Source organism: uncultured Paracoccus sp. (assembly GCF_945915435.1).
In the GTDB taxonomy this organism is placed as follows: domain Bacteria; phylum Pseudomonadota; class Alphaproteobacteria; order Rhodobacterales; family Rhodobacteraceae; genus Paracoccus.
In genome coordinates this window covers 1-55390 of record NZ_CAMEFG010000014.1, presented here as the reverse complement: position 1 = coordinate 55390, position 55390 = coordinate 1, and the positions used below count along the sequence as shown (strand labels likewise).

Annotated in this window: 52 protein-coding genes and 5 pseudogenes (1 of these 57 cut by a window edge); 37 read left to right on the top strand and 20 right to left on the bottom strand. The window is 66.5% G+C overall.

Annotated features, from left to right (window positions below; translation table 11 throughout):
* Both Q0O97_RS06775 and Q0O97_RS06770 read left to right on the top strand, forming a co-directional pair.
* Nucleotides 1-1077, top strand: partial view of an esterase-like activity of phytase family protein gene (locus tag Q0O97_RS06775; protein WP_294926524.1) — the 3' portion only. 270 nt of this gene lie to the left of the window's left edge; 1077 of the gene's 1347 nt are visible here — the last part of the coding sequence; its start codon lies beyond the left edge, outside the window; it ends in the stop codon at nucleotides 1075-1077.
* 110 nt (nucleotides 1078-1187) lie between these two features.
* Nucleotides 1188-1580 (top strand): annotated as a pseudogene (locus Q0O97_RS06770) (TonB-dependent receptor); the annotation flags it as partial.
* A gap of 328 nt (nucleotides 1581-1908) precedes the next feature.
* On the opposite strand, the gene speB reads toward Q0O97_RS06770, so the two are convergent.
* Together speB and Q0O97_RS06760 are read right to left on the bottom strand one after the other, a co-directional pair.
* Nucleotides 1909-2889 carry an agmatinase gene (gene speB, locus Q0O97_RS06765; protein ID WP_294926522.1) on the bottom strand — a complete coding sequence of 327 codons (981 nt, stop codon included), beginning with the start codon at nucleotides 2887-2889 and terminating at the stop codon, nucleotides 1909-1911.
* A 22-nt stretch (nucleotides 2890-2911) separates the two neighbouring features.
* A pseudogene (locus tag Q0O97_RS06760) lies at nucleotides 2912-3127 on the bottom strand (TRAP transporter large permease); the annotation flags it as partial.
* 227 nt (nucleotides 3128-3354) lie between these two features.
* Here Q0O97_RS06760 and Q0O97_RS06755 point away from each other — a divergent pair.
* Nucleotides 3355-4518, top strand: a complete 1164-nt coding sequence (locus tag Q0O97_RS06755) for a LysR family transcriptional regulator (protein ID WP_294926520.1) — start codon at nucleotides 3355-3357, stop codon at nucleotides 4516-4518.
* Here the strand turns inward: Q0O97_RS06755 and Q0O97_RS06750 are convergent.
* The 4 genes and pseudogenes from Q0O97_RS06750 to Q0O97_RS06740 all read right to left on the bottom strand — a co-directional run.
* Nucleotides 4419-4628, bottom strand: a pseudogene (locus Q0O97_RS06750) (Rrf2 family transcriptional regulator); the annotation flags it as partial. The gene Q0O97_RS06755 and the pseudogene Q0O97_RS06750 sit on opposite strands and share 100 nt — an antisense overlap.
* A 152-nt stretch (nucleotides 4629-4780) precedes the next feature.
* Nucleotides 4781-5005 carry a hypothetical protein gene (locus Q0O97_RS17465; protein ID WP_366125244.1) on the bottom strand — a complete coding sequence of 75 codons (225 nt, stop codon included), beginning with the start codon at nucleotides 5003-5005 and terminating at the stop codon, nucleotides 4781-4783.
* Between the two features lie 35 nt (nucleotides 5006-5040).
* Entirely contained in the window at nucleotides 5041-6306 is a 1266-nt protein-coding gene (locus tag Q0O97_RS06745; protein WP_366125245.1) for a TonB-dependent receptor, read from the bottom strand.
* A gap of 16 nt (nucleotides 6307-6322) precedes the next feature.
* On the bottom strand, nucleotides 6323-7312 hold the full coding sequence (locus tag Q0O97_RS06740; protein ID WP_294926518.1) for a Plug domain-containing protein: 990 nt from the start codon (nucleotides 7310-7312) through the stop codon (nucleotides 6323-6325).
* Between Q0O97_RS06740 and Q0O97_RS06735 the strand changes: the two genes are divergently transcribed.
* Together Q0O97_RS06735 and Q0O97_RS06730 are read left to right on the top strand one after the other, a co-directional pair.
* Nucleotides 7311-9320, top strand: coding sequence for a TonB-dependent receptor (locus Q0O97_RS06735; RefSeq protein WP_294926516.1), 2010 nt, complete (start codon nucleotides 7311-7313; stop codon nucleotides 9318-9320). The genes Q0O97_RS06740 and Q0O97_RS06735 overlap by 2 nt on opposite strands.
* A gap of 9 nt (nucleotides 9321-9329) precedes the next feature.
* Nucleotides 9330-9686 (top strand): hypothetical protein, encoded by a 357-nt coding sequence (locus tag Q0O97_RS06730; protein ID WP_294926514.1) that lies wholly within the window; start codon nucleotides 9330-9332, stop codon nucleotides 9684-9686.
* A gap of 227 nt (nucleotides 9687-9913) precedes the next feature.
* Here the strand turns inward: Q0O97_RS06730 and Q0O97_RS06725 are convergent, their stop codons facing one another.
* The 3 genes from Q0O97_RS06725 to Q0O97_RS06715 are packed head-to-tail and all read right to left on the bottom strand — an operon-like array spanning nucleotide 9914 to nucleotide 14003.
* Nucleotides 9914-11953, bottom strand: a complete 2040-nt coding sequence (locus Q0O97_RS06725; protein WP_294926512.1) for an ABC transporter permease subunit — start codon at nucleotides 11951-11953, stop codon at nucleotides 9914-9916.
* A gap of 25 nt (nucleotides 11954-11978) precedes the next feature.
* Nucleotides 11979-13037, bottom strand: coding sequence for a betaine/proline/choline family ABC transporter ATP-binding protein (locus tag Q0O97_RS06720; RefSeq protein ID WP_294926510.1), 1059 nt, complete (start codon nucleotides 13035-13037; stop codon nucleotides 11979-11981).
* Nucleotides 13038-13043: 6 nt separating this feature from the next.
* A complete protein-coding gene (locus Q0O97_RS06715) occupies nucleotides 13044-14003 on the bottom strand; it encodes an ABC transporter substrate-binding protein (protein WP_294926508.1) in 960 nt (319 codons plus the stop codon).
* 244 nt (nucleotides 14004-14247) lie between these two features.
* Between Q0O97_RS06715 and Q0O97_RS06710 the strand changes: the two genes are divergently transcribed.
* The 10 genes from Q0O97_RS06710 to yghU all read left to right on the top strand — a co-directional run bounded on the left by Q0O97_RS06710 (nucleotide 14248) and on the right by yghU (nucleotide 23990).
* Entirely contained in the window at nucleotides 14248-15261 is a 1014-nt protein-coding gene (locus tag Q0O97_RS06710) for a GlxA family transcriptional regulator (protein ID WP_294926506.1), read from the top strand.
* A gap of 129 nt (nucleotides 15262-15390) precedes the next feature.
* The gene (locus Q0O97_RS06705) at nucleotides 15391-16533 is read left to right on the top strand and encodes a ring-hydroxylating oxygenase subunit alpha (protein WP_294926504.1); all 1143 of its coding nucleotides are present in this window, start codon (nucleotides 15391-15393) and stop codon (nucleotides 16531-16533) included.
* 77 nt (nucleotides 16534-16610) lie between these two features.
* Nucleotides 16611-17408, top strand: coding sequence for an SDR family oxidoreductase (locus Q0O97_RS06700; protein ID WP_294926502.1), 798 nt, complete (start codon nucleotides 16611-16613; stop codon nucleotides 17406-17408).
* Between the two features lie 10 nt (nucleotides 17409-17418).
* A complete protein-coding gene (locus Q0O97_RS06695) occupies nucleotides 17419-18351 on the top strand; it encodes a 3-keto-5-aminohexanoate cleavage protein (RefSeq protein ID WP_294926500.1) in 933 nt (310 codons plus the stop codon).
* A 10-nt stretch (nucleotides 18352-18361) separates the two neighbouring features.
* Entirely contained in the window at nucleotides 18362-19783 is a 1422-nt protein-coding gene (locus Q0O97_RS06690) for a gamma-aminobutyraldehyde dehydrogenase (protein WP_294926498.1), read from the top strand.
* On the top strand, nucleotides 19780-20532 hold the full coding sequence (locus Q0O97_RS06685) for an SDR family oxidoreductase (protein ID WP_294926496.1): 753 nt from the start codon (nucleotides 19780-19782) through the stop codon (nucleotides 20530-20532). The genes Q0O97_RS06690 and Q0O97_RS06685 overlap by 4 nt, the downstream gene beginning before the upstream one ends.
* Entirely contained in the window at nucleotides 20532-21482 is a 951-nt protein-coding gene (locus Q0O97_RS06680; RefSeq protein WP_294926494.1) for a 3-hydroxyacyl-CoA dehydrogenase NAD-binding domain-containing protein, read from the top strand. The genes Q0O97_RS06685 and Q0O97_RS06680 overlap by 1 nt, the downstream gene beginning before the upstream one ends.
* The gene (locus Q0O97_RS06675) at nucleotides 21472-22683 is read left to right on the top strand and encodes an FAD-dependent oxidoreductase (protein WP_294926492.1); all 1212 of its coding nucleotides are present in this window, start codon (nucleotides 21472-21474) and stop codon (nucleotides 22681-22683) included. Before Q0O97_RS06680 ends, Q0O97_RS06675 begins: the two co-directional genes overlap by 11 nt.
* A gap of 9 nt (nucleotides 22684-22692) precedes the next feature.
* On the top strand, nucleotides 22693-23016 hold the full coding sequence (locus tag Q0O97_RS06670; protein WP_294926490.1) for a 2Fe-2S iron-sulfur cluster-binding protein: 324 nt from the start codon (nucleotides 22693-22695) through the stop codon (nucleotides 23014-23016).
* Nucleotides 23017-23114: 98 nt separating this feature from the next.
* The gene (gene yghU / locus Q0O97_RS06665) at nucleotides 23115-23990 is read left to right on the top strand and encodes a glutathione-dependent disulfide-bond oxidoreductase (RefSeq protein WP_294926488.1); all 876 of its coding nucleotides are present in this window, start codon (nucleotides 23115-23117) and stop codon (nucleotides 23988-23990) included.
* Nucleotides 23991-24181: 191 nt separating this feature from the next.
* On the opposite strand, the gene Q0O97_RS06660 is transcribed toward yghU, so the two are convergent.
* Together Q0O97_RS06660 and Q0O97_RS06655 are read right to left on the bottom strand one after the other, a co-directional pair.
* Nucleotides 24182-24376, bottom strand: coding sequence for a DUF1127 domain-containing protein (locus Q0O97_RS06660; protein ID WP_294926486.1), 195 nt, complete (start codon nucleotides 24374-24376; stop codon nucleotides 24182-24184).
* Nucleotides 24377-24558: 182 nt separating this feature from the next.
* Nucleotides 24559-25077 (bottom strand): PLP-dependent aminotransferase family protein, encoded by a 519-nt coding sequence (locus Q0O97_RS06655; protein ID WP_294926557.1) that lies wholly within the window; start codon nucleotides 25075-25077, stop codon nucleotides 24559-24561.
* A gap of 11 nt (nucleotides 25078-25088) precedes the next feature.
* On the opposite strand from Q0O97_RS06655, the pseudogene Q0O97_RS06650 reads away from it, so the two are divergent.
* The 3 genes and pseudogenes from Q0O97_RS06650 to Q0O97_RS06640 all read left to right on the top strand — a co-directional run.
* A pseudogene (locus Q0O97_RS06650) lies at nucleotides 25089-25442 on the top strand (thiamine pyrophosphate-dependent enzyme); the annotation flags it as partial.
* 118 nt (nucleotides 25443-25560) lie between these two features.
* On the top strand, nucleotides 25561-26577 hold the full coding sequence (locus tag Q0O97_RS06645; protein ID WP_294926556.1) for a putative sulfate exporter family transporter: 1017 nt from the start codon (nucleotides 25561-25563) through the stop codon (nucleotides 26575-26577).
* A 55-nt stretch (nucleotides 26578-26632) separates the two neighbouring features.
* Nucleotides 26633-27595 carry a phosphate acetyltransferase gene (locus Q0O97_RS06640; RefSeq protein WP_294926484.1) on the top strand — a complete coding sequence of 321 codons (963 nt, stop codon included), beginning with the start codon at nucleotides 26633-26635 and terminating at the stop codon, nucleotides 27593-27595.
* A 121-nt stretch (nucleotides 27596-27716) separates the two neighbouring features.
* On the opposite strand, the gene Q0O97_RS06635 is transcribed toward Q0O97_RS06640, so the two are convergent.
* Both Q0O97_RS06635 and Q0O97_RS06630 read right to left on the bottom strand, forming a co-directional pair.
* Entirely contained in the window at nucleotides 27717-29069 is a 1353-nt protein-coding gene (locus tag Q0O97_RS06635; protein WP_294926482.1) for an NCS1 family transporter, read from the bottom strand.
* A 27-nt stretch (nucleotides 29070-29096) separates the two neighbouring features.
* Nucleotides 29097-29795, bottom strand: a complete 699-nt coding sequence (locus Q0O97_RS06630; protein ID WP_294926480.1) for an aspartate/glutamate racemase family protein — start codon at nucleotides 29793-29795, stop codon at nucleotides 29097-29099.
* A gap of 134 nt (nucleotides 29796-29929) precedes the next feature.
* On the opposite strand from Q0O97_RS06630, the gene Q0O97_RS06625 reads away from it, so the two are divergent.
* The 6 genes from Q0O97_RS06625 to Q0O97_RS06600 all read left to right on the top strand — a co-directional run bounded on the left by Q0O97_RS06625 (nucleotide 29930) and on the right by Q0O97_RS06600 (nucleotide 33641).
* Nucleotides 29930-30610 (top strand): GntR family transcriptional regulator, encoded by a 681-nt coding sequence (locus Q0O97_RS06625; protein ID WP_294926478.1) that lies wholly within the window; start codon nucleotides 29930-29932, stop codon nucleotides 30608-30610.
* Nucleotides 30611-30733: 123 nt separating this feature from the next.
* Nucleotides 30734-31192, top strand: a complete 459-nt coding sequence (locus Q0O97_RS06620; protein ID WP_294926476.1) for a carboxymuconolactone decarboxylase family protein — start codon at nucleotides 30734-30736, stop codon at nucleotides 31190-31192.
* Nucleotides 31182-32072 carry an RNA polymerase sigma factor SigJ gene (sigJ, locus tag Q0O97_RS06615; protein ID WP_294926474.1) on the top strand — a complete coding sequence of 297 codons (891 nt, stop codon included), beginning with the start codon at nucleotides 31182-31184 and terminating at the stop codon, nucleotides 32070-32072. Before Q0O97_RS06620 ends, sigJ begins: the two co-directional genes overlap by 11 nt.
* Nucleotides 32073-32163: 91 nt before the next feature.
* Nucleotides 32164-32436: a type I restriction-modification system subunit M N-terminal domain-containing protein gene (locus Q0O97_RS06610; RefSeq protein WP_366125243.1), complete on the top strand. Its 273-nt coding sequence runs from the start codon at nucleotides 32164-32166 to the stop codon at nucleotides 32434-32436.
* A 184-nt stretch (nucleotides 32437-32620) separates the two neighbouring features.
* Complete coding sequence (locus Q0O97_RS06605; RefSeq protein WP_294926472.1) at nucleotides 32621-33367, top strand: hypothetical protein; 747 nt, start codon at nucleotides 32621-32623, stop codon at nucleotides 33365-33367.
* Between the two features lie 13 nt (nucleotides 33368-33380).
* Nucleotides 33381-33641 carry a hypothetical protein gene (locus Q0O97_RS06600; RefSeq protein ID WP_294926470.1) on the top strand — a complete coding sequence of 87 codons (261 nt, stop codon included), beginning with the start codon at nucleotides 33381-33383 and terminating at the stop codon, nucleotides 33639-33641.
* Between the two features lie 191 nt (nucleotides 33642-33832).
* On the opposite strand, the gene Q0O97_RS06595 is transcribed toward Q0O97_RS06600, so the two are convergent.
* Nucleotides 33833-34720: a LysR family transcriptional regulator gene (locus Q0O97_RS06595; RefSeq protein WP_294926468.1), complete on the bottom strand. Its 888-nt coding sequence runs from the start codon at nucleotides 34718-34720 to the stop codon at nucleotides 33833-33835.
* 178 nt (nucleotides 34721-34898) lie between these two features.
* Between Q0O97_RS06595 and Q0O97_RS06590 the strand changes: the two genes are divergently transcribed.
* From Q0O97_RS06590 to Q0O97_RS06575, 4 genes are read left to right on the top strand one after another with little or no spacing between them, the layout of a single operon-like run.
* Nucleotides 34899-36140: an FAD-dependent oxidoreductase gene (locus Q0O97_RS06590; RefSeq protein ID WP_294926466.1), complete on the top strand. Its 1242-nt coding sequence runs from the start codon at nucleotides 34899-34901 to the stop codon at nucleotides 36138-36140.
* 10 nt (nucleotides 36141-36150) lie between these two features.
* On the top strand, nucleotides 36151-36420 hold the full coding sequence (locus Q0O97_RS06585; protein WP_294926464.1) for a sarcosine oxidase subunit delta: 270 nt from the start codon (nucleotides 36151-36153) through the stop codon (nucleotides 36418-36420).
* Nucleotides 36417-39275, top strand: a complete 2859-nt coding sequence (locus Q0O97_RS06580) for a 2Fe-2S iron-sulfur cluster-binding protein (RefSeq protein WP_294926462.1) — start codon at nucleotides 36417-36419, stop codon at nucleotides 39273-39275. Before Q0O97_RS06585 ends, Q0O97_RS06580 begins: the two co-directional genes overlap by 4 nt.
* The gene (locus tag Q0O97_RS06575; protein WP_294926460.1) at nucleotides 39276-39881 is read left to right on the top strand and encodes a hypothetical protein; all 606 of its coding nucleotides are present in this window, start codon (nucleotides 39276-39278) and stop codon (nucleotides 39879-39881) included.
* Between the two features lie 129 nt (nucleotides 39882-40010).
* On the opposite strand, the gene Q0O97_RS06570 is transcribed toward Q0O97_RS06575, so the two are convergent.
* Genes Q0O97_RS06570 through Q0O97_RS06555 form a run of 4 tightly spaced genes read right to left on the bottom strand, consistent with a single transcriptional unit; the run spans nucleotide 40011 to nucleotide 43235 of the window.
* Nucleotides 40011-40760 (bottom strand): amino acid ABC transporter ATP-binding protein, encoded by a 750-nt coding sequence (locus tag Q0O97_RS06570; protein WP_294926458.1) that lies wholly within the window; start codon nucleotides 40758-40760, stop codon nucleotides 40011-40013.
* An 11-nt stretch (nucleotides 40761-40771) separates the two neighbouring features.
* The gene (locus Q0O97_RS06565) at nucleotides 40772-41644 is read right to left on the bottom strand and encodes an amino acid ABC transporter permease (protein WP_294926456.1); all 873 of its coding nucleotides are present in this window, start codon (nucleotides 41642-41644) and stop codon (nucleotides 40772-40774) included.
* Nucleotides 41634-42389 (bottom strand): amino acid ABC transporter permease, encoded by a 756-nt coding sequence (locus tag Q0O97_RS06560; RefSeq protein ID WP_294926454.1) that lies wholly within the window; start codon nucleotides 42387-42389, stop codon nucleotides 41634-41636. Before Q0O97_RS06560 ends, Q0O97_RS06565 begins: the two co-directional genes overlap by 11 nt.
* A gap of 12 nt (nucleotides 42390-42401) precedes the next feature.
* The gene (locus tag Q0O97_RS06555) at nucleotides 42402-43235 is read right to left on the bottom strand and encodes a transporter substrate-binding domain-containing protein (protein ID WP_294926452.1); all 834 of its coding nucleotides are present in this window, start codon (nucleotides 43233-43235) and stop codon (nucleotides 42402-42404) included.
* A 151-nt stretch (nucleotides 43236-43386) separates the two neighbouring features.
* On the opposite strand from Q0O97_RS06555, the gene Q0O97_RS06550 reads away from it, so the two are divergent.
* Both Q0O97_RS06550 and Q0O97_RS06545 read left to right on the top strand, forming a co-directional pair.
* Entirely contained in the window at nucleotides 43387-44136 is a 750-nt protein-coding gene (locus Q0O97_RS06550) for a transporter substrate-binding domain-containing protein (RefSeq protein WP_294926450.1), read from the top strand.
* Nucleotides 44133-46532 (top strand): ATP-binding protein, encoded by a 2400-nt coding sequence (locus tag Q0O97_RS06545; RefSeq protein ID WP_294926448.1) that lies wholly within the window; start codon nucleotides 44133-44135, stop codon nucleotides 46530-46532. Before Q0O97_RS06550 ends, Q0O97_RS06545 begins: the two co-directional genes overlap by 4 nt.
* Here Q0O97_RS06545 and Q0O97_RS06540 read toward each other — a convergent pair.
* Together Q0O97_RS06540 and Q0O97_RS06535 are read right to left on the bottom strand one after the other, a co-directional pair.
* Nucleotides 46520-47317, bottom strand: a complete 798-nt coding sequence (locus Q0O97_RS06540; RefSeq protein WP_294926445.1) for a response regulator — start codon at nucleotides 47315-47317, stop codon at nucleotides 46520-46522. The two genes, Q0O97_RS06545 and Q0O97_RS06540, sit on opposite strands and share 13 nt — an antisense overlap.
* 46 nt (nucleotides 47318-47363) lie before the next feature.
* Entirely contained in the window at nucleotides 47364-48332 is a 969-nt protein-coding gene (locus Q0O97_RS06535) for a GlxA family transcriptional regulator (protein WP_294926443.1), read from the bottom strand.
* Between the two features lie 112 nt (nucleotides 48333-48444).
* On the opposite strand from Q0O97_RS06535, the gene Q0O97_RS06530 reads away from it, so the two are divergent.
* The 7 genes and pseudogenes from Q0O97_RS06530 to Q0O97_RS06500 form a co-directional block, all read left to right on the top strand.
* Nucleotides 48445-49695, top strand: coding sequence for a sarcosine oxidase subunit beta family protein (locus Q0O97_RS06530; RefSeq protein ID WP_294926554.1), 1251 nt, complete (start codon nucleotides 48445-48447; stop codon nucleotides 49693-49695).
* A gap of 7 nt (nucleotides 49696-49702) precedes the next feature.
* Nucleotides 49703-49978, top strand: a complete 276-nt coding sequence (locus Q0O97_RS06525) for a sarcosine oxidase subunit delta (RefSeq protein ID WP_294926441.1) — start codon at nucleotides 49703-49705, stop codon at nucleotides 49976-49978.
* Complete coding sequence (locus Q0O97_RS06520) at nucleotides 49975-52905, top strand: sarcosine oxidase subunit alpha family protein (RefSeq protein WP_294926439.1); 2931 nt, start codon at nucleotides 49975-49977, stop codon at nucleotides 52903-52905. The genes Q0O97_RS06525 and Q0O97_RS06520 overlap by 4 nt, the downstream gene beginning before the upstream one ends.
* Complete coding sequence (locus Q0O97_RS06515) at nucleotides 52898-53452, top strand: sarcosine oxidase subunit gamma (protein ID WP_294926437.1); 555 nt, start codon at nucleotides 52898-52900, stop codon at nucleotides 53450-53452. The genes Q0O97_RS06520 and Q0O97_RS06515 overlap by 8 nt, the downstream gene beginning before the upstream one ends.
* A gap of 126 nt (nucleotides 53453-53578) precedes the next feature.
* Nucleotides 53579-54793: a pyridoxal phosphate-dependent aminotransferase gene (locus tag Q0O97_RS06510; RefSeq protein WP_294926435.1), complete on the top strand. Its 1215-nt coding sequence runs from the start codon at nucleotides 53579-53581 to the stop codon at nucleotides 54791-54793.
* Complete coding sequence (locus Q0O97_RS06505) at nucleotides 54790-55227, top strand: RidA family protein (protein WP_294926433.1); 438 nt, start codon at nucleotides 54790-54792, stop codon at nucleotides 55225-55227. The genes Q0O97_RS06510 and Q0O97_RS06505 overlap by 4 nt, the downstream gene beginning before the upstream one ends.
* A 24-nt stretch (nucleotides 55228-55251) precedes the next feature.
* Nucleotides 55252-55390 (top strand): annotated as a pseudogene (locus tag Q0O97_RS06500) (bifunctional methylenetetrahydrofolate dehydrogenase/methenyltetrahydrofolate cyclohydrolase); the annotation flags it as partial.

The window sequence follows — 55390 nt, the reverse complement described above, 5'->3', positions numbered from 1 at the left end:
CCGGTGCAGGGCATGTCGGGGCTGGCAATGAACCGCGATCAGGCCGGAAGCTGGTTCGCCCTGACCGACAACGGCTTCGGCACCAAGGCCAACAGCCCCGATGCGATGCTGTTCTTCCACCGCCTTGTCCCCGATTTCGCAACCGGCAAGGTGGAACGCCGCGAAACCGTCTTCCTGCGCGACCCCGACCGCAAGGCACCCTTCCGCATCGCCAACGAGGCCACCGAAAGCCGCTATCTGACCGGCGCCGATTTCGACCCCGAAAGCATCCAGTATCTGGACGGCGATATCTGGATCGGCGACGAATTCGGCCCCTATCTGTTGCACTTCACCCGCGACGGGCGGCTGGTCGAGGTCTTTGCGACCGAACTGGACGGCGAAACCGTCACTGGCCCCGACACGCCCGGCACCGTGGTTCCCGCGCAACCCGGCAGCGATTTCCGCGTCCAGCGTTCCGGCGGATACGAGGGGATGGCGCTGCAACCCGGCACTGGGCTGCTCTGGGCGATGCTGGAAAAGCCGCTGCTGGCCGAGGGTGGGGAACCCGAGGGCGATTTCCTGCGCGTGATGACCTTCGACCCCGCGGCGCGCGACTGGACCGGCGACGGCCTCCGCTTCAAGCTGTCCGAGGGTGCGACCGCCATCGGCGATTTCAACTTCATCGACGCGACCCGCGCCCTGGTGATCGAACGCGACAACGGCGAGGGCGACATGGCCAAAGCCTGCGCCGAGGGCGCAGACCCCGCCGCCTGTTACCCGCAGCCAGCCAAGGTGAAGAAGGTTGTGCTGGTCGATACCGCCGACATCGACGAGGACGGCCATATGCGCCGCATCGGCCATATCGACCTGATGAACATCGCCGATCCCGACGGCAAGGCGCTGGAAGGCATGAAGCCTGCCGAGGGTCCGTTCACCTTCCCCTTCTTCACCATCGAGAACGTCGCCCTCGTGGATGACAGCCACATCATCGTCGCCAACGACAACAACCTGCCCTTCTCGGGCGGGCGAGAGATCGGGCAGGCCGCGATGAACGAGTTCATCCTGCTGGAAACGCCCGAACTGCTGGCGGCGAAGTAAGGGATCGAAGGGCTGTTCGCCTCGCGCTTTCTCTGGGCGCAGTTCGAGCGGTTTCACGATAGAGGTTCTGTGCCGCATGGCGCGGAATCTCTTTTGCTGAAAATACCAACATGCTGCATCATGACCATGTGGCGTCAGATAGGCGGTGTGAGAGGGGACATTTCCATATCGGCCCTGCGATCTCACCAGCCGGGCGCAAATCCGGCTCGGCCATCCCGGACCCCGACCTGAAATCCGAACGCGCCCTGAATGCCGAGAACGGCTATGGCGGCGAGGTCGGCCCCGCCACCCTTCGGGCGGCGCTGTTTTACAGCAAGGTCGAGGACATGATCCACTCGATGCCGGTCGGCGAGAACGAGGACGATATCGTCAGCCAGAGCCAGAACGTCGGTGACGGCACCTACAAGGGTTTCGAGGTCGCAGCGAACTGGCAGGTCGGCGACCGCATCGGGCTGGTGGCGAATTGCACCTGGCTGCGTCGCGGCCTGAAGGCTCCGCAGCGCGCCGATTTCCGCCCCACCGACACGCCGCGCCACAGCGCGTTCCTGCGGCTGGACTGGCAGGCGATGGAGAACCTGACCGTCTCGCCCTCGGTCGAGGTGCGCAGCGATCAGGTCGATGCCGCCGATCGGCCAAGGAAGATCAGCGCGACCCCCTGCAAGGCGCGGCGATACGCCATGCCACCGGCTTTGAGGCTGCCTGCGAAGTCCAGCTCATCTGACGCATTGCCAGGGACATGCGGGTTTCTCCGGTCTGCCGGGAAAGCGGAAACGGCCGGCGCGGAAGGGTGCGAGATTGACCGAAGCAGTTCACTTGCCGCGGATTGGGTGATTATCCCGCCTTTTTCTTCCCTCTTGCGTGAAAGACGAAGCCGAGGAAGTTCAGCAGCACCTGCGCCGCCAGGATCGCGGTCGAGCCGGTCCGGTCATAGTCCGGCGCCACCTCGACCAGGTCGATCCCCACCACTTCGTGCCGGTGCGCCAGCGCCTGGAGCATCTCCAGCACCTCGTAATAGAGAAAGCCGCCATGCGAGGGCGTTCCCGTCCCCGGCGCGATCGAGGGGCAGAAGCCATCGATGTCCAGCGTCACATAGACCCGGACACCTTCGGGGATGCGGTCGATCACCCCCTGCGGACCAAGCGCCCGCATCTGCCGGACCGACAGGATGTCCGAACCTATCGCCCGCGCGGCGTCGTAGCCGTCCTTGGTGGTCGAGCTGACGTTGCGGATGCCGACCTGCGTCAGCCCGGTCACATAGGACTTTTCCGCCGCCCGGCGCAGCGGGCTGCCGTGGCCGGTGCGGACGCCGTGGCGTTCGTCCACGAAGTCCAGATGTGCGTCGATCTGAAGGATGTGGATATCGCCCCGGCCCTCGAAAGCCTCGATGCAGGGAATGTTGACCGAATGATCGCCGCCGATCACCACCGGAAAGGCGCCGGCATCCAGGATCGCCTGCACGCCCGTGCGGATATTGGCGTGGCTTTTCGCGGTGTCGGTGTGGATGATGTCGGCATCGCCGATATCGACGATGCGCAGGTCGCTGCCCAGATAGGTGCAGTCGTCCTCGTGATCATAGGCGCCGGCATGGCCGAAGCTGAACAGGGTCGAGGCCTCGCGCACCGCGCGCGGCCCGAAGCGCGCGCCGGCGCGGAACTGGGTGCCGAAGTCGAAGGGCGCGCCCAGCACGGCGATATCGGCCTCGATCCGCGACCAGTCCGCGACATGGGGTCGCTTGCCGAAGGTCGAGATGCCCACGAAGGGCAGGTTCAGCCGGCCAGTCTCATAGCCGTGCGAGGAAGGGGTGTCGGACATGGTTCAGGTTCCTTGGTAACGATCAGCGGAAAGCGAGGTCGCGCAGCCCCGGCGCGATCCAGAAGGCGCAAAGCAGCACGGCGACCAGCAGCAGGATGGCAGGAAAGGGCGGCATGCCGCGCAGGACCTCGATGAAGGGCCGGCGAAAAACGGCGATGGCGGTGAACAGGCTGCGGGCGAAGGGCGTGGCCGCGGCGCCGATGGCGACCTGAAGCGTGATCGGCACGCCGACCAGCACCGCCGCCGCGAGTGGCGCGAAGATCGAGCCGGGGATTTCCTCGATTGCGAATTTCCATTCTTCGGCCAAGGCGGCGCCACCCGTGTGGCGGCAAATCTGGTCATGTTCGACTTCCCTGCTTTCGCGCTGCGATTTCGACCGTCACGGCTGAAGGGAACTATGAGGCACTGGAGTTTTTGATAAACTGAAATTATGCGATCTTTACTTTCGATCTAGCGAAGCAAGCCATGCGGATCAGCGACTATATCCTGCGCAACCTGCGCACCTTCTGCGCGGTGGTCGAACATGGCGGCCCCAGCGGTGCGCAGGCCGTACTGGGGGTCAGCCTTTCGGCGATCTCGACCCATCTGAAGGACCTGGAACTCAGCCTGGGCTTCACGCTCTGCCAGCGGGGCCGTGGCGGTTTCGCCCTGACCGACAAGGGCGAGGCCGTCTATCGCGAAGCCAAGCGGATGCTGGCCGGGATCGAGCAATGCGAGGCCAACCTGGGCACGCTGCGCAAGGTGCGGACCAGCCATCTGCGCATCGGCATCGTGGACAGCGAGGCCGACAATCCCGACCTGCCCGTCCACCGCGCCATCCGCCGCTTCTTCGGGCGCCAGCACGACGTGCGCCTGACCCTGGAAATCGGCACGACGCAGGCACTGAGCAAGGCGCTGCAGACCGGCGAGATCCATGTCGCCATCGGTCCCTTTCCGAACCGACAGCCCAACGTCCAATATACCCCGGTCTATACCCAGGAACACGCGCTTTACTGCGGGTGCCTGCATCCGCTTTATGCCCGCGCCGAAGGGGCCGTGAAGCTGGAAGAGCTTTCCCTCTGTCCGATCACCGCGCGTCCCTATCTTCAGCGTGCCGAACTCGCCGCCTTGCACGATCCGAATGTCACGGCCTCGGTGTCGAACATGGAGGCACAGGCGATCCTGATCCGAAGCGGCCGCTTCCTGAGCTTTCTGCCGCTGCATTTCGCCAATACCTGGGTTCCGCGTGGCGAAATGCGGCAGATCACCGGGCTGGGGCTGGAATGGCTGTCCCAATTCCATATCGCGCTGCACATCCAGCCGGCGCCGCTGGAGATCGCGCGGCTCTTCGCCGCCGATCTGGCAGCGGAACGCGTGGGCCTGATTGCCGTTGCGGAAACCCGGCACGTCGCGGCTTGGCTTCCGCTGCCAAGCCATGCGGCTGCACCAGGGCGGAAGGCAGCGGTCGGATCGCGGATCTCCTCGGGGGCGAAACACTCGGCTCCGGCCATATCCGGCTCGGTCACGCGCAGCACCTCGCCCAAGGATAGCGCTGCGGGGTCGCGTCCCAGTTCCAGCCCGCCGGATCGTCCCCGGACCGAGCGCAGGAACCCCGCCCGCGTCAGCACATTCGCCACCTTGGTCAGATGACTGCGGGAGATGTCATAGGCCGCCGCCGCCTCCTCGATGGTCACCAGCCGGTGGCGCGCGGCATGGATCAGCAGGCGCAGGGCGTAATCCGAAAAGCTGGTCAGTCGCATGCGGGGGGCTTTCTCGATCCGCGCGCACGAAAGCACGGGCCGCACCACCGGGCCAATGCCGGGCCGAGGGGCGCGGCGTCTCGCTTTCTTCATCACCCAAATACCCATGCGACCGTGCAACCCGCGCGGCGCCGCCAGATGCAAAGCCACCATCAGAACCGCAGCCTCGTGCCCAGATAGAAGGCCCGCCCCTCGCCGGGGATGAAGGCCGCTTGCGATGCCGATGCCTGATCGACGACCAGCGTCGAACCCGCATAGCGTTCGTCGGTCAGGTTCGTCACCTGCGCCACGATCGCGGCATTGCCGTTGACCGCATATTCGGCCCCCAGGCCCAACAGCACATAAGGGTCGTTGAAGACCGTGTTCATATTGTCCACCGGCGTCCTGCCCGGCACCCAATGCAGGCGGGCGTTCAGCGCCAGCGCATCCGTCGCGCGCCAGTCCAGCGCGGCCGAGATGACGTTGCGCGGCGCCCCGCAATGCGGTTGTCGCCGCGCAGCGGATCGCCGTCGAAGCGGAAATCCTGCCATGTCCAGGCCAGCCGTCCCGACAGGCGGTCGCCCAGATCGCCCGACAGGCCAAGTTCGATCCCGCTGTGGCGCGTGCGCCCGGCATTGACGGCGGCCAGCGCCGCGCTGGTCACGTCGCGCAGCGACAAAAGCTCGTTTCTCAACCGCGAATGATAGGCGGTCGCGTCCCAGGACAGGTCCTGCCACGTTCCGCGCCAGCCCAGTTCCAGCGTGGTCGAGGTCTGCGCCCTCAGGTCGGGCGTGGCGAACATTGCTGCCGAGGCTGCCGGATCGCCCGGATTTGGACGCCCCGGCCCGCTGTTCGGCGTGCCGCCCACCGTGCCCAGCAGGTCGTCATGGGTCGGCGGCTCGAACCCGCGCGACAGCGCGATCCAGGCGAACTGATCCTCGGCGGGTTGCCAGGACAGCGCAAGCGCCGGGGTAAAGCCGCGATAGCTGCGCCCGTAGCTGGTCGAGGACGCCGGAACCGCGCCATCGGGCAGGCGCATATCCGGGTTCATCGGATTGAACCCCACGGTTGGCCGCACCGCTGCGCCCCAACGGTCGTCATTGTCGCGCTGGGCATGGTTGAACGCGACCGAGGGCGACAGCGTGACCCCGCCCACCGGCAGATTCGCCCCGGCGAACAGCGACAGCGTTTCGGCCTTCAGCCGGTTGTGCCCGAAGGCCGGGCCGCGCGCGCCGCCCAGGTTGTGGAAATAGACGCGGTCGGCCCGGCCCGTGGACCATGTCAGCCCGGCCTCGAACAGCGGAAGATCGCCCGCGCCCATGCGGCTGTAGCGCGCGGTCAGGGTGGCGTCGGTGCTGTCGGTGTCGCGAAACCCGGCCGAGACCGGAAAGGCGAAGCTGTCATCCGTGCGCGAGGCACTGATGCCCAGATCGTAGATGTTCGCGCTGTCCTCAAGCGTCGTGCGCGCCCCGGCCAGCGTCTGGCGCGTGTCGCGGTGCGGACGGTCGCGCAGCACGTTTGGCCCCGGATTTGCGGGCACGCCGCCAATGATCACCGGGCCGGTATGGTTGCCGCGCGGATCGTTGCGGCCCGCATCCCATGTCAGCGGCCCGGCCACGTCGAATTCCAGGTCGGTATGGCTGAAGAACAGCCGCGTCACCGCCGGGCCGGTCTGCAAGGTGACATTGCCGCCGATCATGCTGCGGCGCGAGCTGTTATAATCGCGCCAGCGGTCCTTTTGCGAATGTTCGAAACGCAGCAGCACATCGGCCCGCTCGCCGTCGATGCCGTAGCTGCCCGCGGCCTCGCCCCGCCCGAAGCTGCCCGCGCCGAAGGACAACCGCATCCCCGGCGCCGACGCGCCCGAGGGCGAGGCGAAGTTGATCGCCCCGCCCAGCACATTCGCGCCGATCCGGTTGGGCCGCGGCGCCGCGAAAGACCTCGACGCTTTCGGCCTGCCCCGGCGCAGCAAGGCCCACCACATAGGCCCCGTCGGCGCGGTTCACCGGCATGCCGTCCTGCATCACCAGCAGCCCGCGCTCGGACGGGTTCTGTTGCAGGCCCGAGCCGCGGATCTGGATGCGCGGCTGGTCGTTGCCGCCGAAGAACTGTTGCACCACCACGCCCGGAACCCCGGACAGCGTATCCGCCAGCGTGGGGGCGGCCTGACCGACGGCTTCGCGGCGGTCGATCAGGCTCACCGCACCCGGCGTGGTCGCGAAACGTTGCGCGGTGGTGTCGGCGCGAATGGTGATCTCATCTTGCGCCAGCACCGCGCCGGGCAATGACATGGCGATGGCGAAGATCATCAGGGGAACAGGTCTGTTCGTGTCTTGTCCGGCCATGATGGCGCATCCTTCATCTTCCCGCGCGGGGAATGGCCGCCGGGGCGGCTGTGGCGGCGATGCGGCTGGCGAAAGCTTGCGACGGGCCATTCCGGTGATCGAAGCCCGACGAGAATGGCGATACATTGCATAGCGCAGGAAAACATGAATTTTAAGATCATATTTAATCGCTGCCTCCTGATGCGTGAAAATGACGCATGACGGGCGCCCCCGCCGGGAGCGCTTGCGCCGCCGGGATCTTCTTAATATGGTTATTTCAGTTATCTTCATGCATTTGCGGCGGCGAAAGGCTGCCGCCTTTTGCGCGACATCCCAGCTTGCCGCCAGGTCCGCCCTTGCCCGAAAGGAAGGATCTGCCATGCCCCGCATTCTGCCGCTGTTCGCCGCATCCCTGGCCGCATTGGGATGGGCTGCGCCGCTTCAGGCCCAGGAATCCGAGACGATCGTTCTGGATACCGTCACCATCATCGGCACCGGCCTGCCGACCGAGGTGCGGCTGAACCCGGCCTCGATCTCGGTCGTCGAGGGCGAGGCGCTGCGCCGCTCGCCCCCGGTTTCCATCGCCCGGCTGCTGCGCGACGTGCCCGGCGTGCAGGTGAACGAGGAAGGGATCGAGCGCATTTCCATCCGCGGCGAAAGTTCGCGCCGGGTGGCGGTGCTGATCGACGGCCAGCACCTGACCGACCATACCAATTACGGCCAGCCGGTTCTGGTCGATCCCACCACCATCGAGCGGATCGAGATCCTGCGCGGCTCGTCCTCGGTCGTGTCGGGCAGCCGGGCCATCGGCGGGGTGATCAACGTCATCACGAAGAAGGGCGCGGAAAAGCCGCTGGAGGTCACGGCGACGGCGGGCTGGATGTCCGCGACCGAGGGTTATCGCGGCAGCGTCTCTGCCGCCGGCACGCTGGATGCGGGGGCGGGGCAGTTCGACTATCGGCTGAGCTATGGCCGCATGGACCAGGGCGACCGCAGGACGCCGAACGGGGTCCTGCGCCCGTCGGATGTCAGCGACCGCAACCTGTCGGCGCATTTCGGCTATCGGTTGGACAACCACTATTTCGGGCTGAAGGCGCAGCGTTACGACCTGGCGGCGAATGTCTATGTCGGGCAGCCGGATTTCCTGATCTCGCTGCCCCATCGCGACCTGCGCAAATACGGGTTGTTCTATGAGGGCACCAACCTGACCCCCTGGCTGGACCGGCTGAGCGCCGACCTGTATCGCCAGACCATCGACCGCGATTTCCGCAACGATGTCACCGCCACGACACCGATGGGCCGGATGCGGGTGCAGTCGGATTCGCTGGACGAACAACTGACCTATGGGCTGAACCTGCGGGCCGAGATGGCCTTCACCGACAACAGCCGCACCGTTGCCGGGCTGGAATACGAAGACGACGGGCTGGTGGCGAACAAGACCAGCCTGACCACCCCGCCCGGTGCGCCCTTCCCGCGCGAATCCTTGCGCCGCGACGATGCCTCGATCCGCACCCTGTCGCTGTTCGCCCAGCATGAACATGAACTGGGCAACAACCTGACCGCGACGGCCGGGCTGCGCTGGTACAAGGTCAGGGCCGACCTGCACGAGTCTGTCGAAAACGGCGTGGCCAACCCGACCTCGGACAAGTCCGACAGCCTGCTGCTGGGTTCCGCCGGGCTGGTCTGGGCAACGGACGAGACGCTGACCCTGCGCGGCAATATCTCGCAGGGCTATGTCTATCCGGCGCTGGGGCAGTTGTTCCTGACCACGACCGGCGGCGGCCAGACCATCATCGGCAATCCCGACCTGGACCCCGAACGCGCCACCACCTACGAGTTGGGCGCGCGGCTGGATCGCGGCGATACCTCGGTCGATGCGACGCTGTTTTACACCAATGCCCGCGACTATATCGCCACCGTCCTGACCGGGCCGATCGGCACCTATGAAAACGTCGATCGCGCGAAAAGCTGGGGGCTGGAGCTGGTCGCCGAACACCGGCTGGACTCGGGGCTGACGCCCTATGCCTCGGTCGTGGCGATGCGGCGGGAACTGGAATATGCCAATGGCTACAAGACCCGCGACAGCGGCACGCCCAGCCTGTCGGGCCGGATCGGGCTGCGCCAGGACTGGCAATGGGGCGAGGCGACAGGCTCGCTGGATGTGTTCCTGCGCGGCGAAAGCGCGGTCGAATATCGCCAGGCCGACGGCATGGTCGCCTCGGATGCGGCGGGCTACGGCACGCTGAACATGCGCGGCGACGTGCAGTTCGGCAACGGGCTGTCGCTGGTTGCGGAACTGAACAACCTGACCGACCGCAGCTATGCGCCTTACGGCCAGATGCCGGGGGCCGAGCGCTCGGTCAACATTTTCGCGACCTATGCCTTCTGAGGAGGAATCATGCTGAAAATCACGCTTCTGGTGCTGACGGCGATGCAGGACGGTTCGGTCCGGGTGACGCTTTCCGAGGCCGACGATATGGTCGAATGCGAGGCCAGCCGCGATGCCGTCACCACCATCCTGACCGATGCCGGGCAGCCGCCGATCCTGGCGATCTGCGGGGAAAGCGACCTGCGCCTGACACCCTTCGTCCACGGCGTCCCCGCAAGCGTCGAAACGAACCGCTATCGGGTCGAGGTGACGGGTGAGACATTCACCGTCACCCCGCTGGCGGAAGGCGAGCCTTGCGACGAAGCGCAAGCCGCGGACAGCCAACTTTATTGCGCGCGCTCGGCCCAGCAGGTGATCGCGCCCTGAGGAGATGCGTCATGCCATCGCCAGCCTTCGGCGAGGGCGTGTTCGCCAGGCGTCTATTCGGAATGGCCCTCGTCCCGGCAGCGCATGATCTCGTAGATGCGAGGCGGGGGCCTTGGCGGGGATGGGCCGGCAGCCAGGCACCAACCCTTATGGAAACCAGAGATCACGTTCTGAGCCTTCCGGCGGTGAAACGCTGGTTGATTTCGCGGCCCCTGCAGGCGTGGGCTTCACTCCAGCCCAAGCGCCTCGCTTTGCTTGCGGGCGAAGCCCTGCACCAGCCGGTCGGCGACCAGCGCCAGCATGGCCATCGCGGCGCCTGCGGCCACCCCAAGCCCGACATCGCCCTGCCCAAGCGCCAGATAGATCTGCTGGCCCAGGTCGGTCGTGCCGATCAGCGCGGCGATCACCAGCATCGAGAATGCATAGAGGATCGTCTGGTTCAGCCCCAGCAGGATCACCGGCGCGGCATAGGGCAGCCGGACCTCGGTCAGCAGCGCCCGCCGATTCGCACCCGAGGAAATCGCGGCCTCGACCTGATCCTCGGGGGTCGAGACCAGCCCCTGACGGGTGTAGCGGATCATCGGCACGACCGCGTAAGAGCAGATGGCAAGCAGGGCGGAAAACTCTCCGATCTGGAAAAACATCAGGACCGGGATCAGGAAGACGAACATCGGGATCGTCTGCAACAGGTCACAGATCGGCCGCACAACGCGCCACATCGCGGGGCTAAGCGCGGACAACAGGCCGATCAGCCCACCCACGACCGCGCAGATCAGCACCGCCGTCCCCGAAAGGTAAAGGGAAAGCAGCGCGGGCTCCCACAAGCCCATGACAAGGATGATGGCGAGCAGGATCACCGCATAGGCCGCCAGCCCGCGCCCGCCTGCGACCCAGCCAAGCGCGCCCGCGCCGAACAGCACGAAGGGCCAGGGCAGATGCGTGATGCCCAGTTTCAGCACCCCGGCCGCCAGCAGCAGGACCAGCGCCGCCAGCAGGCGCCCGCGCCAGCCAAGCCATGCCGCCAGCAGCGCCGCCACCGCGAAATAGGCGGCCGAGATCGGGGCGCTCCACTGGAAACCCCATGTCATCGGCGTCACTGCATGGTCGAAGCCGATGCGCAGGGGCAGCAGAAGATAGATCATCGCGTTGGTCTTGATTGCGTTCAGCAGCGGGCCATAGGCGGCGATGAAGCGCCCGAGCGTGGCGTTCATCCAGTCGGTTACGCCGCCCAGCAGGTTGATCGCATTCGATGCGGGCAGGTGGCGCGCGGCGATCAGCGTGCAGATGACCGTCAGCGCAAGGATCACCCATGTGATGCGGGCAGAGTAGACCGGCCGCGTCTCGGCCAGCTTGCCGCTGAGGCGGTCGATCAGCATGGCGAAGATCACGATGACCAGCCCGGCGACCAGGCTGTTGCCGAAATCCGCCTTGCGCATGGTCAGCAGCACCGCCCAGCCGATATCGTCGAAGCCGCCGATCACCGCGGCAATGATGACCATCGACAGCGCGGCCATGATCGTCTGGTTGACGCCGACCCAGATCTGGCGGGACGCGGTCGGCAGCTCGATCAGGAACAGTTGCTGCCATGGGTTGGCGCCGTTCATCGCGGCGGCCTCGCGGATGTCGGGATCGACGCGCTCAAGCCCCAGCAGGACATTGCGCGCGATGGGCGGCGCGGCATAGATGGCCGAGGCGATCAGCCCGACCACCGGCCCGAAACCCAGAAGCAGCAAGAGCGGCGTCAGGTAGGCGAAGGTCGGCACCGTTTGCATGACGTCCAGAAGCACGTGGATCGGGCGGCGCAGTGCGGGCAGCTTGTAGGCGACGATCCCCGTCACGCCCCCCGCCAGCAGCGCCAGCGGGACCGAGACCGCGACCAGCGAAAGCGTGGTCATGCCGGGCGCCCAATATCCGCTGATCAGCACGAAACCCAGCCCGGCCAGCACCCCCGCCGCCATGCGCCAACCGCCCAGGTGCCAGCCAAGCGCGGTGACCGCGCCGATGGTCAGCGGGAAGGGCGTCTGGATCAGCGCCCAACCGGCCCAGTCCATCGGCCAGGACAGCGCCCGCGCGCCCATCCGGGCCAGGGGCTTCAGCGCATCGGCAAGCCATGTCACCACGGCCCCGATCCATTCGGTCGCCGGAACCGTCAGCGCGGCGGGCCATTTCACCAGCCACGGGGCCAGGGGCGCGAATATCACGCAGGCAAGGCCGACCAGCAGGGTCAGGGCAGCCGCGCGGGTTCCGGGCGAAAATCGGTCGGTCATGGGGATATCCGATGAAGGTTGCGGCTCAGGTTTCCGCTTTCAGCGCGGCGGCAAGGTCGCGGGGGCTGACGACGCCCGCCATTTGCCCGTCGCGGCCCCAGACCGGCACCGGCTGATACAGGGACATGCAGGCGGCCAGTGCCGAATCGATGGTCATGTCCGCGCCAAGCTTGGGGTCGTCGGGCATTTCGGGCAGCGGGTCGGGGCGGGTCATGATCGTCTCGACATGGGCATGGCGGCCCTTGGGCACGTCGCGGGTGAATTCGCGGACGTAATCATCGACCGGGTTCAGGATGATGTCGTCGGGCGTGCCGATCTGGACCACGACACCGCCGCGCATGATGGCGATGCGGTCGGCGATCTTCAGCGCCTCGGTGATGTCGTGGGTGATGAACACCGCCGTCTTGCCCAGATCGGCCTGGATCGACAGGAATTCGTCCTGCAACTGCCGCCGGATCAGCGGGTCAAGCGCCGAGAAAGGTTCGTCCAGGAACCACAGGTCCGGGTTCACCGCCAATGATCGCGCGATGCCGACCCGCTGGCGCTGGCCGCCGGAAAGCTGGTGGGGCCGCGCATCCTCGCGCCCGCCAAGGCCGACGAGTTCCAGCACCTCGATGGCGCGGGCGCGGCGGGGCGCGGTGGCCATGCCCTGCATCTTCAGCGGGAATGCCACGTTATCCACGATGGTCATATGCGGGAACAGGCCGAAATGCTGAAAGACCATGCCCAGCTTGTCGCGGCGCAGCGCCAGCAGGCGCCTGGCATCGGCGGCGAAGATATCCTCGCCGCCGATGCGGATTTCGCCTGCCGTGCCCTCGATCAGGCGTGAAATCGTGCGGATCAGCGTCGATTTGCCGGACCCGGACAGGCCCATGATGACGAAGACCTCGCCTTCGCGCACGTCGAAGGTCACATCCTGCACGGCGGGGATCAGCCCGCGCCGACGCAGAAGCTGCGCCGTTTCATGCGGATCGCCGCCGGTTTCCTGCAAGGCGCGGTCGAGGTTTTTCTTCGGGTTCACACCGAAGACCTGCCAGACCCCTTTGCAGGAAATCGCGGGGGCGGCGTTGGGGGTGGCGGTCATCGCGGCTTACTCCACCGCCGCATCGACGATGGGACGCCAGGCCGATTCGTTGGCTGCCAGCCATTCGGCCACGACCTCGGGCGTCTGGCGGCCATCGACATCGACCGCGCCCATCAGGGGCTGCTGCTGTTCGACGCTGAGGGTCAGGTTCGACAGGATTTCGTGCGCGGCGGGCCATTTTTCCTTCATGCCCGGCCATGCGGCCTTGAAGACTCGGGTCGGGATGAAATCGCAATCGCCGGTCACGTCGGGGTTGGGACCGGCGGCGGGGTCGGAATAGCATTCCTCGGTCCCTTCGGGCAGGGCGGCGAAGCGCAGGTCGAAGGCCCCGATGGCCCAATGGGGTTGCCAGAAGACCGCCAGCAGCGGCGCGTTCTGCGCGGTCGCGGCGCGGAACTCGGCGACCAGCGCGCCTTCCGATCCTGCGGGAATCGCCCGGAAGGGCAGGCCAAGCGCCTTGATCCGGTCCGCGCCCGGCGTGCCCCATTCGCCCGGATAGTCCAGCAGCCGGCCCTCGGGCAGGGTCTCGACCGTGGCGAAGGATGCCGCGCATTCCGCCAGTGCCTGCCAGTCGGGCAGGCCGGGGCAGGTCTCCTCCATATAGGCGGGATAGACGAACCCCTCGCGCGCATCGAGGCCAAGCGCGCCCAGATCCTCGAGCTTTCCGGCGTCATGCAACTGGTGATAGCCTTGCGGCACGTTCGAGGCCCAGACCTCGACCGCCGCGTCCAGATCGCCGTCGGACATGGCCTGCCACATGTTCTGGTAACCGGCGGTGACATATTGGACCTTGTAGCCCGCCTGTTCCAGCATGTGCCCGGCGATGCGCGTGGTGATCTGCTGGCCGGTCCATTCGTTGACGGCAAGCTTGATCGGCTCATCCACAGCGCCCAGTTCCGCGGCCTGGGCGAATGAAATGGACAGTCCGGCGATAGCTGCCAATGCGGTTGCTTGTGGTCGCTTCATGGTAGGCTCCCTGAACACGGTTATGGTTGGTTTTGTGGAAGTGTTGCACGCAAGCGAGATTTGGTTTGTCAAAGATCGACTGTTATTTGCCAAAAATCGCCCAAGCGGTTGAGGTGGCCCTTCGTCCAAGGACGGCGCATTGGCGCCGGTGAAGGGCGGCGCAAAGAATCCTTGCTGAAAATCCGCGCGATTTTTACAATGGATCGTCAGGAATTATTCCCAATTCGCCACACCCGAAAGCGCCATGCCCCAGGAAACGGATCGCACGCTGAAGATCCTGATGATCGTGACGCCGAGTTTCAACCTTCTGGCGACCACGGGATTCGTCGATCCCATGCGGGCGGCCAATTATCTGGACGGCACCGCGCATGTAAGCTGGCAGTTCGCCTCGGTCGAGGGTGGCCTGGTCAAGGCCAGCAACGGGCTGAGCGTGGAGACCCGTGTCCTGTCCGAGATTGCGTCCGAGACGTTCCACATCGTTGTGGTTTCCTCAAGCTGGTCGCCCGAGGCCCATGCCTCGCCGCAATTGCTGGTGCCCCTGCGGCGTTGGGCGCGGGCGGGGGTCACCATCGGCGCGCTGGACACCGGGGCCTTCATCCTTGCGCAGGCCGGATTACTGGATGGCAAGCGCGCGACCGTCCACTATGAACATATCGACGCGCTGGGCGAATTGCATGACGATATCGAGGTGTCCGAGGACCTGTTCACGCTGACCCCGCAGCGTTTCACCTGCTGCGGCGGGGCGGCGGCCATCGACATGGGCCTGCATTTCCTGCGCAGCCATTGCGGCAATGCGCTGGCGAATGCGGCGGCGCGCTATATCTTTCATCCCACCATCCGCCCCGAAGGCTCGCCCCAGAACCCTTCGGCCATCGAACCGCTGGGCTACACCGCACCCAAGGCGCTGCGGCAGGTGATCACCGAGATGGAAAAGAACCTCGAAGAACCGCTGCCCATCCCCGAACTGTGCGAACGGGTCGGGCTGTCGCAACGCCAGATCAACCGCCTGTTCGAGCGTTATATCGGCAAGACCCCCGTGCTGTATTACCGCGATATCCGCCTGGACCGGGCGCGGGGGCTGGTGACGCAGACCGACCTTCAGATGGCGCAGATCGCGGCGGCCAGCGGCTTCACCAGCCAGGCGCATTTCTCGAAGGCCTATCGCGAACGCTTCGGCATCCCGCCCCGCGCGGATCGGTCCGAGGGGCGAATTCCCTTCGAATTCCGGGCCTGGCCGATGCACCGCAAGGGCGCCTGATCAAGCCGTCCAAAAATCACAAACCGATGTCGATCAGGCGACAAGCGCGGCGATCCGCCGCGGCTATCCTGATTCCAGAAACAGCCATCCGAACACGCCAGGGCTGCCCCCGCATGAAAGGATATCGCCATGACGGAACTTCCCAACAAGTCGGAATTCGACGCCATATCGCGCGGCTATGACGCGAACCCCTCGCGCACCATGTCGCTGAACGCCGATGCCTACACCGACCCGCGCTGGTATCAGGTCGATCTGCAAGCCATCATCGCCCGGACGTGGCAATGGGTCTGCCATGTCGAGAAGGTCCGCAACCCCGGCGACTATATCGCCGTCCAGATCGCCGGCCAGCCCGTCGCGGTGGTCCGTGACCGCGAGGGCAAGCTGCGCGCCTTCTACAACGTCTGCAAGCACCGCGCCCATCACCTGCTGGAGGGCAACGGCAATACCACGCGGATCATGTGCCCCTATCACGCATGGACCTACAAGCTGGACGGCCAGCTTGTCCGCGCCCCGCATACCGAGACGCTGGAGGATTTCAACGCCAGGGAAATCTGCCTCGACCAGGTGCAGGTCGAGGAATTCTGCGGCTTCGTCTATGTCAACCTTGATCCGCAGGCCGAGCCGCTGTCCAAGCTGTCCGGCGACCTGGAAACCGAGATCCGGCATTGGGCGCCCGACATCGACAACCTGACCTTCGGACACCGGCTGACCTATGACATCCGCTCGAACTGGAAGAACGTCATCGACAACTTCCTCGAATGCTACCACTGCCCGACCGCGCACAAGGATTTCTGCACGCTGGTCGATATGGACACCTACAAGGTGACCACGCATGGCATCTATTCCAGCCATATGGCCGAGGCTGGCAAGACCTCGAACAGCGCCTATGACACGTCGAACGCCAAGGTAAAGACCCATGCCGTCTGGTGGCTGTGGCCGAACACCTGCCTGATGCGCTATCCGGGGCGGTCTTCGATGATCGTGCTGAACGTCATTCCCGCGGGTCCCGACCGGACGCTGGAGACCTATGACTTCTACCTGGAAACGCCCGAGGCGGACGCGACCGAACAGGAAGCCATCCGCTATATCGACGAGGTCTTGCAGCCCGAGGATATCGGCCTTGTCGAAAGCGTGCAGCGCGGGATGAACACCCCCGCCTTCACGCAAGGGCGGATCGTGAACGACCCGGATGGTTCGGGCCAGTCCGAACATGCGCTGCACCATTTCCACGGGCTGGTGCTGGACGCCTATGCCAGGGCCGCACGCGCCTAGGGCCGCCCTGCAAACATCCCGCGAAGCCCGCGCGCAAGACGCGGGCGGCGGGCCACAACCGACTGAAAGTCCAGGACATGACAGGGATTCTACAAGGGAAAGTGGCGATGGTCACCGGCGGATGCGGCGGCATCGGCCGCGCGATCTGCGCCCGCTTCCTGCGCGAAGGCGCGGTCGTTTATGCCGCCGATCTCAGCGACACTGGCAGCACGGGCGACGCGCCCGACGCCAGCCGCTTCATCCGGCTGGACGTCACCAGCGAGGCCGAGACCCGCGCCGCGATGGACCGCATCGGCGCCGAGGAAGGCAGGCTGGACGTTCTGGTCAACGCGGCGGGGATCGAGATCGAACATACGATCGAACACACCTCGCTGGAGGACTGGAACCGCATCTTCGCGATCAACGTGACGGGGACCTTCCTGCCCTCGAAATACGCCCTGCCGCTTCTGCGCAAGGGGGCGGCGGGCGGGCGGATGGCCTCGATCATCAATTTCGGTTCCTATGACGGGTTCATCGCCGATCCGGGGCTGGCCGCCTATTGCGCGACCAAGGGCGCCGTTCACGCGCTGACCCGCGCGATGGCCTGCGACCACGGCCCCGAGGGCATCCGCGTCAACGCCATCTGCCCCGGCTATGTCGACACGCCGATGCTGCGCAGCTTCTTCGGCGGCGAAGGATCGGGGGCCGGGGGCGGCAGTCTCGACACGGTGCTGGATCAGGTCAAGGCGGTGCATCCGACCCGCACCTGCGGCACGCCGGAAGACATCGCCAACCTGGTCAACTGGCTGGCCTCGGACGAGGCGCGCTATGCCTCGGGGCAGCTTTGGGTGCTGGATGGCGGGCTGTCGGCGCAGGTCCAGCAAATGAAATTCTGAAGGAAAGACAATGGCCAAATCCGTCATCATCACCTGCGCCCCCACCGGCGGCATCCATACGCCCACCATGTCGCCGCATCTGCCGATCACGCCGGCGGAAATCGCCCGCGCCAGCATCGAGGCCGCCGAGGCCGGCGCCGCGATCATCCACCTGCATGCCCGCGACCCGGAAACGGGCAAGCCCGACCCGCGCCCCGAGATCTTCCAGCAGTTCCTGCCGGTCATCAAGCAATCGACCGATGCCGTCATCAACGTCTCGACCGGCGGCGGGCTTGGCATGTCGATGGATGAGCGGCTGCTGGCCGCGACCACGGCCAGCCCGGAAATGGCCAGCCTGAACATGGGGTCGATGAACTTCGGCATCTTCCCCTTGCTGGACAAATACAGCGGTTGGAAATTCGACTGGGAGCCGAAGTTCCTTGAAATGACGCGCGATTTCATCTTCCCCAACACCTTCGCCACCATCGAATATGCGCTGAAGACGCTGGGCGACGGCCACGGCACGAGGTTCGAGTTCGAATGCTACGACCTGAGCCACCTCTACAATATCAAGTGGTTCATCGACCAGGGGCTGATCAAGCCGCCGTTCTTCGTCCAGATGGTCTTCGGCATCCTTGGCGGCGTCGGGGCCGATCTGGAAAACCTCGTCCATATGCACAAGGTCGCCGACCGCCTGTTCGGGCCGGAAAATTACGAATGGTCGGTGCTGGCGGCGGGCCGCCACCAGATGCCCTTCGCCACGCAAAGCGCGCTGTTGGGCGGCAATCTGCGGGTGGGGCTGGAGGACAGCCTGTTCATCGGCAAGGGGGAACTCGCGACCTCGAACGCGCAGCAGGTCACGCGCATCCGGCAGGTCATCGAGGGGCTTGGCCTGACCGTGGCGACGCCTGCCGAGGCGCGCGAGCGCCTTGGTCTGAAGGGCGGCGACAAGGTGGCATTTTAAGGAGGCGACGATGCAGACGAAACTACTCATCAACGGCGAGTTGGCCGCGGGCGACGGCGAGGCGCTGCCGGTCTGGAACCCGGCGACGGGCGAGGAAATCGCCCATGTCCCCGAGGCCAGCCCCGAGCAGATCGACGCCGCCATGCGCGGGGCGGCGGAGGCCTTCGACAGCTATGGCCGCACCACCCCCGGTGAACGCGCCGCGCTGCTGTTGCAGATCGCCGATGTGATCGAAGCCAATGCCGGGGAACTGGCCGGGCTTGAAAGCCTGAACGGCGGCAAGCCCTGGCCCTCGGCGCTGGACGATGAGATGCCATTGACCATCGACTGCTTCCGCTTCTTTGCAGGCGCCGCGCGGACGATGCAGGGCGTGGCTGCGGGCGAATATGTCGCCGGCCACACCAGCATGATCCGCCGCGATCCGGTCGGCCCGGTGGCGGCCATCGCGCCCTGGAACTATCCGCTGATGATGGCTGCGTGGAAACTGGCCGCGCCCCTGGCGGCGGGTTGCCCGGTGGTGCTGAAGCCGTCGGAAATCACGCCGCTGTCCACGCTGCGGCTGGCGGAACTGCTGCGCGACGTGCTGCCCAGGGGCGTGCTGAACGTGCTGCACGGGCGCGGCCCGTCGGTTGGCGAGCGCATGATCAACGCGCCCGAAATCGAGGCGATCTCGATCACCGGCTCGCCCGCCACCGGGCAGGCGGCGATGCGCGCGGCTTCGCAGCAGATCCGGCATGTGCATCTGGAACTGGGCGGCAAGGCGCCGGTGATCGTCTGCGCCGATGCGGATATCGACGCCGTGGTCGCGACGATCCGCGGCGGGGCCTATTTCAACGCCGGGCAGGATTGCGCGCAGCCCTGCCGGATCATGGCGCATGACAGCATTTACGACCGGCTGGTGGCCGATCTGGCCACGGCGGTCGCCAGCATCAGGACCGGCAAGCCCCGCGATGAGGGCGTCGAAATGGGTCCGCTGGTTTCCGCCGCGCAGCGCGACCGGGTGGCGGGCTTCGTGGACCGCGCCCGCGCGGAATGCGAGGTGGTGACGGGCGGCACCCGGCCCGAAGGCGCGGGCTTCTTCTACGCGCCGACCGTGGTGGCGAATGTCGCCGAAGATGCGGAAATCGGCTGCAACGAGGTTTTCGGTCCCGTCGTCACCGTCTCGCGTTTCTCGGACGAGGATGCGGTGATCCGCACGGTGAACCGGGGGCGCTATGGGCTGGCATCCTCGATCTGGACCCGAGACGCGGGCCGGGCGATGGCGATGAGCAGCCGGCTACGCTACGGCTTCACCTGGGTCAACACGCATGGCGTCGCCACGCCGGAAATGCCCTGGGCGGCGATGAAAGGCTCGGGGACGGGCTGCGACATGTCGGTCTTTGCGCTGGACGCCTATACGGCGGTGCGCCATGTGATGGTGGCCCACGCATGACGCTGAGGGGCAAGACCGCCATCGTGACCGGCGGCGGGCGCGGGATTGGCCGCGCCACGGTGGACCGCCTGCGCGCGGCGGGCGCGAATGTCGCAACCTGCGGACGCGGCGACCGGCCCGCCGACCTGGCCGAGGCGGTGCTTTGGGTGCAGGCCGACGTGTCGCGCAGCGCGGATGCCGAACGCATCGTCGCCGCCGCGCAGGCGCAATTCGGTCCTGTCGCGGTCTTGGTCAACAATGCAGGCGTGCAGGTCGAAAAACCCGTGACCGAGACCACGGACGAGGATTGGGATCGCGTGATCGGCACCAACTGCCGCGGCACCTTCAACATGTGCCGAGCTTTCATCCCGCAGGCACCCGAGGGCAGCAGCATCGTCAATCTCGGCTCGATCTCGGGCGAGGTCGCGGACCCGTCGATGGCGATCTACAATGCGTCCAAGGGGTTCGTGCATGCCCTGACCCGTTCCATCGCCATCGACCACGGCCCCCGCATCCGCTGCAACGCGGTGCGACCGGGCTGGATCGCGACCGAAATGGCCGAGGCCGGTTTCGCGCTGGCCCGCGATCCCGAACGGGCCAAGGCCGATGCGCTGGCACGTCATGCAATGCGCCGCTTCGGGCGGCCCGAGGACGTGGCCGAGGCGATCCTGTGGCTCGTCTCGGATGCCTCCGGTTTCGTGACCGGGCAATGTTTCACCATCGACGGCGGGCTGACCTCGGCCTCGCCGCTTCAGCCGGGGCTATATTAATGAGCGAATATCAGAAAACTGCTGTGATCGGTGCGGGTGTCATCGGCGCAAGCTGGGCGGCGCTGTTCCTGGCCTCGGGCCGCGATGTCGCCGTCCACGACCCGATGCCGGGCACCGAGGCCGATGTGCGCCGCTATATCGACGAGGCCTGGCCGACCCTGCTGGAACTGGGCCTTGCTACCAAGGGCCGCCGCGGCGCGCTGAGCTTTCACGCCAGCGCAGCCGAAGCCGTCACCGGCGCCGATTTCGTGCAGGAAAGCGTGCCCGAGCGTATCGCGATCAAACATGCGCTTTATGCCGAAATCGAACCGGCCTTGCGGCCCGGCGCCATCGTCGCCTCGTCCGCCTCGGGGCTGACGCTGGGCGAGATGCAGGCGGGCTGGACCGATCCCAGCCCCTTCGTCTTGGGTCATCCCTTCAACCCGCCCCACCTGATCCCGCTGGTCGAGGTGATGGGCAACGATCGCACCCGGCCCTCGGCCGTCACGGGGGCCGAAGAATTCTACAGGCTGGTCGGCAAGGTCACCATCCGCGTCAACCGCGAGGTTCCCGGCCATGTCGCGAACCGGCTGCAAGCCGCGATCTGGCGCGAGGCGATCCATCTGGTCAAGACCGGCGTCGCCTCGGTCGAGGATGTGGACAAGGCGGTCTGGGCGGGGCCGGGCCTGCGTTGGGCGGCGATGGGGCCGACGATGCTGTTCCATCTGGGCGCGGGCGAGGGCGGGCTTGCGGCCTTTTGCGAACGATATACCGACAGCTTCAACCGCTGGTGGGACGACCTGGGCGTGCTGCATCTGGACCCCGCGCTTGCCGCCGATCTGGCCGCGGGTGTGCAGGCCGAAACCGGCGACCGCAGCCCCGCCCAACTTTCCCGCCAGCGCGACGCGCTGATCACCGCCATGCAGAAGGTGACCGCACCCCTGCGGGCGGAAGGCAGCCATGACGGATAAGGGGGTCGTCATCATCGGCGCGGGGCAGGCGGGTTTTTCCGCCGCCAGCAAGCTGCGCGATCTGGGACATGGCGGCCCCATCACGCTGATCGGCAATGAGCCCGCGCCGCCCTATCAGCGCCCGCCCTTGTCCAAGGCCTATCTGCTGGGCGAGATGGCGCGCGAGCGGCTGTTCCTGCGCCCACCCGGCTTCTATGCCGAGCGTGACATCACCCTGCTGACCGGCTGCACCGCCACCGAAATCCGGCGCGAGGCCCGCCAGGTCGTCCTGTCGGACGGCAATGCCTTGCCGTATCGGCGCCTGCTGCTGGCCACCGGCGCGCGGCCCCGGTTGTTGCCCGGCGCCGATCTGGACGGCGTGCTGGTGATGCGCAGCCTGGCCGATGCCGACAGGCTGGCGCAGGCTTGCCAGCCCGGCCTGCGCCTGCTGGTCGTTGGAGGTGGCTATATCGGGCTTGAGGCCGCGGCTTCTGCCGTCAAGCTGGGCCTGCGGGTCACGCTGATCGAAGCCGCGCCGCGCATCCTGAACCGCGTCGCGGCGCCCCAGACCTCGGATTATTTCCGCGACCTGCACCTGTCGCGCGGCGTCGATCTGCGCGAGGGCGTGGGCCTTGCGCATCTGACCGGCGCGGGGGGCCGCGTCACCGGCGCCGTGCTGACGGATGGCAGCGAATTGCCTGCCGATCTGGTTGTCGCGGGCATCGGCGTGCTGCCCAATATCGAACTGGCGCAGGCGGCGGGGCTGACCTGCGAAAACGGGATCAGCACCGATGAATATTGCCGGACCGCCGATCCTGCGATCTTTGCGGCGGGCGATTGCACCTCTTTTCCCTGGCGCGGTGGGCGGATCAGGCTGGAAAGCGTCGGCAATGCCATTGATCAGGCCGAGGTTGCAGCCGCGAACATGCTGGGGGCGGGGCAGGTCTATCAGGCAAAACCGTGGTTCTGGTCGGATCAGTTCGACGTCAAGTTGCAGATCGCCGGGCTTTCCGGCGCCCATGACCGCGTGGTGACGCGGTTGGGGGCCGGTCCCGCCCGCTCGCACTGGTATTTCGACGGCGACCGGCTGCAGGCGGTGGATGCGATGAACGACCCGCGCGTCTTCATGGTCGCGAAGCGGGTGCTGGAACGTGGCGGGCCGGTCGATGCCGCCCTTGTCGCCGATCCCGCCAGCGATCTGCGCGCGCTTCTGGCGGGCTGAAAGGGCACTATGGTCAGCATTACCTATATCGAAGCCGACGGCACCGCGCACAAGGTCGAACTCGCCCCCGGCCTGACGGTGATGGAAGGCGCGCGCGACAATGGCATCCCCGGTATCCATGCCGATTGCGGCGGGGCCTGTTCCTGTTCGACCTGCCATGTCTATGTCGCAGCCGAATGGATCGAGCGCCTGCCGCCCCGTGACGATCTTGAACAGGACATGCTGGAATTCGCGTGGGAGCCGGACCCGGTTCGCTCGCGCCTGACCTGCCAGATCAAGGTGACGCCGGAACTGGACGGGCTGGTCGTCACCCTGCCCGAACGCCAGGCATGATTTGCCCGTGACCCGGCGCTTCGGCTGCCGGCAGGGGTGACGGTTGATATCCGGTGCCATCCCCCACATCTTGAGGCGAGACAGCGACAGGAGAGGTCATGAGCGACGACTACACCCCGCCCAGGGTCTGGAAATGGGACAAGGACAACGGTGGCAAGTTCGCCAGCATCAACCGCCCCGTCGCCGGGCCGACGCATGACAAGGACCTGCCCGTCGGCAAGCATCCCCTGCAGCTCTATTCGCTGGCCACGCCCAACGGGCAGAAGGTCACGATCATGCTGGAGGAACTGCTGGAGGCGGGGCTTGACGCCGAATACGACGCTTGGCTGATCCGTATCGGCGACGGCGACCAGTTCGGCAGCGGCTTCGTCGCGGTGAACCCGAATTCCAAGATTCCGGCGCTGATGGATCGCTCGGCCACGCCGCCGCGGCGGGTGTTCGAATCCGGCGCGATCCTGCTCTACCTTGCCGAGAAATTCGGCGCCTTCCTGCCCCGCGACCCCGCCGCACGGACCGAGGCGCTGAACTGGCTGTTCTGGCAAATGGGTTCGGCGCCTTACCTCGGTGGCGGTTTTGGCCATTTCTACGCCTATGCGCCGGTCAGGATCGAATATGCCATCGACCGCTTCACGATGGAGATCAAGCGCCAGCTCGATGTGCTGGACCGGCACCTGGCCGATCACCGCTTCATGGCCGGCGAGGAGTATTCCATCGCCGACATGGCGATCTGGCCCTGGTATGGGCGGCTGATCGCGGGCGGGGTCTATGGCGACGCGGCCACCTTCATCGAGGCGCATATCTACGAAAACGTCCACCGCTGGCAGGCCGAGATCGCCATGCGCCCCGCCGTTCGGCGCGGCATCATGGTCAACAACGTCTCGGGCGATCCGGCCGGACAGCTTTGGGAGCGTCACGATGCATCCGATTTCCTGACCAGGACGCAGGACAAGATCGGCGGTCAGGCCGACGGTTGATCCGCAGGCAACAGCCCGACTTTTGCCGGGCTGTTGCCTGTGACCGCCGGTCGGTCAATGGACACGGGCAGGGGAAATCCCCCGGTTTCGGGGGCTACTCCGGCAAGGGCAGGGTTCGGCCTCTTGGGCCGCCGCGCATGAAAAAACCCCGCAGCACCGCCACGGGGTCCGTTCATCAACGGGGGTTTGCCTCACAGGCCGCGGGCAACCCGTTCGATATCGCCACGCGACAGGCCGATATCGCTCAACTCGCGATCCGACAGCGCGTTCAACTCGCGGCGGGTGATGCGGGCGTTGTGCCAGGCGGCGACCATCGTGGCCGTGCGTGCAACGATCCCACCAAAGCCAGTGGCAGCATGGACATGGCTCATTTCGACTGCGGACATCTCGGCACCTTTTTCATCTTGCCCATTCATCGGGCTTGTTTCGGACAAGGCGGATATAATCCGGGCAAGATGCGGGAAGTAGCCACGATTCCGGCAAAGCCGCTATGCATTCTGCGCCGCAGCAAAAAGGGCGCGCCTGCCGGGCTTCCGACATGCGGGGCAGGAAACCGGGTGCGCCGAAATCACCCGCGGGCGCTGGCATGGCGGGCGATCAGCTCGATGCCCGGTCCGATATCGGCATCGCAGATCGAGGAATAGCCCAGCCGGAAGAAGGGACAGGGCGCGGGCGGGGTCTCGAAAAAGACGTCGCCCGGCTCGATCAGCACCTGGTCGGCCTCGAGGCTTTCGGCGAGGCGGCGGCTGTCCATGCCCGGCGGCCCCTCGACCCAGAAGCTTGAACCGCCCGAACTCGACGCCCCGGCGATGCGCAGGCCGTTGTCGTGCAGCGCCGTCTCCATCCGTGCGCGACGCAGCTTCAGCGCCTGGCGCAGCCGCACGATATGGGCGTCGTAATGGCCGAGCGCGAGGAAATAGGCGGTGATGCGTTGCAGGTGGTTGGGCGGATGGCGCAGCATCATGGCGCGCAAGGCCCGCGCCCGCGCGATCAGCGGCGCCGGCGCGACCAGATAACCGATGCGCAGCCCCGGAAACAGCGATTTCGAGAAGCTGCCGATATAGATCACCCGCCCCTCGCGATCCAGCGACTTCAGCGCCGGCGGTCACGATGGTGATCTTCCGCAACTATCAATGGGGCGCGGAAAAGCGCAACACGGTGCTGTGGTATGACAACAATTTCGTCGGCACGGAACTGGACCGCGAGACCACCTATGCCGGGATCGCGAAGGCCTGCGGCGTCAACGGCGTCCAGGTGCGCGGCGCCGAGGAGCTGACGGCGGCGCTGCACGATGCGGTCGAGCGCCAGATGAAGCATGGCGAGACCACCTTCATCGAGGTGCTGCTGAACCAGGAACTGGGCGAGCCTTTCCGCCGCGATGCGATGAAGGCGCCCGTCCCGGTCGCAGGCATCGACCCCGCAGACATGCGCCCCCAGAAGGGCGCGGCCTGAGAAACGCAGGCCCCCGGCGCAGCCGCCGGGGGTCGTTTTCCGGGATATGATCCCGATCCGGCGCGGACATGCCCGCGCCGGACCACCCCTCTTGTCCTTTCGCATCCCGGTGACGACGATGTTTTCCGAACTCATCCCCTCGCGCGAGACGCTTCAGGCCGCCTTTCCGGGCTTTGCCGTGTCGCTGCTGGCTGCGATCACGGCGCAGTTCCTGTCCGAGCATTACGGCGCCCCCGCGATGCTGCTGGCGCTGCTTCTGGGACTGGCGCTGAACTTCCTGGCCGATGAGGGCACCCGCACCGCGCCCGGCATCGGTTTCACCGCCCGCACCGTCCTGCGGCTGGGGGTCGCGCTGCTGGGCGTGCGCATCTCGGTCGAGATGCTGGCGGCGCTTGGCGGCACGGCCATCGCGCTGATCGTCGCGGGCGTGGTGCTGACCATCCTCTTCGCGCTGCTGGCGACGCGCTTCGTGGGCCGAAGCTGGCGCTTTGCATTGCTGACCGGCGGATCGGTCGCGATCTGTGGGGCCTCGGCGGCGATGGCCATTGCCGCCGTCCTGCCCAGGCATGAAAAATCCGAGCGCGACCTGGTTTTCACCGTGCTTTCCGTCACCGTGCTGTCGACCGTCGCGATGGTGGTCTATCCGATGCTGTCGCAGCTTTTCGGCTTTGGCGCGCGCGATGCGGGCGTCTTTCTGGGCGGCACCATCCACGACGTCGCGCAGGTGGTCGGCGCGGGCTTCTCGATCGGCCCCGAGGCGGGCGAGACGGCGACGCTGGTCAAGCTGATCCGGGTTTCGATGCTGGCGCCGGTGGTGCTGTGCATCTCGCTGGCGATGCGTTCGCGCGGGCTGGCCGATACCGGGGGCGGCAAGGCCCCGCCCCTGCTGCCGGGCTTCGTGATCGGCTTCCTGGTGCTGGCGGCGCTGAACTCGTTCGGGCTGATCCCGGCGGTCGTGGGCGAAATCGCCGCGCAGCTTTCGCGTTGGGCGCTGCTGACCGCCATCGCGGCGGTGGGCATCAAGACCTCGCTGAGAAAGATGTTCGAGGTCGGCGGCGGCGCCATCGCGCTGATCGTGGCCGAGACGGTCTTCCTGGGCGCCTTCATCACCGGCGGCCTGAAGCTGATCGGCTGAAATCCACATCCTGCCATGACCCCATCCTGCCTTGACCTTGTGAAAGCTGCTGCCGATGAAACCGCTTGAACGCATCCTTGAAGCCGCGCGGGCCAATCCCCGCCGCATCATCCTGCCCGAGGGCAATGATCCGCGTGTTGCCGAGGCGGCGGCGATCCTGTCGGCCAGGGGGCTGGCGCGCGTCACGCTGATGAACGGTCCCGATCTGCCGGGCGTCGTCGCGCTGAACCCGGACGAGGCGCCCGACCTGCCCGAACTGGCCGATCACTGGCACCGGATGCGCGCCGCGCGCGGCATGACCGCCCCGCGGGCGCTGGCTGAGATGCGCGATCCGATCCGTCAGGCGGCGATGCGCGTCCGGCTGGGTCAGGCCGACGGCACCGTCGGCGGTGCGGTCGCCACCACCGCCGACACGGTGCGCGCGGCCTTGCAGATCATCGGCAAGGCGCCGGATGCGGGCATCGTCAGCAGCTTCTTCCTGATGCTGTCGTGCAGCGGCGGGGCGCCGGTCAAGGGGGGCATGATCTTCGCCGATTGCGGGCTGGTCATCGCCCCCGATGCCGCCGAACTCGCCGCCATCGCCCGCTCTGCCGCGCAGTCCTGCCGGCAGGTGCTGGCCGAGGTGCCGCGCGTCGCCTTGCTCAGCTTTTCGACCGCCGGGTCTGCCAGCCATCCCAGCCTGGGCAGGATCCACGAGGCCCTGGCCCTGATCCGGGCGGCGGAACCCGGCCTGGAAGTGGACGGCGAAATCCAGTTCGACGCCGCCCTGGACGACGCGATCCGCGCGAAAAAGGCGCCCCGCAGCCACCTGACGGGGCGCCCCAACGTCTTCATCTTTCCCGACCTCGCATCGGGCAATATCGGCTACAAGATCGCGCAGCGCCTCGGCGGGCTGACCGCCATCGGCCCGATCCTGCAAGGCCTCGCAAAACCCGCAAACGACCTGTCGCGCGGATGCACCGCCGACGACATCACCGCCGCCGCAGTCGTCACCGCCGTCCAGGCAAACCCGGCCTGAGCCAGAAAACCACGGACAAAGGCGGTCGGCACCCTCGCACCCCGCAAGGAAAACTGTCTCCGGGGCTGAAGGCGGCCCCGGATTGATGGCGGGCGGCCATTCGGGGCCGCCCGCTCATGGCTCAGTTCTCGCGGAAGCGCTGCGCCGAGGGCAGATGCTTCATCAGCAGGTAGTAAAGGATGCCCGCGGGCAGCAGGCTCGCATACCACGAAATGCCCGAGAAGATCAGCGCGAAGACGATGCCCACGCACATGGCGATGATGGCGGCCATGTTGACGCCCTTATACGGCCCCTCGGGATCATAGAGCTTGTCGAGGTTCAGTTCCTGCTTGCGCAGCACGAAGTAATCCACCACCAGAATCGCGAAGATCGGGCCGAGGAAGGCGGAATAGGTGCGGATGAACAGGTTCAGTCCCGCCGCCGATTCGTCCTTGACCAGTTCCCAGGGGAAGGTGGCGAAGGCCAGCACGCCCACGATCACCGCCGAGGTCTTGAAGTTGAGCTTGAACACGTCCATCAGCGCATAGGCGGGCGGCACGACGTTGTTGAGGATGTTCGTCGTCACCTGCGCGAAGGCGATGAACAGAAGCGTGACGACCAGCAGCAGCTTGTTGTCCACGGCGCTGGAAAAGACCTTGATCGGATCGACCTCGCCGGTCGCGCTGGACACCATCAGCCCGATCAGGCCCATGAACAGCGTGGCGGGCAGGATCGAGTTCGCATAGATCACCACCTGCCGCAGCGGCCCGACACTCTTGCGCAATTCGCGCGAATAGTCCGACACGTTCAGCATCATGGTCGAGTAGATGCCCAGAAACAGCATCGTGCCGCCCCAGAAGGGCGCGCCCCAGGTGCCTTCGGTATTGATCAGGTTGGCGCTGATCTCGGCGCCGTATTTGTCGATGACGCTGAAGAACATGTAGATCAGCGAGCCGATGATAAAGACCGAGCCGATGTTTTCCAGCCACTTGATGCCGTGAAAGCCCAGCACCGACAGGCCGATCTGCAACGCCTGGAAGCCGATGAAGAACACCCAGATGTTGGAATAGCCGAACAGCGTGTCGGAAACCAGGTTCAGCGCCCCGGCGCCGATCCAGCTTTGGAAGCCGAACCAGACGATGGCCGGGACGGAACGCACCAGCGCCGGGATCCGCGTCCCGGCAAAGCCGAAGGACGAACGCGCCTGCACCATGAAGGGGATGCCGTATTTGTGCCCGGCCTGCCCGTTGATCATCAGCGCCAGGCCGATCACGGTGCAGCCGATGGCGATGGCCACGAAGGTCTGAAGCAGATTCAGCGTCCCCACCAGCCCCGAGCCGACGGTGAAGGTCCCGATCGAGACGCAGCCGCCCAGCCAGGCGAACAGGTAGGACCAGGGGTCCATGATCCGCGCCTCTTGCGGGGCCAGGCTTTCCTCGCCCACGGCCTTGTGTTCGATAACGGCGCTGTCGGGCACCATCTCTTGCGTTGTCATTTTCAGGTCTCCTCCCTGTCGATTTGCCTATTTCCGGTTTGGAAAGGCGTAGGCGTTGATCTTGCTGGTCCTCAGCCCCGCGCCCACCAGCGCCTCGATCATGCGGGTCGCTATGCTGACGCCGTCGATGACCGGGATGCCGGTTTCTTCGCTGAGCCATGCGGTCAGGTCGGCCATGCCGGCGCAGCCCAGAACCACGGCCTCGCAACGGTCCTCGCGGATGGCGCGCAGGATTTCATCACGCACCTTGATCCGTGCATCCGATCCCGGCTCTTCCAGCGCCAGCACCGGGATCGAGGCCGCGCGCACGCGGCGGCATTGATGCGACAGGCCATAGCCGTGGATCAGATGCTCGATCACCGGGACCGAGCGCGGCAGCGTGGTCACGACGGAAAACGAGGTCGCCAGCATGCTGGCCGCCTTCACCGCCGCCTCGCAGATGCCCAGCACCGGGCCGCTGGCCAGTTCGCGGCAGGCGGCGATGCCGGGGTCGTCGAAACAGGCGACGACGATGCCGTCGATCCCCTGCGCCTCGGCCTCGCGGACCCGCGCCATGAGGCCGGGCAGCGACATTGCCTCATCGTAATGGCCCTCGATGCTGGCGGGCGCGCCTGCCGCCGTGGCGCCGTGGATCACCGTGCCGGGGCTGGCGGCCGCGCGGGCGGCCTCGACGATCTTGTCGGTCATTGATTGGGTCGAGTTCGGGTTGACGACCAGGATTTCCACTACTGCCTCCATTTATGTTAACAAAGATTGTTAACAAGAATTGTTATCAAGTCAACGATTCTGTGGAGTGGTTGCCTGCCCTGGGATTTGCCGTTAGTTTCCAGGGGTCGATCAGAAAGAAGAACAGAACGCCGATGGACGCGCAGCCCGAAAGCCAGATCGTCGATGCGGTCCTTAACGCGATTTCCGAACAGCGCCTGCCGGCCGGGGCCAAGCTGGGCGAACAGGCGCTGAGCGAGCTGTTCAACTGCAACCGCGCCAATGTCCGGCGCGCGCTGGCCTCGCTGGCCGCCAAGCATGTGGTCGAGTTGCGTCCCAATCGCGGCGCCTTCGTCGTTACCCCCTCGGCGCAGGAGGCGCGCGAGATCTTCCAGGCCCGCCGCGCCATCGAGCGCACCATCGCCCGGCAGGCCGTCACCCGCGTCAGCGACGAGGACGTCGCCTGTCTCCGCGCCAATATCGCCGCCGAATCCGAGGCGCGGATACGCCGCGACAAGCCGACCGAACTGCGCCTGTCGCAGCAGTTCCACATGTATCTTGCCCGGCTTTCCGGCAATCGCGTGCTGGAACGCTTCCTGGCCGAGCTGACCATGCGCAGCACCCTGATCCTGGGCATGTATCCGGGCGGGGGGAATTCATGTTCGAATTGCGACGATCACGTCGGAATCGTCGATGCACTGATGGCGCGGGACGAGGAGTTGTTGCTGCGCCTGACCGACGAGCATCTGCGTCACCTGGAAGCCGGGCTGAACTTCGACCTGCCGCCCGTGTCCTCGGGTAGCCTGAAGGACCAGATCCTCGGCCCGCCTGCATAGACGCGGCCCGCTTGGCCATCGCCCGCGCCCCGCAATCGCCGGCAGGGCGAAAGGGAAGGGCGGTCCTGTCACAAACCGGCCCGCCGTTTCGTCATGGTCATGGAAGCCATGATGGAGAGGACCATGACCCCACGTCTCGATTATTTCAAGGCCGCGCCCGATGCGATGAAGGCGATGCTGGCGCTGGAAACCGCCAGCCGCGGGCTTTCGATCCCGCTTGCGCTGCGCGAACTGGTCAAGATGCGCGTGTCCCAGATCAACGGCTGCGCCTATTGCCTGGACATGCACGCCCCCGAGGCGCGCGCGGCGGGCGTCTCGCAGCAAAAGCTGGACGTGCTGGCGGCATGGCGCGAAAGCCCCGCCTTCGACGCCCGCGAACGTGCCGCGCTTGGCTGGGCCGAGGCACTGACCCGGCTGGAGGCGACCGGCGCGCCCCAGCCCGATTACGACGCGCTCGCCGCCCGGTTCACCGCCGCCGAACAGGCCGAACTGACGCTGATCGTGAATGTGATCAACGCCTGGAACCGTTTCGCGGTAGGGTTCCGCGCGCAGCATCCAGGGCGGGAAAACGATGCCACCTGACCGGCACGGCCCGATCTTTGAAGGCCAGCGCCGCCGCCTGGCGGGGCTGGCCTATCGCATGACCGGCTCGGTCGCCGATACCGAGGACATCCTGCAAGAGGCCTGGCTGCGCTTTGCCGGACAGGACCTGGGCGCGATCCGGCAGGTGCCGCACTGGCTGGGGGCGGTGGTGACGCGGCTTTGCCTCGATCACCTGAAAACGGCGCGGATGCGGCGCGAAACCTATGTCGGCGCCTGGCTGCCCGATCCGCTGGTGGCGGACGACGATCCCGGCCCGGAACGGCAATGGATGGTGACCGAGGATGTCGGCATCGCGCTGGTCCTGGCGCTGGACCGGCTGACGCCCCAGATGCGCGCGGCCTTCATCCTGCGCGACGCCTTCGATTTCGGCTTCGATCAGATTGCCGCCGTGGTGGACCGCAGCCCCGCCGCCTGCCGCCAACTCGTGTCCCGCGCGCGGCGCCGGATGGCGGGGGCCGAACCCGCCGCCGCCCCGCCCGACCAGAGCCTGCCCATCGTCGCCGCCTTCTGGCGGGCCAGCCGCGAGGGCGACATGCAGGCGCTGCTGGACCTGTTTGCCGAGGAAATCGAGGTTCATACCGATGGCGGCGGCAAGGTGCGCTCGGCGCTGAACGTGTTGCGGGGGCGCAGCCGCGCGGCGGGCTTCTTCGCGGGTATCGCGCGCAAATGGCCATATCCGGCAGGGGCGGGGCTGCGCCTGTGCCGGATCAACGGCGCGCCCGGCTTCGTCTCGGTCAGGCCGGGCGGCGTGGTCCAGACCACCGCGCTGGAGGTGCGCGAGGGCCGCATTGCCGCCATCTGGATCACCCGCAATCCCGACAAGCTGCGCCACATCCCGCCCAAGGCCATCGCAGGCTGACCCGCCCTGCGCGGGATGAACGGCGCGGCCGCTGTTGAGTATCCCTCGCGCAACTTCTACTGTCCGCCCGACCGCACGAACAGGACAGGCGATGCTGACAGGACCGATCCGCAACCAAATCGACCAGATCCGGAATGCCTTCTGGTCGGGCGGGGTCTCGAACCCGCTGTCCGTCATCAAGCAACCGACCTTTCTGATGTTCATCAAGCGGCTCGATGAGTTGCACACGGTCGAGGAAAGCAAGGCCGAGATGCCGGGCCATATGGAGCGCCGCATCTTCCCCGAAGGCACCGATGGCGAGCCTTGCGACAATCTCCGCTGGTCGCGCTTCAAGCTGCCCTCGGGCGTGTTCCGCCCTGCCTGAACACCCCTGACCATATAAAGAAGGTAAAGAACGAGTGAGTGGTAGACTTCGACATCACCTATGACAGCAATCTGGAACTCGGTCAGATCATCCAGAAATGCGACTGCGCCGATGCCGTCGTCATGGTCGAACCCAGTTATGAGCGTGATGCTCATCCCATCCCTTCGCAGCAACCCTGCACCGGATGGGCCGCGACAACACGTTGGAAGACAGTGGTGGAGAGGTCGAAATCTGGCAGACCCGGAAACATGGTATCAACACCTACAATCTCGACGTGAGGCCACGCATTGGCACCTCGCATCACGATTACCGGGATATTCCTCTGGGCGATTCCTTTCGGCACGACATCCCCTTTCAGGGCAACCAGACCGCTTTCGTCCGTGTGAAGGTCTCTCGCAAGGCGTCGATGATCCACGACATTCCATACAATTTCTGGATCGAGGACGATTATAGTGCCAGCGCGGAAGCGCCCTGGCACGAAAGCGGAATATTGGCATCCCGCACCAACAAATTTCTTGCATGGCCACAGTATATCAAGGCCAGTGCTGCGCGTTTTGCCGTCCCGGAAATATTGCTGTTGTCCATCGCAGTGATGGAGACCACCCACGGATGGTATGATGAGCCTGCCGAATGGCTTGGGGTCAACAAGAGCATCCGACCTATGAACATCAACGTGTCCTACTGGCCGATGCTTTTCTCCGAAGAAGACATGTACGATCCGGCCAAGAATTTCGATGCGGGCGCGTTCATGCTGAAGCGGATCGCCGAGCGACTGGCCCCGAATGACCGAACCACCAGAAAAATTGCGACCCTTTACAGGAATTTGAACGCGCAAGCAGTGGATGAGTACGGCGCTCGGGTGGAGTTTTTCACCAAAACACTTCGTCCGGACTGGCTTCCAATACCCCCGCACCCCGAAAAGCTCCGATAAGGGAAGAGCAGCCATGAAAATTTACGCGTTCATCGCAACTGCCCTGTCCATCCTGTTCGGCTTTCTCCCTATCTACATCGCCAAAACCACCTATCAGGGGGATGAGCTATGTGATCCCGATTTATATTACTCCGCCGAGAGCGTCTGTGTCCTTCTGTGGGATCGATCCCTTCTCTTTTTCTCCCTCTATTTCGCAATTGCCGCCGTCTTTTTCACCGCTCTGTTCCTTGGCTGCAAATTCATCATGTGGCTTCTGAAGGAATGGTGGCCATGAGGGGCGTGAGCCGCCGTAACGAACTCATTGCCCGCCGGGGTCTCCGGCGGCGGAGGCCGGGTTGCAGGACGTGTCGGATTGGCTGGCCGAGTTCTTCAACCGCACTCGACACGGCGGTGAGGATGATCGGACCCATGAGATACTACGGTGCTCGGGTCGAATATTTCATCCCCGCTGGCTTTAGCGGCTTGTCAGCCGGGATGGTCCAGGGGTTCCGCCCCGGCGCTTCGGCAGGCCTGCACGAAGGCGCTGGCGGCGGGGTGCCTTGCGCCTGCGCGTTGCCAGATCACCCCGACCTGGCGGGCCTCGCCGTCGGGCAGATGGGCCTTCCACAGCCTTAGCCCTTGCGGCCAGGGCGGCGCCCAATCGGGCAGGATGGCAACGCCAAGGCCCCGGTCCACCAATGCGGCGATGGCGTCGAGGGCGTCCAGTTCCAGCCATTCCTGCACCTTCAGGCCGTGGTCCTGGATATAGCGGTCCACGATCTGCCCGCCCCATTGGTTGCGGTCGTAGCGGATGAAACGAGACCGTTCCAGCAACACATGGGGATCCTGTTCGGGGGTGCTGCGGGATGCGATGAAGACCAGCGGTTCGTCGCGGATCGTCAGCCAGCCGGTCGATTTCGGGATGGCGAATTGCGGCTTGACGATCAATGCGGCGTCCAACTGCCCCTCGACCACGCGGTGATACAGATCGACCGAGGAACCGGGCTGCACGAAATAGTCGATCGAGGGGTGATCGGCGCTGAGCCGCGCGATGATGCCGGGCAGCAGGCCCGTCAGCGCCGTCGCGGTCGCACCCAGCCTTAGCTGCCCCGCCGGAACGCCGTTCGCCGCCAGCGCCTGCAAGTCGCGCGCGCCCTGGACCAGCATCCGGGCGTGATCCAGGATCGCCAGCCCCTCGGCCGTCGGCTGGACCGTGCGGCCGGAACGCAGGACCAGCGTATGGCCCAGTTCCTCTTCCAGCGCGCGCAGGCGTTGGGCGAGGGCTGCCGGGCTGCGGTTCAGCCGCCGCGCCGCCTCGGCGATCGAGCCGCAATCGGCGATGGTGATGAAGGTTTCCAGAAAGCGCAGGTCCATAAGGCGGATTTTCCGTCATCCGGGCGGTGGAAGATCGGTTTTTACCAGTTCCGGCGGGGCGCCACCAGCCCGGTTTCCTTTCCTGGCCATAACGAAAACGGGGTCAAAGGGCAGGTTTCCTTTTCTTGTGCGGCGGGCGGGCCGCGCGTCAGATGGGCCGCGAAAGACGAGGTGGCCCATGCCGATGGAATTGCTGAAATACGGGTTGAGACGCGGGCACCGGCCCTATGCCGACATTCCCGCCACGCCCGAGTTGCGCAAACGCTATGACGTGGTGATCATCGGCGGCGGAGGGCATGGTCTGGCCGCGGCCTATTACCTGTCGCATTATCACGGCATCACCGATATCGCCGTGCTGGAAAAGGGCTATCTGGCCGGTGGCAACACCGCGCGAAACACGACCACGATCCGGTCGAACTACCTGACGCCGCCCTCGATCGAGTTCTACCGCGAGGGGATCGGGCTTTACGAAACCATGTCGCAGGAACTTGGCTTCAACGTCATGTTCTCGCAGCGCGGGCAATTGACGCTGGCCCATTCCGATGCGGCGATGCGCAGCTTCCGGCTGCGGGCCGAGATGGGCAAGCATGTCGGCATCCGCGCCGAGGTGGTCGATGCGCAGACCGTGCGCGAACTTTGCCCGCAGGTGAACATGGACATCGGCGGCCAGCACGAGGTCATGGGCGGGCTGTGGCACGCCGATGGCGGGACCGCGCGCCATGACGCCGTGGCCTGGGGCTATGCCAAGCGCGCCGCCGAAAAGGGGGCCGAGATCCATCAGCGCACCGAGGTCACGGGCTTCGGCATCGCCGGTGAGCGCGTGACCGAGATCCGCACCAATCGCGGCACCATCGCCGCCGGGCAGATCCTGCAAGCGGCGGGCGGGATGAACGGGCATATCGCCGCGCTGGCCGGGCTGAAGCTGCCGATCCGCAACTTTCCCTTGCAGGCGATGGTGACGCAGCCGCTCAAGCCGTTTCTGGATATCCTGCTGTCGTCGTCGAACCTGCACACCTACCTGGTGCAATCCTCGCGCGGGGAAATCGTGATCGGGGGGGCGACGGACCCCTATCAACTGGTCTCGACCCGATCCAGCCTGCCGCAGAAAGAGGCGCTGGCCACCGGCGCGCTGCACCTGATGCCGTTCCTGCACAACGTCAAGATCCTGCGCCAATGGGCCGGGATCACCGACGTCACGCCGGATTTCAGCCCGATCATGGGGGCCTCGCCGCTGCAAAACTACTGGCTGGATGCGGGCTGGGGAACCTACGGGTTCAAGGCGACCCCGGTCGCGGGCAAGCGCATGGCCGAAACCATCGCCACGGGGCGGGTGCCCGATATCCTGCTGCCCTTCGCGCTGGAGCGGTTCGAACGGTTCGAGCTTCTGAACGAAATGGGCGCCACGGCGGCCGGGCATTAGGGGACAGGCGATGAAAGTGATGGTTTGCCCGCTGAACGGGCCGCGCAATATTTCAGAATTCCAGTGGCTTGGTCCGGTCCAAGACGCACCCGAGGCGACCGGGAAAAACCTGATCGACCGCCTTTTCCACGCGCCGAACCCGATGGGCGTCATCCGCGAATGGTGGCGGCATATGCCCTCGAACACCGTGTTCATGGCGGAACGCAACCTGATCACCGATGAAATCCTGCGCACCTGGCTGAATGGCGCGGACGCAGACAAGCCCGAGGGCGAGGCATGACGAACAGACTTGGCAACGGCTGGGGCAGCCGCATCGACCGCAGCGCCCGCATCGGTTTCACCTTCGAGGGCCGCCCCATCCCGGCCCATCCCGGCGACACCATCGCCAGCGCGCTTGCGGCCAATGGCGAATGGGTGCTGTCGCGGTCCTTCAAGTATCACCGCCCGCGCGGCATCCTGACGATGGCGGGGCAGGATGCGAACACGCTGGTCCAGATCGGCGACGAAACCAACGTCCGCGCCGATCTGCGCCCGGTCGGCGACGGGATCGCGGTCACCCCCCAGAACGTCAACGGCAGCCTGCGCCGCGACCGGGGCCGCGTGATCGACCATCTGGGGCGTTTCCTGCCGGTGGGGTTCTACTACCGCACTTTCTTCGGTCCCGGCCGCAATAGCTGGCTGAAGCTGTGGGAGCCGATCATCCGCAAATCCGCCGGTCTGGGCGTCGTCAGCCTTGACCCGGCGCCGCGCCGCTATGTCAAGGAAACGCGCCATTGCGACGTGCTGGTGGTGGGGGCGGGGCCTGCGGGGCTTGCCGCCGCGATCCGCGCCGCCGAGGCCGGGGCGGGCGTGATCCTGGTCGAGAAGGAACCCGATCTGGGCGGTGCGCTGACCTATGCCCGTTTTGATGTCGAAACCGCCGGGGCGGCGGGCAGGCTGGCCGCCCTGCGCGACCGGATCGCGGCGCTGCCCAATGTCACCGTGCTGACCGGGGCGACCTGCAACGGCCATTTCCAGGACAACTGGTTGCCGGTCCTGCAAGGCGACCGCATGATCCGCATCCGCGCCACCGATCTGGTGCTGGCGACCGGCGCGCATGAACAGCCGCTGACCTTCCGGGGCAACGACCTGCCGGGGGTGATGCTGTCCTCGGCGGTGCAGCGCCTGATGCGCCACTATGCCGTGCGGCCCGGCCAGCGCGCGGTGGTCTATGCGGGGGATCGCGACGGCTATCTGGCGGCGCTGGATCTGGACGATGCGGGCGTGCGCATCGCCGCCGTCATCGATCCCGAATCCGAGGATCGCGACGGCCTGTCCGCCGAACTGACCCGGCGCGGCATCCCGGTGATGCGCGGCCACCGCATCCTTGAGGCGCGCGGCGGGCTGCATCTGAAATCGGTTCAGATCCAGGATGCCAAGGGCAACCGCAGTGCGCTGGACTGCGATCTGCTGGTGATGGCGGGGGGCTATACGCCGGGCTATCAGCTTGCGCTGCATGCGGGCGCGCGGCTGACCTCGGACGACAGCGGCACGAATTTCGCCATCGTGGACGTGGCGGGCCATATCCACATGGCCGGCGCGGCGGCGGGGCTGTCCGATCTGGCCGCCGTGATCGCCAGCGGCGAGGCCGCGGGCGCGCGCGCCGCCGCCGGCGATGCGCAGGACCTGCCGCCCGCGCCGGTCGGATGGCGCCGCGCCCCGCCCTTGCAGGCCCATCCCAAGGGCCGCGATTTCGTCGATTTCGACGAGGACCTGCAAGTCAAGGACATCGAGAACGCCGTCGCCGACGGTTACCGCGAACTGGAACTGGTCAAGCGTTACTCGACCGTCGGCATGGGTCCGTCGCAGGGCCGCCATGCCGCGCTGACGACCGCGCGGATCGTGGCGCGCAAGACCGCGCGCAGCCTGGCCGAGGTCGGTATCACCACCGCCCGCCCACCCTTCGGTCCCGAAAAGCTGGGCCTTCTGGCCGATACGACGCCCGAACGCCGCCGCCTGACTGCGCTGCATGGCGCGCATCTGGCGGCAGGGGCGCGGATGATGCCGGTCGGCGCATGGTGGCGGCCCTTCGTCTATCCGGGACAGGGCAGCGAAACCGACGCGATCACCCGCGAGATCCGCATGGTGCGCGAAGCGGCGGGGCTGCTGGACGTCTCGACCCTTGGCAAGCTTGAGGTGCGCGGACCGGATGCGGGCGCCTTTCTGGACCGGACCTATACGATGGCCCATGCCGGGCAGCCGGTCGGGCGGGTGCGCTATTGCCTGGCGTTGAACGAGATGGGTTCGATCCTGGACGACGGCGTAGCTTACCGGATGGCGCAGGACCATTACTATGTCACCGCCACCACCGGCGCAGTGGACCGGCTGTTTGCCGAGATGGCGCTGCAAAAGACCATCCACGGCATGAATGTCGATATCCAGAACGTCACCGCCGCCTTCGCCGCGATCAACCTGACCGGCCCCAACGCCCGCGCGGTGCTGGAGCGGCTGCCCGGCTCGCTGGATTTCAGCCGTGACGGTTTCGCCTTCCTGGACGGACGCGAGGGGGAACTGGCGGGCTGTCCCGTCCGGGTCATGCGGATCGGCTTCACCGGCGAACTCAGCTATGAAATCCACCTGCCGCAATCCTGCGCCGCGGGGATGTGGGGCGCGCTGCTGGATGCCGGCGCGGACTTGGGGCTGCGGCCCTATGGGCTGGAGGCCTCGCGCATCCTGCGTCTGGAAAAGGGCCATATCATCATCGGTCAGGACACCGACGCCCTGACCACCCCCGATGAGCTGGGCATGGGCTGGGCCTTGTCGCGCAAGAAGCCCTTCTACATGGGCAAGGCCGCAGTCGAGGCGCGCCGCGCCCTTGGCGACAAGCGCCGGTTGTGCGGCTTCACGCTGGACGACAATGCGGCGCAGGTCGGGGAATCGGCGCTGGTGCTGCGGGATGGCGATCCGGTCGGCCATGTGACGTCCTTCGGCCATTCGCCCAGCCTGGGGAAATGGATCGGGCTGGCCTATGTCGCGCCGGATCAGGCCGGGCCGGGCACGCCGATCACCCTTCGCGGCTTTGCGGGGGCCGAGGTTCAGGCGCCCGTTACCGCGCTGCCCTTCTACGATGCCGCGAATGCAAGGCAGGAGATGTAAATGAGCGTGAACGCCCCCCGCAACTGGCCGCTTGACAACCGCCTGCCCCCGTTGGCCGCATGGCCTGCCGATGGCCGGGACCGGATGATCGACCTGTCGGCGCTGCCGCGCTTCGGCCTGCGCGGCCCCGGCACCTCTGCCTGGCTGACGGAACAGGGTTGCCCGCTGCCGCCCACGATCCACCAGACTGCCGAGGCCGATGGCATGACCGTCGTCCGGCTGGGTGCCGAAGAGGTCGTCCTCCTGCCCGATCCCGCCACCGGATCGCCCCGCCTGTCGCAGTTGCGGCAGGGCTGGGCTGCGGCGAGCGGCCCCAAGGGCTACGACGCATGGCGCGAAGAAAGCTGGTGCTGGCTGTCCCTGACCGGGCCGGGCGTGGCAGAGGCGCTGCCGCTGCTGACCTCCATCGACACCCGCCCCGATGTCTTCGGGCCGGGCGCGGTGGCGCAAACCCGCGCGATGCATATGGACGCGGTGCTGATCCGCCATGACCTGGGCGGCCAGCCGGGGCTGGACATGCTGTTCGACATGGCCTCGTCCGATTACGCGGCGGATTTCATCGCCGATGTGCTGCCGGGGTTCCAGATGGGGCGGCTGGCGGGCTGAGCCGCCCTGAACCACCCGCGAAAACGAAAGCCCGCCCGATCCGATGGATGGGGCGGGTTTTGCCATGACGGGGGCAAAGGTAACGCTTCGTCAACGAACGGGCGAATTGCCGCAAGCGCCGCGGCGCGGTTACAGCACCTGGTCCAGAAAGGCGCGGGTGCGCGGGTCCCTGGCCTTGGTGAAGAACTCGGCAGGGGGGCCGTGTTCCACGATCACGCCGCGGTCGGTGAAATAGATATGGTCGGCGACCTCGCGCGCAAAGCCCATTTCGTGGGTCACGAGGATGCAGGTCATCCCTTCGGCGGCAAGGTCCTTGATGGCGACCAGAACCTCCTTGACCGTCTCGGGGTCCAGCGCCGCCGTCACCTCGTCGAACAGCATCACGTCGGGCTGCATCGCCAGCGACCGCGCGATGGCGACGCGCTGCTGCTGGCCGCCCGACAATTCGCCGGGATAGTGGTTTTCCTTGCCTTCCAGCCGCACCTTCTTCAGCAGGGCGCGCGCGCGGGCCTCGACCTCGGCGGGCTTTTCCCGCAGCACCTTGATCGGGGCCATCATCACATTTTGCAACGCGGTCTTGTGCGGGAACAGGTTGTATTGCTGGAACACCATCCCGACCTTGCGGCGCAGGGCCAGCTTGTCCAGCCTGGGATCGTGGACCTCTTGTCCCTCGACCTGGATGGAACCGGCCTGAATGTCGTTCAGTGCGTTGATGCAGCGGATCAGGGTGGATTTGCCCGACCCCGAGGGGCCGATGATGCAGATCACCTCGCCCTTCATCACGTCCATGCTGATGCCGCGGATGACCTCGACCTGGCCATAGGACTTGTGGACATCGCGCAGGCGGACGATGGGTTGATCGGCGGTCCAGTCGGTCATGGGACGTCCTTTCAGGTTTTGACTGCGAACCGGCGCTCCAGCCGCATGGTCAGGCGGGCGATCGGGTAGCAATAGGCAAGAAACAGCAGCAGGGCGAAGCCGTAGAAGGGGATCAGCAGTTCGGGCTGGTTGCCTTCGGCCTCCATCGCCTGCCGGGTCAGGCTGATGATCTCGCCCACGCCCAGAAGCGAACAGAGCGGCGTGGACATGGTCAGGATCGCATACCAGTTCATCCAGGGCGGCAGCATCCGCTTGAAGCATTGCGGCAGGATGATCTGCCAGATGGCCTGGCGGCGGGTGAAGCCAAGGGATTCGGCGGCCTCCCACTGGGCGGTGGGGACGGATTGCACGGCACCGCGCACCACCTCGGCGATATTGGCCGAAACCGGGATGGCAAGGCCGATCACCGTCTTGAACCAGCCGGGAAAGGGAATCGTCGTGCCGAAGACCCTGAACTGGAAGGGAAAGGACAAAAGCACGATGAACAGCAAGACCAGCCAGGGCACATTGCGAAAGAAGGTCACATAGACCCGCGCGACGGCCCGGACCGGACGCAGGCGCGAAATCAGCGCCAGCCCCATGAACGCGCCCACGACGGTCCCGATTCCCATCGCCAGGACCGAGATCAGCACGTTGAACATGAAGCCCTGCCGAAACAGGAAGGGCGCCCAGCGGACCAGCTTGTCCAGGGGCGATTCCGCCGCCCCCGCCTGCGCCAGCGCCATGACCGGAAACAGCGCGGCCAGGGCCAGGAGCCACCAGGCCGGGATCGAGGCCAGCCAGCGCGTGGCGAAGAAATCGTCATAGGCCGGGCCGCGCGGGTTGTAGGGCAGCAGGACGGGCAGGGTGCCGCTGGCCGTCGGGACGGGGGATCTATGCGCCATAGCCGGGAATCCTCAGCTTGCGTTCCCATTGGCCCATCCCCGCCGACAGCAGGCCGACCAGCCCCAGGTAGCAGACCATCATCATCAGCATGGTGGGGTTCTGGGCGGAAGGATAGTCGTTCCAGATGGAAACGGATTGATAGAGCAACTCGGGCACGGCGATGGCGAATGCCTGGTTGGTGGTCTTGACCAGGTTGACCAGGTTGGCCGACAGCGCAGGCAGCGATATCCGCAGCGTCAGCGGCAGGACCACGTTGGTATAGGTCTGAAGCCGCGACATCCCCAGCGACTCCGCCGCCTCGCGCGTGGAATGGGGGACGGCTTCGACCCCTGCGCGGAAGATCTCGATATTGAAGGCGCCCGCGAAGAAGGACAGCGCGATGATCGCCCATCCGACGTTCGAGATGATGGGCACCTCAAGCCAGCCGTCGGGGCTGTAGCTGGGGGTGAACTGGCCAAGGGCGAAGTAGAAGAACAGCAGTTGGATCAGCGGCGGCGTATTGCGGAAGAACTGCACATAGGCCTGCACGAGCACGCGCAAGAGCCGGCTTTTCGACTCTTGCGCCCATGCCCCGACGATGCCGATGATGACGGAAAACACCAGGCAGAACAGGCTGAGCTTGACCGTCATCCACAGCCCGCTCAGCACGCGGTTCATCTGGATCGGGTCGTAGATCCAGATGAAGTTCCAGTGCGGCGAGGTGGCGGCCAGTTCCCGGAAGAAATCCTGAATTCCCGTCAGCATCGGCATGGGGCCTTATTCTGCCAGCGGATCGATCATCCGCTCGTGCATCTCGGCCAGGAAGGGGCTGGGCGAGACGCCCCATTCTTCTTCAAGCTCGATCAGCGTGCCGTCGCGGTGCCAGGCGTATTGCAGGCCCGAGACGATCTGGCCCAGGGCGCAGTTTTCTTCGGGCTTGGCGACGGCGATGCCCCAGGGCGCGAAATCCTCGATCGGCAGCGAGATTTCGTAATCGTCCCAGCCGCCGCCCGCCAGATCGGCGCTGATGGTGGTGTCGTCATAGACGAAGGCCACGCATTTGCGGTCGCGCAGGGCCTGCTTGGCCTCGGCGGCGTTGCCGAAGGCCGAGATGGTGGCGCCGTATTCCTGTTCGATCTTTTGCAGGTAGAACGAACCCTGGATGCCGCAGACGGGGCGACCGTTCAACTCGCTCCATTCCGTCATGCCGACGGCCTTGGGCGTCAGCGCGGCCGTCCCCGAGGCGTAGTAGTTCGGCCCCTTGATCCCCACCATCTCGCGCCGGTCGGCGGTATCGGTCATGGTGGCGATCATCACGTCGATCTGGCCCTGTTGCAGGAACTGCATCCGGTTCGAGGCGATCACCGGAACCACCTCCAGCCCGACGCCAAGCGTATCGGCGACCTTCTGCGCCAGGTCGATTTCCAGCCCGACGATGCTGCCGTCGCTGTCGCGATAGCCCCAGGGGCGGTAATCGGCCTTGACCCCGGCGATCAGCGTGCCGCGATCCTGGATGCGCTTCAGCCCGGCGTTGGTGCAGCTTTCGGCGGCGGCGGCCAGAGGCCCCAGCGCGACGGTCGATGCCAGAACGGCGGTAACGATCTTTTTCATGTATTTGTTTCTCCCGTTGTCTATGACAGGACTAGCAAAGCAATCCGGCACAGCGTGAGAGACGAAAACATTGCCCTGTGGCGGCAACTTTATTTCCGTGGCAGGCAAGCGGTCGCGGCGCGATCATCCGGGCATGTGCCGGACATTGGGATTGACACGACGAAGCCTGCTGATCGCCACGGGCGCCGCGCTTGCCGCGCCCCCGGTCCTGCGCGCCAGCCATGCCGAACGGTGGGTGATGGCGGGGATGCAGGATTTCGCGCCCTACAACCATGTCGTGGATGGCCGCTTCGTCGGCGTCGATATCGACATCCTGACCGAGGCCGCCCTGCGCCTGGGGGTCGCGATGGAGTTCGTGCCGCTGCCCTGGCGGCGCGCCCTGCTGGCCCCCGGCATGGGCGAGGCCGACGGGCTTTTCCAGCTTTCCCCCACGCCCGAGCGGTTTCGCGGCTGGCTGATGACGGGCCCCTTGCGCATGACGCGCATGGTTTTCGTCGTGATGGCGGATTCGCCCCTGCGCGACTTTGGCGGCCTAGACGACCTGGCCGGGCTGTCGGTCGGTGTGGTCGATGGTTTCACCTATACCTTCGCCTTCGATTCCTCGAACCATTTCAAACGGGAAGGTTCGGTCGATGATGAAACCAGCCTGCGCAAGCTGCTTTTGCGCCGCGCCGATGTCGTCATCGGGGGCGAGGCCAACCTGCGCCACGCCATCGGGCGGCTGGGGGTCCGGGGCGGGGTCCGTATCCTGCCCACCGCGCTGGACAACCAGGGCCGTTACGTCGGCTTCAACCGCGATGCGGCGGGGCAGGAAAAATCCGACCGGCTGGCGCGCGTGCTGAACGGGATGCATGCCGAGGGACGCATCGCCGCGATCCTGCGCGAAAGGCTGGGTCGATGAGACCGCATATGCGCACGGGCAGCATCGCGCGCCGGGTGGTGCTGGCGGGGGCGCTGATCAGCATCGTCTCGGGCATCGGCCTGGGCGGCGCCAGCACGCTGGCCGATCTGCGCCGCAGCATCCGGGTGGCGACGGACAACACCGAGCGCATCCTCTATTCCGCGACGCCGCAGCTTGAACGGGCCTATTGGGACGTGGACCTGGCCACGGTCCAGGCCATCCTGGACCGCCTGGTCGACGATCCGCTGATCCATTCCATCGCCATCAAGGACCTGCTGCTGACGGATGAGCAGTTGCGCATCGCCCAGATCCCGCGCTTTCAGGTCGAACGGGAAAGCGCGGACGCCCCGGCATGGCTGAAAACGGGCCTGTTCCCGCAAGAGCGCCTGACCCAGACGCGGCAGGTCGTTCTGCATGGACCGGGCCGCGAACAGCAGATCGCAAGGCTGGACGTCACCTTTTCGCTGGTGGGCTTTTACGGCGATTTCACGCGGCAGGCGGTGCGCATCGTCCTGACCTCGGTCTTGCAGGCCCTGCTGCTGGCGGGGCTGCTGTTTCTGTTCGTCCGGCGCTATGTCATCTCGCCCATCGGCGCGCTCAGCCAGGCGGCGCAATCCGTGCGCGAGGGGCACAGCTTCCGCCTGTCCGACCGCGCCGCCCGCAGGCTGGGTTCGCGCGACGACGAGATTTCGCGGCTGGCGCAGGATTTTTCCCGCACGGTCGCGCAGATGGAACGCTATCGCGACCACCTGCGCGAAGAGGTCGATCAGCGCACCGCCGAACTGCTGGTCGCGCGCAACGACGCCCTTGCCGCCTCGCGCGCGAAATCGGCCTTTCTCGCGAACATGAGCCATGAGCTGCGCACGCCCCTGAACGCCATCACCGGCCTGTCCGAGCTGCTGCTGGCCGACCGGCTGCCCCCGTCCTCGCGCCGTCAGGTGGTGGACATGCAAAGCGCCGCGCGGCAGTTGCTGGGCAGCATCGACAGCGTGCTGGACCTGTCCAAGCTGGAGGGAGGGCACATGGTGTTCGAGCGCCGCCCCTTCGCCGTTGATGCGGTTTTCGACGAGGTGATCGCGCAGACGCGCGCGCTGATCGGCGCGGGCGGGCTGCTGCTGGAAGGCGACATCGCCGCGGATGTCCCGCCGGTGGTGATCGGCGACCGGCAAAAGCTGACCCAGACCCTGCTGAACCTGACCAGCAATGCCGTCAAGTTCACGACGAAAGGCCGGATCGCGCTGCGCATCCGCCGTCGCGGCGACCGGCTGCGGATTTCCGTCTTCGACACCGGCAGCGGTATCGCCGAGGCCGATCAGGCGCTGATCTTCCAGCCGTTCAGCCAGGCGGATGCCTCGATCACGCGCGAGGTGTCGGGCACCGGGCTGGGGCTGGCCATCGCGCGGCAGATGGCCAGGGGCATGGGCGGCGGGCTGACCCTGCGCAGCAGGCGGGGGGTGGGCAGCCTGTTCACCCTTGACCTGCCGCTGGCCGCGGGCGGCGCGGACCGGACCCCGCCCGCCCTGCCGCGCCCTGCGGTGCGGGTGCCCGACCACCGCCTGTCCCGGCGGATCGCGCGGATGCTGGACCGCGCGGGCCTGGTGGGCGATCCCGACGGCAGCGTGCTATGCTGCAAAGACGGCCGGTTGTCGCTGGATGACATGCCGCTGTCGCTGCCGCTGACCCATCGCGAATTGCGGCTGGCGGTCTCGCAGGCGGGCGCGCCGCCCGATCCCGGCCCCGCCTTGCGCGAAAGGCGCGTTCTTCTGGTCGAGGACCGCCGGATCAACCGCGACGTGATGGGCGAACTGCTGCGCCGCGAGGGCGTCCGCGTCGCCTTGGCCCAAGGCGCGCGCGCGGCATTGGCGGCGCTTGACCGGCCCTTGCCGGATGCGATCATCACCGATCTGCACATGCCCGAGATGGACGGTATCGCGCTGATGGGCGAATTGCGTGCGCGGGGGCTGGCGATTCCGGTCATCGCCTCCAGCGCGGATGTGTCGACCGAAACCAGGGGGGCCTGCCGCCGGGCGGGGTTTGCGGATTTCCTGCCCAAGCCGGTGACCGGCGCGGCCTTGCGCCGGGCGCTGACGGCGGTCCTGGATGCCGCCACGCCTGCGCTGGACGAAACCGCGCTGGCCCGCAATACCGGCGGGGACGGGGCGATCGCCGCGCGCTGGAAGGCCCGCATCCCCGAAGAGATCGAGGAATGGCGCGCCCTGCTGGACGGGCAGATGCCGCTGGACCAGGCGCTGCACGCGATCAGGGGCGCGGCCCTGCAACTGGGCGCGGCCGAGCTTTGCGGCGCCGTGTCGGAACAGCCGCCGGACATGGCCCGCATCGGGGCGGCGTTGGAGCGGTTGCGCCTGGCCTCGGGCCGGGGCGGTCAGGCGTCGTAACCCGACAGGCTTGCGCGGATGTCGGCCAGCAGCGCCTCGGCCCGTTCAAGCCGTCCGGCGCGGCGTTCCAGCAGGTCCTCCAGCGCCCGGTTGGTCCGGCGCAGGTCAAGCTGCACCTGGATGCGGGCCAGCAGGACGGCAGGTGCGAAGGGGCGGGCGATATAGTCGCAGGCGCCGACCGCGAAGCCCTCGGTCTCGTCCTCGGGTGCGTCGAGGCTGGTCAGGAACATCACCGGCACCCGCGCCAGTCCGGGCATCGCCTTCAGCCTGCGGCACAGCGCATAGCCGTCCATCCCGGCCATGCGCACGTCCAGCATGATCAGGTCTGCCTCGCCCCCCGCCAGCAGCCAGTCCAGCGCGTCCTCGGCGCGGGTATGGGCGGCGATCTGGTATCGGTCCTGCAACACGTCGCGCAAGCGGCGGATATTGGCGGGCATGTCGTCCACGATCAGGATGCGTTCCTGATCCGGGTCGATCTGCAATTCGGGCGGGTCGCTTTCGTTTTCGTCGCCCCGGATCGCGATGGATGCCCGCGCGATGTTTTCCAGGTTGCCCGAGACCGTTTCGAAATAGCGCGCGCCCCATTCGCGCAGCACGGTGCTGTTGGCGCTGCGGTCGAACAGCGACAGGCCAAGATGCGCCTCGAGCGCGCGGATCTGACGGCTGACGGCCTCGCGCGTGACGTTCAACTCGCGCGCGGCATCGGAAAAGCTGCCAAGCCGCGCGGCGGCCTCGAAGGCGACGAGGCTGGTCAGCGGGGGCAGATTGCGTTTGAGATTTTCCATGCACGTCAGGATTGCGCGGGCGGGGCCGGTTATGCAAGGGGGCCGGTCATGCAAGGGGCTGGTGGGGCGGTCCCTGCCGCCTGCGCCGCGCCGGGGGCGCTCCGAAATGCGCACGGAAGCACCGGCTGAAATGCTGCGCCGTGGCAAAGCCGGTCAGTTGGGCGATCTCGGACAGGGGCAGGGCGGAATGGCGCAGCAACTCGTCGGCCTTTTCCAGCCGCAGGTTGCGGTAGAAATCCGAAACGGTGGTGCCGAACCGGTCGGCAAAGCGACGTTGCAACTGCCGCGCGCTGCAACCCGACAGGGCGGCAAGCTGCGCAAGCGACAGCGGGTCGGCGATATGGGTGGCCATCAGGCGCACGGCGGCCTCCAGCCTTGGGTGGTGCAGGTCGTAGCGGCGCGCGGGGTCAAGCTGCTGCGGCTCGGTCGCCGTGCGCATGCGGGTATGGATGAACCAGTCGCTGACCTCATGCGCGAATGCCGCGCCGTGCTGGCTGGCGATCAGCGCGTGCATCATGTCGAAGGCCGCGACGCCGCCCGCGCAGCTATAGCGGTCGCGGTCGATGACATACAGCGCACGCTCGATCAGCAAGGCGGGGTCCAGTTCCTGCAATTCCTCGATATGCGTCCAGTGGACGGTGAAGCGCCGCCCCCCCATCAGCCCATGCCGCGCCAGCACGGCGGCGCCGCCCGAAATCCCGCCCAGGCTGACGCCGCGCCTGTCCAGCCTGCGCAGGCCGTGAACCAGCGCCGGGCCATCGTGCAGCATCGGGTCGCCGCCTGCCACGACGAACAGCAGGTCCAGATCGGGCGCGGCATCGCGCAGGGCCGTGCAATCGAAGCCACCCCCCACGGACGAGGCGACGAAACCGCCCTCGGCGCCCAGGAAGCGCAGCCGATAACGCTGGTCCCTGCCAAGCTGGTTGGCGGCGCGCAACGGCTCGATGGCCGAGGCAAGCGACATCATCGCATAGCCGGGCAGCAGCAGGAAGCCGATGGTCGAGGGTGTTTTCATGACCCTTCCGCTAGCAGGTTCGTCGTATTCTGACAAGGAAATGACGTATATGGATAAAATTATCCAGCAGGAAGCGCATAACCTGTCCGGGCAATGTCATCAGGGGGCAATGGTGCGCTTTTCAGGCTTCAGGGTATTTGCCGAGGCGATCAGGGGCCACAAGGGCTGGCGGCCCTTGTGGCGCAATCCCGATCCTCAGCCGGGCTATGATTACGTCATCGTCGGCGGAGGCGGGCACGGGCTGGCGACGGCCTATTATCTGGCGACCACCTTCAAGAAGGCCCGCATCGCGGTGCTGGAAAAGGGCTGGCTGGGGTCGGGCAATATCGGGCGGAACACGACGATCATCCGATCGAACTACCTGCTGCCGGGCAATGAGCCCTTCTACGAATTTTCCATGAAGCTGTGGGAGGGGCTGGAGCAGGAATTCAACTTCAACGCCATGATCAGCCAGCGCGGGATCCTGAACCTGTGCCATACCGACGCGCAGCGCGACGCCTATCGGCGGCGCGGCAATGCCATGCTGCTGGCGGGCGCGGATGCGGAATTGCTGGACAGCGCGCAGGTGCGGGCGATGTATCCCTTCCTGAATTTCGACGATGCGCGCTTTCCGATCAAGGGCGGGCTGCTGCAACGCCGGGGCGGCACCGCGCGGCACGATGGCGTGGCCTGGGGCTATGCGCGCGGGGCCGACATGGCCGGGGTGGACCTGATCCAGAATTGCGAGGTCACGGGCTTCCGCATGGAAAACGGCCGGGTGCTGGGGGTCGAGACCTCGCGCGGTTACATCGGCGCGGGCAAGGTCGGCGTTGCGGTCGCGGGATCGTCCAGCCGGGTGATGGCCGGCGCGGGCATGCGCCTGCCGATCGAAAGCCATGTCTTGCAGGCTTTCGTCTCCGAGGGGCTGAAGCCCACCATCGACGGCGTGATCACCTTCGGTGCGGGGCATTTCTATATCAGCCAGTCCGACAAGGGCGGGTTGGTCTTTGGCGGCGACCCGGATGGCTACAACTCCTACGCCCAACGCGGCAACCTGCCGATGATCGAGGATGTCGCCGAAAGCGGCATGGCCCTGATGCCGATGATCGGGCGGGCGCGGCTGCTGCGGGCCTGGGGCGGCATCATGGACATGTCGATGGACGGCAGCCCCATCATCGACCGCACGCCGGTCGAGGGGCTCTATCTGAACGCGGGCTGGTGCTATGGCGGCTTCAAGGCGACGCCCGCCAGCGGCTACGCCTTCGCGCATCTGCTGGCCACCGGCAACCCGCATGAAACCGCCCGCGCCTATCGCCTGGACCGCTTCGCGCGCGGCTATGTCATCGACGAAAAGGGCGTGGGCGCCCAACCGAACCTGCATTGAGGCTGCCATGCTGATCCCCCATCCCCTTCTTGGCCTGCGCGATGCACAGGAATTCACCTATCTGGGCGATGCCGCGCTGCTGGACCGTCCCGATCCCGCCGACGCCGACGCCTTTGCCGATTACGTCTATCTGCGTGACAATCCGGCAGGCGTGCATCGCGAGCTGTGGTTCCACGAACAGGGCGACCGCAGTTGGCTGGTCGTGACCCGCGATACGGTGACGCATGAGATCCTGGGCGCGGAACTGGCCCGCGACGTCAAGCTGAAAGGCGGTGCGGCATGACCCGTTTGACCGGAGGGCTGATCGACCGCAGCCGCAGCCTTGGCTTCACTTTCGACGGGCGCAGCCTTACCGGCCATCCCGGCGATACGCTGGCTTCGGCGCTGCTGGCGAACGGCGTGCGGCTGATGGGCCGCAGCTTCAAGTATCACCGCCCGCGCGGCCCGGTTGGGGCGGGGTCCGAGGAGCCGAACGCGCTGGTGGAACTGCGCAGCGGTGCCCGGCAGGAACCCAACACCCGCGCCACCGTGGCCGAGCTTTACGACGGGCTTGAGGCGCATAGCCAGAACCGCATCGGCTCGCTGCGCTTCGATCTGCTGGCGGTGAACGACCTGATGTCGCCCTTCTTCGCGGCGGGCTTCTATTACAAGACCTTCATGTGGCCGCGCGCCTTCTGGGAAAAGCTCTATGAACCCGCGATCCGCCGCGCGGCGGGCCTTGGCAGCCTGTCCATGCAGCCCGACCCCGACGCCTATGACAAGGGCTTCCTGCATTGCGACCTGCTGGTGATCGGCGGGGGTGCCTCGGGTCTGGCGGCGGCGCTGACGGCGGCGCGGGCCGGGGCGCGGGTGATCCTGGCCGATGAGGACTTCCGGCTTGGCGGGCGGCTGCTGGCCGAGACGCATCCGCTGGACGATGCCCCCGCGACCGACTGGATCGCGCGGACCGAGGCCGAACTGGCGGCGCTGCCCAATCTTCGCATCCTGCGCCGCACCACCGTTTTCGGCGCCTTCGACCACGGCATCTATGGCGCGGTCGAGCGTATTGCGGACCACCTGCCCGATCCGGGGCGACAAGTGCGCCAGACGCTGTGGCGGATCACCGCGCGCCGCGCCGTTCTGGCGGCGGGCGCGATCGAGCGGCATATTCCCTTCCAGAACAACGACCGCCCCGGCATCATGCTGGCCGGTGCGATGCGCGCCTATGCCAACCGCTGGGCGGTCAGCCCGGCGCAAAGGGTCGCGATCTTCACCAATAACGACGACGGCCACCGGACCGCGCTGGACCTTGCCGCCAAGGGCGTTCAGATCGCCGCCGTCATCGACCCGCGCGAGGGGGTCCGCGCACAGGGCGATTATCCGGTGATCGCGGGCGTGGTCGGCAATGCGAAGGGCCGCCTCGGGTTGACCAAGATCGAGGTCGCCACCCGGAACGGCAGCCGCTGGATCGACTGCGGCGCGCTTGGCGTCTCGGGCGGGTGGAACCCGAATGTGCATCTGGCCTCGCACCATCGCGGGCGCCCGGTCTGGGACGAGGGGCTGCAAGCCTTCCTGCCGCCCAAGGATGGACCGAAGGGCTTGATCTGCGCCGGTGCGGTCACGGGACAGGGCAGCACCGGGGCCGCCCTGCGCTCGGGTGCGCAGGCCGCCATAGCTACGCTGGCGGATCTGGGCATCACGGCCCATGCCCCCGACCTGCCTCGGGCCGAGGATGCGGCGCAAAACCTGCACCCGCTCTGGCATGTTCCGGGCAAGGGCCGCGCCTGGGTCGATTTCCAGAACGACGTGACCGTCAAGGACATCAAGCTGGCCCATCAGGAAAACATGCGGCCCGTCGAGCATCTGAAGCGCTGGACCACGCTGGGCATGGCGACGGATCAGGGCAAGACCGCCAACGTGACCGCGCTGGCCGTCATGTCGGAACTGACCGGCAAGCCGATCCCGGAAACCGGCACCACGATCTTCCGCCCGCCCTACAGCGGCGTTTCGCTGTCGGTCCTTGGCGGCGGCGATACCGGCGCGCATTTCCGCCCGCGCCGCCTGACGCCGACGCATGCATCGGCCACAGCACAGGGCGCCGTCTTCACCGAAGCCGGTCCGTGGATGCGCGCCCAATACTTCCCCCGTTCGGGCGAGACGCATTGGCGCGAGACCGTGAACCGCGAGGTGCTGGCCACCCGCAAGGGCGTCGGCATCTGCGACGTGACCACTTTGGGCAAGATCGACGTGCAGGGCGCGGATGCAGACGAGTTCCTGAACCGCGTCTATGCCAATGCGATGGCCAGCCTGAAGGTGGGCATGGTCCGCTACGGGCTGATGCTGCGCGAGGACGGCACGGCATGGGACGATGGCACCTGCGCCCGGCTGGCCGAGACGCATTACGTCGTCACCACCACGACCGCCAATGCCGGGCCGGTCTATCGGCATATGGAGTTCGCGCGCCAATGCCTCTGGCCGGAACTGGACGTGCATCTGATCTCGACCACCGATGCATGGGCGCAGATCGCCGTGGCCGGGCCGAATGCGCGCCGCCTGCTGGAACGCATCGTGGACGGGTTCGATCTGTCGAACGCGGCTTTCCCCTTCATGGCCTGTGCATCCCTGACCATCTGCGGCGGGCTGCGGGCGCGGCTGTTCCGCATCAGCTTCTCGGGCGAGTTGGCCTATGAGGTCGCCGTGCCCGCGCGCTACGGCCATGCGCTGATGGCGCGGCTGATCGAGAAGGGCGCGGATCTGGGCGTCACCCCCTACGGCACCGAAGCGCTTGGCGTCATGCGCATCGAAAAGGGCCACGCGGCGGGCAATGAACTGAACGGCCAGACCACGGCGCAGATGCTGGGGCTTGGCCGCATGGTCAGCACGAAGAAGGACAGCATCGGCGCGGTCATGTCGCGGCGCGAGGGGCTGGCGGCCGAGCGCCGCCTGCTGGTCGGGTTGCAGCCGGTCGATGTCGGCGACCCGGTCGTCGCGGGCGCGCATCTGTTCACCGAGGGCGCGCCGCAAGGGACTGATACGGATCAGGGTTGGATCACCTCGGCCTGCCATTCCCCGCATCTGGGCCATGCCATCGGGCTGGGTTTCCTTGAAAACGGCGCGGCCCGTATGGGCGAGGTGATCGTGGCCGCCAACCCGCTGGCGGGGCAGAGCGTGCGGATGCGCGTCGTCTCACCCCATTTCATCGACCCGGACGGAGGACGCCTTCGTGACTGACCTGACCCCCATGACCGCGCTTGGCGCGCAGGCCCCCGCGCAGCTTCGCGCAGGCGCGCTGACGATCACCGAGAACATGGGCCTCGCGCTGGCCTCGCTGAGCCTTCGTGACGCGCCCGCGCCGATCCCCTTCGGCCTGACCCTGCCCGGACCGGGCGCATGGGTAGGGGGCGGGGGCGTGGCCGCCTTCTGGTCCGGCCCCGGCCAGTGGATGATCGAGTCCGAGGGTCGCGCTGAAAGCGGTTTCGCCGCCGCATTGGCCGCCGAGGCGCCGGGATGCGCGATCACCGAACAGACTGACGGCTGGACCGCTTTCGAGATCGACGGCCCGCCCGAGGCCATTCGGGCATTGCTGGAAAAGCTGGTCAATATCGACGCCGCCGGTTTTGCGCCCGGCCAGGCCACCCGCACCGGGTTGCATCACATGGGCACCTTCCTGATCCGCCGCGCCGAGGACCGGCTGGCCGTGATCGGCATGCGCTCACTCGCCGCCGCGCTCTGGCACGCGCTGACCGAAACCGCGAAAAGGCAGGGGGAAACCGCATGACCGGCATCCTCGGGACAAAGGTTTTCCCATCATCTGAAACTGCAAAAGCCAGTTTTCCTTATGGCTTGAACCGGCGTAGGTTGCGGGAAACGTCCACCCGCAGGGCCTAAGGGAAAGAATGAGACCATGACGATTCAAAGCAAGTTCGCCAAGCTGGGAACCGACAATGCGCCGGGGCAAGAGGTCCGCCAGGGCCAGGATGCGGCGTCCTTCATGAAGGGCGACAAGCTGCCGGGGCGGGTGGTCGATTTCTCGCATGGCGACGTGGATGCGCATGAGCCGACTCCGGGCGCCTTCGATGCCTTTTCCGCCGGGGTCGGCTTGGGTGGTGCGCAGGCCTATACCGAATATCGCGGCGACATGGGCATCCGCGATCAGGTCGGTGCCCGGCTGGCGGCGTTCACTGGCGCGCCCGTCGATGCGCAGGACGGGCTGATCGTCACGCCGGGCACGCAGGGCGCGCTGTTCCTGGCCGTTGCCTCGACCGTGACGCGGGGCGACAAGGTGGCCATCGTCCAGCCCGATTACTTTGCCAACCGCAAGCTGGTCGAGTTTTTCGAGGGTGAGATGCTGCCCGTCCAGCTTGGCTACCGCCAGGCGGGCGAGGACCGGGCCGGGCTGGATCTGGACGGGCTGGAAGCGGCCTTCCGCGCGGGGGCAAAGGTCTTTTTGTTCTCGAACCCCAACAACCCGGCGGGGGTGGTCTATTCGCAAGACGAGATCGCCCGGATCGCGGCGCTGGCGGCGCAATATGGCGCGGTGGTGATCGTCGATCAGCTTTATTCGCGGCTGCTTTATTCCGGGGTCGGCTATACCCATCTGCGCGCCGCCGACATCGACCCGGAAAACGTCGTGACGATCATGGGTCCGTCCAAGACGGAATCGCTTAGCGGATACCGCCTTGGCGTGGCTTTCGGGTCGAAAGAGATCGTCGCGCGGATGGAAAAGCTGCAAGCCATCGTGTCGCTGCGCGCCGCCGGTTACTGCCAGGCCGTGCTGCGGACATGGTTCGACGAACCCGAGGGCTGGATGGAGGACCGCATCGCCCAACACCAGGCGATCCGCGACGACCTGCTGGCGCTGTTTCGCGGGATCGAGGGCTGTTTCGCCCGCACCCCTCAGGCGGGCAGCTACCTGTTCCCCAGCCTGCCCGCGCTGACCATCCCCCATGCCGATTTCACCCGCGCCCTGCGTGTGCAGGCCGGCGTCATCGTCACGCCGGGGACCGAGTTCAGCCCCCATGCCGGCGACAGCATCCGGCTGAACTTCTCGCAGGATCGCGCGGCAGCCGGCGCGGCGGTCGAGCGGCTGGCGGCGCTGGTCGAAAGGTATCGCGCATGACGGGAACCCCGGACCACGGCAACCCGGTGCCGCAGGGCGATTACGTCGCGGCGACGCGGCATGGGGCGCTGATCTTCACCGCCGGGATGACGCCGCGCAGGGACGGCAGGCTGATGTTTCACGGCCCCGTCCGCAAGGACCAGCCGGCCGAAACCCAGCGCGAGGCGGTCGTGCTGGCGTGCAGCAATGCCCTGCGCGCCGCGCGCTCCATGCTGGCGCCGGGCGAAAGCGTGACGGCCATCCTGTCCATGACCGTCTATGTCGCGGCCGAAGAGGGCTATACGGCGCATTCCGCGCTGGCCGATTTCGCCTCGCAATTCCTGCACGCGCAGTTGGGTTCCGCCGGGATCGGCAGCCGCTGCGCGGTGGGCGTGGCGACCTTGCCGGGCAATGCGCCGGTCGAGATCCAGCTTGTCGCGGCGGCGGGCGACTGAAGGACCAGCACAGGAGAACCGGACATGACGGCGACACTTATCGACGGCAAGGGCTTTGCTTCGCGGCTTCGTGAAGGCGTCGCGCGCGCGGTGGCCCGCCTGAAGGCCGATCACGGCATCACCCCCGGCCTTGCGGTGGTGCTGGTGGGCGAGGACCCGGCCA

What these genes read in the sequence shown, in the direction of transcription:
- speB (WP_294926522.1), bottom strand. Translation starts at nt 2,889, where the DNA reads ATGTCCGACACCCCTTCCTCGCACGGCTATGAGACTGGCCGGCTGAAC.
- Q0O97_RS06755 (WP_294926520.1), top strand. Translation starts at nt 3,355, where the DNA reads ATGCGGATCAGCGACTATATCCTGCGCAACCTGCGCACCTTCTGCGCG.
- Q0O97_RS06745 (WP_366125245.1), bottom strand. Translation starts at nt 6,306, where the DNA reads ATGATCGGCGGCAATGTCACCTTGCAGACCGGCCCGGCGGTGACGCGG.
- Q0O97_RS06735 (WP_294926516.1), top strand. Translation starts at nt 7,311, where the DNA reads ATGCCCCGCATTCTGCCGCTGTTCGCCGCATCCCTGGCCGCATTGGGA.
- Q0O97_RS06740 (WP_294926518.1), bottom strand. Translation starts at nt 7,312, where the DNA reads ATGGCAGATCCTTCCTTTCGGGCAAGGGCGGACCTGGCGGCAAGCTGG.
- Q0O97_RS06730 (WP_294926514.1), top strand. Translation starts at nt 9,330, where the DNA reads ATGCTGAAAATCACGCTTCTGGTGCTGACGGCGATGCAGGACGGTTCG.
- Q0O97_RS06725 (WP_294926512.1), bottom strand. Translation starts at nt 11,953, where the DNA reads ATGACCGACCGATTTTCGCCCGGAACCCGCGCGGCTGCCCTGACCCTG.
- Q0O97_RS06720 (WP_294926510.1), bottom strand. Translation starts at nt 13,037, where the DNA reads ATGACCGCCACCCCCAACGCCGCCCCCGCGATTTCCTGCAAAGGGGTC.
- Q0O97_RS06715 (WP_294926508.1), bottom strand. Translation starts at nt 14,003, where the DNA reads ATGAAGCGACCACAAGCAACCGCATTGGCAGCTATCGCCGGACTGTCC.
- Q0O97_RS06710 (WP_294926506.1), top strand. Translation starts at nt 14,248, where the DNA reads ATGCCCCAGGAAACGGATCGCACGCTGAAGATCCTGATGATCGTGACG.
- Q0O97_RS06705 (WP_294926504.1), top strand. Translation starts at nt 15,391, where the DNA reads ATGACGGAACTTCCCAACAAGTCGGAATTCGACGCCATATCGCGCGGC.
- Q0O97_RS06700 (WP_294926502.1), top strand. Translation starts at nt 16,611, where the DNA reads ATGACAGGGATTCTACAAGGGAAAGTGGCGATGGTCACCGGCGGATGC.
- Q0O97_RS06695 (WP_294926500.1), top strand. Translation starts at nt 17,419, where the DNA reads ATGGCCAAATCCGTCATCATCACCTGCGCCCCCACCGGCGGCATCCAT.
- Q0O97_RS06690 (WP_294926498.1), top strand. Translation starts at nt 18,362, where the DNA reads ATGCAGACGAAACTACTCATCAACGGCGAGTTGGCCGCGGGCGACGGC.
- Q0O97_RS06685 (WP_294926496.1), top strand. Translation starts at nt 19,780, where the DNA reads ATGACGCTGAGGGGCAAGACCGCCATCGTGACCGGCGGCGGGCGCGGG.
- Q0O97_RS06680 (WP_294926494.1), top strand. Translation starts at nt 20,532, where the DNA reads ATGAGCGAATATCAGAAAACTGCTGTGATCGGTGCGGGTGTCATCGGC.
- Q0O97_RS06675 (WP_294926492.1), top strand. Translation starts at nt 21,472, where the DNA reads ATGACGGATAAGGGGGTCGTCATCATCGGCGCGGGGCAGGCGGGTTTT.
- Q0O97_RS06670 (WP_294926490.1), top strand. Translation starts at nt 22,693, where the DNA reads ATGGTCAGCATTACCTATATCGAAGCCGACGGCACCGCGCACAAGGTC.
- yghU (WP_294926488.1), top strand. Translation starts at nt 23,115, where the DNA reads ATGAGCGACGACTACACCCCGCCCAGGGTCTGGAAATGGGACAAGGAC.
- Q0O97_RS06660 (WP_294926486.1), bottom strand. Translation starts at nt 24,376, where the DNA reads ATGTCCGCAGTCGAAATGAGCCATGTCCATGCTGCCACTGGCTTTGGT.
- Q0O97_RS06645 (WP_294926556.1), top strand. Translation starts at nt 25,561, where the DNA reads ATGTTTTCCGAACTCATCCCCTCGCGCGAGACGCTTCAGGCCGCCTTT.
- Q0O97_RS06640 (WP_294926484.1), top strand. Translation starts at nt 26,633, where the DNA reads ATGAAACCGCTTGAACGCATCCTTGAAGCCGCGCGGGCCAATCCCCGC.
- Q0O97_RS06635 (WP_294926482.1), bottom strand. Translation starts at nt 29,069, where the DNA reads ATGACAACGCAAGAGATGGTGCCCGACAGCGCCGTTATCGAACACAAG.
- Q0O97_RS06625 (WP_294926478.1), top strand. Translation starts at nt 29,930, where the DNA reads ATGGACGCGCAGCCCGAAAGCCAGATCGTCGATGCGGTCCTTAACGCG.
- Q0O97_RS06620 (WP_294926476.1), top strand. Translation starts at nt 30,734, where the DNA reads ATGACCCCACGTCTCGATTATTTCAAGGCCGCGCCCGATGCGATGAAG.
- sigJ (WP_294926474.1), top strand. Translation starts at nt 31,182, where the DNA reads ATGCCACCTGACCGGCACGGCCCGATCTTTGAAGGCCAGCGCCGCCGC.
- Q0O97_RS06610 (WP_366125243.1), top strand. Translation starts at nt 32,164, where the DNA reads ATGCTGACAGGACCGATCCGCAACCAAATCGACCAGATCCGGAATGCC.
- Q0O97_RS06605 (WP_294926472.1), top strand. Translation starts at nt 32,621, where the DNA reads ATGGGCCGCGACAACACGTTGGAAGACAGTGGTGGAGAGGTCGAAATC.
- Q0O97_RS06600 (WP_294926470.1), top strand. Translation starts at nt 33,381, where the DNA reads ATGAAAATTTACGCGTTCATCGCAACTGCCCTGTCCATCCTGTTCGGC.
- Q0O97_RS06595 (WP_294926468.1), bottom strand. Translation starts at nt 34,720, where the DNA reads ATGGACCTGCGCTTTCTGGAAACCTTCATCACCATCGCCGATTGCGGC.
- Q0O97_RS06590 (WP_294926466.1), top strand. Translation starts at nt 34,899, where the DNA reads ATGCCGATGGAATTGCTGAAATACGGGTTGAGACGCGGGCACCGGCCC.
- Q0O97_RS06585 (WP_294926464.1), top strand. Translation starts at nt 36,151, where the DNA reads ATGAAAGTGATGGTTTGCCCGCTGAACGGGCCGCGCAATATTTCAGAA.
- Q0O97_RS06580 (WP_294926462.1), top strand. Translation starts at nt 36,417, where the DNA reads ATGACGAACAGACTTGGCAACGGCTGGGGCAGCCGCATCGACCGCAGC.
- Q0O97_RS06575 (WP_294926460.1), top strand. Translation starts at nt 39,276, where the DNA reads ATGAGCGTGAACGCCCCCCGCAACTGGCCGCTTGACAACCGCCTGCCC.
- Q0O97_RS06570 (WP_294926458.1), bottom strand. Translation starts at nt 40,760, where the DNA reads ATGACCGACTGGACCGCCGATCAACCCATCGTCCGCCTGCGCGATGTC.
- Q0O97_RS06565 (WP_294926456.1), bottom strand. Translation starts at nt 41,644, where the DNA reads ATGGCGCATAGATCCCCCGTCCCGACGGCCAGCGGCACCCTGCCCGTC.
- Q0O97_RS06560 (WP_294926454.1), bottom strand. Translation starts at nt 42,389, where the DNA reads ATGCTGACGGGAATTCAGGATTTCTTCCGGGAACTGGCCGCCACCTCG.
- Q0O97_RS06555 (WP_294926452.1), bottom strand. Translation starts at nt 43,235, where the DNA reads ATGAAAAAGATCGTTACCGCCGTTCTGGCATCGACCGTCGCGCTGGGG.
- Q0O97_RS06545 (WP_294926448.1), top strand. Translation starts at nt 44,133, where the DNA reads ATGAGACCGCATATGCGCACGGGCAGCATCGCGCGCCGGGTGGTGCTG.
- Q0O97_RS06540 (WP_294926445.1), bottom strand. Translation starts at nt 47,317, where the DNA reads ATGGAAAATCTCAAACGCAATCTGCCCCCGCTGACCAGCCTCGTCGCC.
- Q0O97_RS06535 (WP_294926443.1), bottom strand. Translation starts at nt 48,332, where the DNA reads ATGAAAACACCCTCGACCATCGGCTTCCTGCTGCTGCCCGGCTATGCG.
- Q0O97_RS06525 (WP_294926441.1), top strand. Translation starts at nt 49,703, where the DNA reads ATGCTGATCCCCCATCCCCTTCTTGGCCTGCGCGATGCACAGGAATTC.
- Q0O97_RS06520 (WP_294926439.1), top strand. Translation starts at nt 49,975, where the DNA reads ATGACCCGTTTGACCGGAGGGCTGATCGACCGCAGCCGCAGCCTTGGC.
- Q0O97_RS06510 (WP_294926435.1), top strand. Translation starts at nt 53,579, where the DNA reads ATGACGATTCAAAGCAAGTTCGCCAAGCTGGGAACCGACAATGCGCCG.
- Q0O97_RS06505 (WP_294926433.1), top strand. Translation starts at nt 54,790, where the DNA reads ATGACGGGAACCCCGGACCACGGCAACCCGGTGCCGCAGGGCGATTAC.